The organism is Chthoniobacter flavus Ellin428 (assembly GCF_000173075.1).
In the GTDB taxonomy this organism is placed as follows: domain Bacteria; phylum Verrucomicrobiota; class Verrucomicrobiia; order Chthoniobacterales; family Chthoniobacteraceae; genus Chthoniobacter; species Chthoniobacter flavus.
Genome location: NZ_ABVL01000012.1, coordinates 115,343 through 169,991 on the forward strand (window position 1 = coordinate 115,343; position 54,649 = coordinate 169,991).

66 protein-coding genes and 1 pseudogene (2 of these 67 cut by a window edge) are annotated in these 54,649 nt (G+C 59.2%); 16 read left to right on the plus strand and 51 right to left on the minus strand.

Features of this window, described 5'->3' with window-relative positions; all coding sequences use genetic code 11:
• On the minus strand, positions 1-697 hold the 5' portion of the coding sequence (locus CFE428DRAFT_RS33995; RefSeq protein WP_049975687.1) for a tetratricopeptide repeat protein. Its footprint begins 614 nt before the window's first position; only the first 697 of its 1,311 coding nucleotides appear in the window; the start codon lies at positions 695-697; the stop codon falls past the left edge of the window.
• Positions 698-2,085: 1,388 nt separating this feature from the next.
• On the opposite strand from CFE428DRAFT_RS33995, the gene CFE428DRAFT_RS34000 reads away from it, so the two are divergent.
• From CFE428DRAFT_RS34000 to CFE428DRAFT_RS19065, 11 genes and pseudogenes are all read left to right on the plus strand, one after another.
• Complete coding sequence (locus tag CFE428DRAFT_RS34000) at positions 2,086-3,795, plus strand: LamG-like jellyroll fold domain-containing protein (RefSeq protein ID WP_006981247.1); 1,710 nt, start codon at positions 2,086-2,088, stop codon at positions 3,793-3,795.
• The gene (locus CFE428DRAFT_RS19020; RefSeq protein ID WP_006981248.1) at positions 3,792-5,507 is read left to right on the plus strand and encodes a DUF7133 domain-containing protein; all 1,716 of its coding nucleotides are present in this window, start codon (positions 3,792-3,794) and stop codon (positions 5,505-5,507) included. The genes CFE428DRAFT_RS34000 and CFE428DRAFT_RS19020 overlap by 4 nt, the downstream gene beginning before the upstream one ends.
• A 178-nt stretch (positions 5,508-5,685) precedes the next feature.
• The gene (gene efp / locus CFE428DRAFT_RS19025; protein WP_006981249.1) at positions 5,686-6,243 is read left to right on the plus strand and encodes an elongation factor P; all 558 of its coding nucleotides are present in this window, start codon (positions 5,686-5,688) and stop codon (positions 6,241-6,243) included.
• A gap of 228 nt (positions 6,244-6,471) precedes the next feature.
• Positions 6,472-7,308 (plus strand): hypothetical protein, encoded by an 837-nt coding sequence (locus tag CFE428DRAFT_RS19030; protein WP_131989529.1) that lies wholly within the window; start codon positions 6,472-6,474, stop codon positions 7,306-7,308.
• 864 nt (positions 7,309-8,172) lie between these two features.
• Positions 8,173-9,220: pseudogene (locus CFE428DRAFT_RS40780) on the plus strand (rod shape-determining protein).
• Between the two features lie 91 nt (positions 9,221-9,311).
• Entirely contained in the window at positions 9,312-10,127 is an 816-nt protein-coding gene (mreC, locus tag CFE428DRAFT_RS19040; RefSeq protein WP_006981254.1) for a rod shape-determining protein MreC, read from the plus strand.
• Positions 10,124-10,675 (plus strand): hypothetical protein, encoded by a 552-nt coding sequence (locus CFE428DRAFT_RS19045; protein ID WP_042725331.1) that lies wholly within the window; start codon positions 10,124-10,126, stop codon positions 10,673-10,675. The genes mreC and CFE428DRAFT_RS19045 overlap by 4 nt, the downstream gene beginning before the upstream one ends.
• A gap of 1 nt (position 10,676) precedes the next feature.
• Entirely contained in the window at positions 10,677-12,956 is a 2,280-nt protein-coding gene (mrdA, locus tag CFE428DRAFT_RS19050; RefSeq protein ID WP_006981256.1) for a penicillin-binding protein 2, read from the plus strand.
• A gap of 36 nt (positions 12,957-12,992) precedes the next feature.
• Positions 12,993-14,567, plus strand: coding sequence for an Rne/Rng family ribonuclease (locus CFE428DRAFT_RS19055; RefSeq protein WP_006981257.1), 1,575 nt, complete (start codon positions 12,993-12,995; stop codon positions 14,565-14,567).
• Between the two features lie 85 nt (positions 14,568-14,652).
• The gene (locus tag CFE428DRAFT_RS19060; protein WP_006981258.1) at positions 14,653-15,357 is read left to right on the plus strand and encodes a response regulator; all 705 of its coding nucleotides are present in this window, start codon (positions 14,653-14,655) and stop codon (positions 15,355-15,357) included.
• Positions 15,358-15,363: 6 nt separating this feature from the next.
• A complete protein-coding gene (locus CFE428DRAFT_RS19065) occupies positions 15,364-16,629 on the plus strand; it encodes a sensor histidine kinase (protein ID WP_006981259.1) in 1,266 nt (421 codons plus the stop codon).
• 438 nt (positions 16,630-17,067) lie between these two features.
• On the opposite strand, the gene CFE428DRAFT_RS19070 is transcribed toward CFE428DRAFT_RS19065, so the two are convergent.
• Entirely contained in the window at positions 17,068-17,730 is a 663-nt protein-coding gene (locus CFE428DRAFT_RS19070; RefSeq protein WP_006981260.1) for a GNAT family N-acetyltransferase, read from the minus strand.
• Positions 17,731-17,838: 108 nt separating this feature from the next.
• Positions 17,839-18,291 (minus strand): hypothetical protein, encoded by a 453-nt coding sequence (locus CFE428DRAFT_RS37550; RefSeq protein ID WP_131989527.1) that lies wholly within the window; start codon positions 18,289-18,291, stop codon positions 17,839-17,841.
• A 33-nt stretch (positions 18,292-18,324) separates the two neighbouring features.
• On the opposite strand from CFE428DRAFT_RS37550, the gene CFE428DRAFT_RS19075 reads away from it, so the two are divergent.
• The gene (locus CFE428DRAFT_RS19075) at positions 18,325-18,537 is read left to right on the plus strand and encodes a hypothetical protein (RefSeq protein WP_042725332.1); all 213 of its coding nucleotides are present in this window, start codon (positions 18,325-18,327) and stop codon (positions 18,535-18,537) included.
• Between the two features lie 278 nt (positions 18,538-18,815).
• Here the strand turns inward: CFE428DRAFT_RS19075 and CFE428DRAFT_RS19080 are convergent, their stop codons facing one another.
• From CFE428DRAFT_RS19080 to CFE428DRAFT_RS19120, 6 genes are all read right to left on the minus strand, one after another.
• Positions 18,816-19,085 carry a PLDc N-terminal domain-containing protein gene (locus CFE428DRAFT_RS19080; RefSeq protein WP_006981262.1) on the minus strand — a complete coding sequence of 90 codons (270 nt, stop codon included), beginning with the start codon at positions 19,083-19,085 and terminating at the stop codon, positions 18,816-18,818.
• A 25-nt stretch (positions 19,086-19,110) separates the two neighbouring features.
• Entirely contained in the window at positions 19,111-19,587 is a 477-nt protein-coding gene (locus CFE428DRAFT_RS19085; RefSeq protein WP_006981263.1) for a VOC family protein, read from the minus strand.
• A gap of 302 nt (positions 19,588-19,889) precedes the next feature.
• Entirely contained in the window at positions 19,890-20,528 is a 639-nt protein-coding gene (locus CFE428DRAFT_RS35900; protein ID WP_006981264.1) for an HNH endonuclease, read from the minus strand.
• 585 nt (positions 20,529-21,113) lie between these two features.
• Positions 21,114-21,461, minus strand: coding sequence for a hypothetical protein (locus CFE428DRAFT_RS19105; RefSeq protein ID WP_006981266.1), 348 nt, complete (start codon positions 21,459-21,461; stop codon positions 21,114-21,116).
• A gap of 131 nt (positions 21,462-21,592) precedes the next feature.
• A complete protein-coding gene (locus tag CFE428DRAFT_RS19110) occupies positions 21,593-21,988 on the minus strand; it encodes a hypothetical protein (protein WP_006981267.1) in 396 nt (131 codons plus the stop codon).
• Positions 21,989-22,312: 324 nt separating this feature from the next.
• Positions 22,313-22,528: a hypothetical protein gene (locus CFE428DRAFT_RS19120; RefSeq protein WP_006981269.1), complete on the minus strand. Its 216-nt coding sequence runs from the start codon at positions 22,526-22,528 to the stop codon at positions 22,313-22,315.
• Between the two features lie 404 nt (positions 22,529-22,932).
• Between CFE428DRAFT_RS19120 and CFE428DRAFT_RS38985 the strand changes: the two genes are divergently transcribed.
• On the plus strand, positions 22,933-23,547 hold the full coding sequence (locus tag CFE428DRAFT_RS38985; protein ID WP_202797465.1) for a YciI family protein: 615 nt from the start codon (positions 22,933-22,935) through the stop codon (positions 23,545-23,547).
• Between the two features lie 8 nt (positions 23,548-23,555).
• Here CFE428DRAFT_RS38985 and CFE428DRAFT_RS19135 read toward each other — a convergent pair whose 3' ends face one another.
• The 18 genes from CFE428DRAFT_RS19135 to CFE428DRAFT_RS19225 all read right to left on the minus strand — a co-directional run bounded on the left by CFE428DRAFT_RS19135 (position 23,556) and on the right by CFE428DRAFT_RS19225 (position 35,280).
• Positions 23,556-24,065 (minus strand): hypothetical protein, encoded by a 510-nt coding sequence (locus tag CFE428DRAFT_RS19135; protein ID WP_006981271.1) that lies wholly within the window; start codon positions 24,063-24,065, stop codon positions 23,556-23,558.
• Positions 24,066-24,089: 24 nt separating this feature from the next.
• Entirely contained in the window at positions 24,090-24,434 is a 345-nt protein-coding gene (locus tag CFE428DRAFT_RS19140; RefSeq protein ID WP_006981272.1) for a hypothetical protein, read from the minus strand.
• A 127-nt stretch (positions 24,435-24,561) separates the two neighbouring features.
• Entirely contained in the window at positions 24,562-25,050 is a 489-nt protein-coding gene (locus tag CFE428DRAFT_RS19145) for a hypothetical protein (RefSeq protein ID WP_006981273.1), read from the minus strand.
• A gap of 99 nt (positions 25,051-25,149) precedes the next feature.
• Entirely contained in the window at positions 25,150-25,374 is a 225-nt protein-coding gene (locus tag CFE428DRAFT_RS19150) for a hypothetical protein (RefSeq protein ID WP_006981274.1), read from the minus strand.
• 262 nt (positions 25,375-25,636) lie between these two features.
• Positions 25,637-26,035, minus strand: a complete 399-nt coding sequence (locus CFE428DRAFT_RS19155) for a hypothetical protein (protein ID WP_042725337.1) — start codon at positions 26,033-26,035, stop codon at positions 25,637-25,639.
• Positions 26,036-26,137: 102 nt separating this feature from the next.
• Complete coding sequence (locus tag CFE428DRAFT_RS19160; RefSeq protein ID WP_006981276.1) at positions 26,138-26,449, minus strand: hypothetical protein; 312 nt, start codon at positions 26,447-26,449, stop codon at positions 26,138-26,140.
• Positions 26,450-26,585: 136 nt separating this feature from the next.
• On the minus strand, positions 26,586-26,927 hold the full coding sequence (locus tag CFE428DRAFT_RS37555; protein WP_131989526.1) for a hypothetical protein: 342 nt from the start codon (positions 26,925-26,927) through the stop codon (positions 26,586-26,588).
• Positions 26,928-26,943: 16 nt separating this feature from the next.
• Complete coding sequence (locus CFE428DRAFT_RS37560) at positions 26,944-27,144, minus strand: hypothetical protein (protein WP_131989525.1); 201 nt, start codon at positions 27,142-27,144, stop codon at positions 26,944-26,946.
• A gap of 40 nt (positions 27,145-27,184) precedes the next feature.
• On the minus strand, positions 27,185-27,514 hold the full coding sequence (locus CFE428DRAFT_RS19175) for a hypothetical protein (RefSeq protein ID WP_042725340.1): 330 nt from the start codon (positions 27,512-27,514) through the stop codon (positions 27,185-27,187).
• A 92-nt stretch (positions 27,515-27,606) separates the two neighbouring features.
• Positions 27,607-27,936, minus strand: a complete 330-nt coding sequence (locus CFE428DRAFT_RS19180) for a hypothetical protein (protein ID WP_006981280.1) — start codon at positions 27,934-27,936, stop codon at positions 27,607-27,609.
• Positions 27,937-28,083: 147 nt separating this feature from the next.
• Positions 28,084-28,452 (minus strand): hypothetical protein, encoded by a 369-nt coding sequence (locus CFE428DRAFT_RS19185; RefSeq protein ID WP_006981281.1) that lies wholly within the window; start codon positions 28,450-28,452, stop codon positions 28,084-28,086.
• A 39-nt stretch (positions 28,453-28,491) separates the two neighbouring features.
• On the minus strand, positions 28,492-28,824 hold the full coding sequence (locus CFE428DRAFT_RS19190) for a hypothetical protein (RefSeq protein WP_042725341.1): 333 nt from the start codon (positions 28,822-28,824) through the stop codon (positions 28,492-28,494).
• Positions 28,825-28,944: 120 nt separating this feature from the next.
• The gene (locus CFE428DRAFT_RS19195; protein WP_006981282.1) at positions 28,945-29,295 is read right to left on the minus strand and encodes a ribonuclease E inhibitor RraB; all 351 of its coding nucleotides are present in this window, start codon (positions 29,293-29,295) and stop codon (positions 28,945-28,947) included.
• Positions 29,296-30,048: 753 nt separating this feature from the next.
• Entirely contained in the window at positions 30,049-30,618 is a 570-nt protein-coding gene (locus tag CFE428DRAFT_RS19205) for a hypothetical protein (protein WP_006981285.1), read from the minus strand.
• A gap of 60 nt (positions 30,619-30,678) precedes the next feature.
• Entirely contained in the window at positions 30,679-30,855 is a 177-nt protein-coding gene (locus CFE428DRAFT_RS19210) for a hypothetical protein (RefSeq protein ID WP_157447574.1), read from the minus strand.
• 654 nt (positions 30,856-31,509) lie between these two features.
• Entirely contained in the window at positions 31,510-32,043 is a 534-nt protein-coding gene (locus tag CFE428DRAFT_RS19220; protein WP_006981288.1) for a hypothetical protein, read from the minus strand.
• Between the two features lie 119 nt (positions 32,044-32,162).
• A complete protein-coding gene (locus CFE428DRAFT_RS37565) occupies positions 32,163-32,624 on the minus strand; it encodes a hypothetical protein (protein WP_131989523.1) in 462 nt (153 codons plus the stop codon).
• A 724-nt stretch (positions 32,625-33,348) separates the two neighbouring features.
• Positions 33,349-35,280: a PAS domain-containing hybrid sensor histidine kinase/response regulator gene (locus CFE428DRAFT_RS19225; protein WP_042725345.1), complete on the minus strand. Its 1,932-nt coding sequence runs from the start codon at positions 35,278-35,280 to the stop codon at positions 33,349-33,351.
• Between the two features lie 414 nt (positions 35,281-35,694).
• On the opposite strand from CFE428DRAFT_RS19225, the gene CFE428DRAFT_RS19235 reads away from it, so the two are divergent.
• Positions 35,695-36,441, plus strand: a complete 747-nt coding sequence (locus CFE428DRAFT_RS19235) for a DUF1553 domain-containing protein (RefSeq protein WP_006981291.1) — start codon at positions 35,695-35,697, stop codon at positions 36,439-36,441.
• Between the two features lie 213 nt (positions 36,442-36,654).
• Here CFE428DRAFT_RS19235 and CFE428DRAFT_RS41185 read toward each other — a convergent pair whose 3' ends face one another.
• The 17 genes from CFE428DRAFT_RS41185 to CFE428DRAFT_RS19320 form a co-directional block, all read right to left on the minus strand.
• A complete protein-coding gene (locus CFE428DRAFT_RS41185; RefSeq protein WP_083805242.1) occupies positions 36,655-36,948 on the minus strand; it encodes a PLDc N-terminal domain-containing protein in 294 nt (97 codons plus the stop codon).
• Positions 36,949-37,086: 138 nt separating this feature from the next.
• On the minus strand, positions 37,087-37,386 hold the full coding sequence (locus CFE428DRAFT_RS19240) for a hypothetical protein (RefSeq protein WP_006981292.1): 300 nt from the start codon (positions 37,384-37,386) through the stop codon (positions 37,087-37,089).
• Positions 37,387-37,538: 152 nt separating this feature from the next.
• Positions 37,539-38,150 (minus strand): hypothetical protein, encoded by a 612-nt coding sequence (locus CFE428DRAFT_RS19245; protein WP_006981293.1) that lies wholly within the window; start codon positions 38,148-38,150, stop codon positions 37,539-37,541.
• A gap of 328 nt (positions 38,151-38,478) precedes the next feature.
• Positions 38,479-38,952 (minus strand): hypothetical protein, encoded by a 474-nt coding sequence (locus CFE428DRAFT_RS19250; protein WP_006981294.1) that lies wholly within the window; start codon positions 38,950-38,952, stop codon positions 38,479-38,481.
• A 365-nt stretch (positions 38,953-39,317) separates the two neighbouring features.
• On the minus strand, positions 39,318-39,740 hold the full coding sequence (locus CFE428DRAFT_RS19255) for a hypothetical protein (protein WP_006981295.1): 423 nt from the start codon (positions 39,738-39,740) through the stop codon (positions 39,318-39,320).
• A 67-nt stretch (positions 39,741-39,807) separates the two neighbouring features.
• Complete coding sequence (locus CFE428DRAFT_RS19260; protein WP_006981296.1) at positions 39,808-40,455, minus strand: dihydrofolate reductase family protein; 648 nt, start codon at positions 40,453-40,455, stop codon at positions 39,808-39,810.
• A gap of 554 nt (positions 40,456-41,009) precedes the next feature.
• Positions 41,010-41,402 carry a DUF2750 domain-containing protein gene (locus tag CFE428DRAFT_RS19270; protein ID WP_006981297.1) on the minus strand — a complete coding sequence of 131 codons (393 nt, stop codon included), beginning with the start codon at positions 41,400-41,402 and terminating at the stop codon, positions 41,010-41,012.
• A gap of 123 nt (positions 41,403-41,525) precedes the next feature.
• Positions 41,526-42,035, minus strand: coding sequence for a hypothetical protein (locus CFE428DRAFT_RS19275; RefSeq protein ID WP_042725347.1), 510 nt, complete (start codon positions 42,033-42,035; stop codon positions 41,526-41,528).
• Between the two features lie 33 nt (positions 42,036-42,068).
• On the minus strand, positions 42,069-42,506 hold the full coding sequence (locus tag CFE428DRAFT_RS19280; protein ID WP_042725348.1) for a hypothetical protein: 438 nt from the start codon (positions 42,504-42,506) through the stop codon (positions 42,069-42,071).
• Positions 42,481-42,909: an ankyrin repeat domain-containing protein gene (locus tag CFE428DRAFT_RS19285; protein ID WP_083805243.1), complete on the minus strand. Its 429-nt coding sequence runs from the start codon at positions 42,907-42,909 to the stop codon at positions 42,481-42,483. The genes CFE428DRAFT_RS19280 and CFE428DRAFT_RS19285 overlap by 26 nt, the downstream gene beginning before the upstream one ends.
• 10 nt (positions 42,910-42,919) lie before the next feature.
• Complete coding sequence (locus CFE428DRAFT_RS34010; RefSeq protein WP_049975690.1) at positions 42,920-43,426, minus strand: ankyrin repeat domain-containing protein; 507 nt, start codon at positions 43,424-43,426, stop codon at positions 42,920-42,922.
• A gap of 607 nt (positions 43,427-44,033) precedes the next feature.
• On the minus strand, positions 44,034-44,348 hold the full coding sequence (locus CFE428DRAFT_RS19300; RefSeq protein ID WP_042725350.1) for a hypothetical protein: 315 nt from the start codon (positions 44,346-44,348) through the stop codon (positions 44,034-44,036).
• Between the two features lie 54 nt (positions 44,349-44,402).
• The gene (locus CFE428DRAFT_RS19305; RefSeq protein ID WP_042725351.1) at positions 44,403-44,897 is read right to left on the minus strand and encodes a hypothetical protein; all 495 of its coding nucleotides are present in this window, start codon (positions 44,895-44,897) and stop codon (positions 44,403-44,405) included.
• 183 nt (positions 44,898-45,080) lie between these two features.
• Positions 45,081-45,518: a hypothetical protein gene (locus CFE428DRAFT_RS19310; RefSeq protein ID WP_006981302.1), complete on the minus strand. Its 438-nt coding sequence runs from the start codon at positions 45,516-45,518 to the stop codon at positions 45,081-45,083.
• Between the two features lie 60 nt (positions 45,519-45,578).
• Positions 45,579-45,806 (minus strand): DUF4304 domain-containing protein, encoded by a 228-nt coding sequence (locus CFE428DRAFT_RS35915; RefSeq protein WP_083805244.1) that lies wholly within the window; start codon positions 45,804-45,806, stop codon positions 45,579-45,581.
• 64 nt (positions 45,807-45,870) lie between these two features.
• Entirely contained in the window at positions 45,871-46,380 is a 510-nt protein-coding gene (locus CFE428DRAFT_RS19315; protein ID WP_006981303.1) for a hypothetical protein, read from the minus strand.
• 229 nt (positions 46,381-46,609) lie between these two features.
• Positions 46,610-47,434 (minus strand): UDP-2,3-diacylglucosamine diphosphatase, encoded by an 825-nt coding sequence (locus CFE428DRAFT_RS19320; RefSeq protein WP_006981305.1) that lies wholly within the window; start codon positions 47,432-47,434, stop codon positions 46,610-46,612.
• A 376-nt stretch (positions 47,435-47,810) separates the two neighbouring features.
• On the opposite strand from CFE428DRAFT_RS19320, the gene CFE428DRAFT_RS19325 reads away from it, so the two are divergent.
• Both CFE428DRAFT_RS19325 and leuB read left to right on the plus strand, forming a co-directional pair.
• Complete coding sequence (locus tag CFE428DRAFT_RS19325; RefSeq protein WP_006981306.1) at positions 47,811-48,140, plus strand: calponin homology domain-containing protein; 330 nt, start codon at positions 47,811-47,813, stop codon at positions 48,138-48,140.
• Positions 48,141-48,275: 135 nt separating this feature from the next.
• Positions 48,276-49,370 carry a 3-isopropylmalate dehydrogenase gene (leuB, locus tag CFE428DRAFT_RS19330; protein ID WP_006981307.1) on the plus strand — a complete coding sequence of 365 codons (1,095 nt, stop codon included), beginning with the start codon at positions 48,276-48,278 and terminating at the stop codon, positions 49,368-49,370.
• 49 nt (positions 49,371-49,419) lie between these two features.
• Here leuB and CFE428DRAFT_RS19335 read toward each other — a convergent pair whose 3' ends face one another.
• The 7 genes from CFE428DRAFT_RS19335 to CFE428DRAFT_RS19360 form a co-directional block, all read right to left on the minus strand.
• Positions 49,420-49,974 (minus strand): hypothetical protein, encoded by a 555-nt coding sequence (locus CFE428DRAFT_RS19335; protein WP_006981308.1) that lies wholly within the window; start codon positions 49,972-49,974, stop codon positions 49,420-49,422.
• A gap of 129 nt (positions 49,975-50,103) precedes the next feature.
• Positions 50,104-52,050, minus strand: coding sequence for a hypothetical protein (locus CFE428DRAFT_RS19340; RefSeq protein WP_006981309.1), 1,947 nt, complete (start codon positions 52,048-52,050; stop codon positions 50,104-50,106).
• A 1-nt stretch (position 52,051) separates the two neighbouring features.
• Positions 52,052-52,948, minus strand: a complete 897-nt coding sequence (locus CFE428DRAFT_RS19345; protein WP_006981310.1) for a type II secretion system protein — start codon at positions 52,946-52,948, stop codon at positions 52,052-52,054.
• 9 nt (positions 52,949-52,957) lie between these two features.
• On the minus strand, positions 52,958-53,449 hold the full coding sequence (locus CFE428DRAFT_RS19350; protein WP_006981311.1) for a type IV pilus modification PilV family protein: 492 nt from the start codon (positions 53,447-53,449) through the stop codon (positions 52,958-52,960).
• A gap of 98 nt (positions 53,450-53,547) precedes the next feature.
• Positions 53,548-54,297: a succinate dehydrogenase/fumarate reductase iron-sulfur subunit gene (locus CFE428DRAFT_RS19355; RefSeq protein WP_006981312.1), complete on the minus strand. Its 750-nt coding sequence runs from the start codon at positions 54,295-54,297 to the stop codon at positions 53,548-53,550.
• 16 nt (positions 54,298-54,313) lie between these two features.
• On the minus strand, positions 54,314-54,622 hold the full coding sequence (locus CFE428DRAFT_RS41190) for a type II toxin-antitoxin system RelE/ParE family toxin (protein WP_083805245.1): 309 nt from the start codon (positions 54,620-54,622) through the stop codon (positions 54,314-54,316).
• Positions 54,601-54,649 carry the 3' end of an addiction module protein gene (locus CFE428DRAFT_RS19360; protein ID WP_006981314.1) on the minus strand. It continues 191 nt past the right edge of the window, so 49 of the gene's 240 nt are visible here — the last part of the coding sequence; the start codon falls outside the window, past its right edge — the gene reads right to left on this strand; it ends in the stop codon at positions 54,601-54,603. The genes CFE428DRAFT_RS41190 and CFE428DRAFT_RS19360 overlap by 22 nt, the downstream gene beginning before the upstream one ends.

Sequence of the window (54,649 nt, forward strand, 5' to 3'; positions counted from 1 at the left end):
CATAGGCTTCGGCCAGATGAGGATCGAGGGTGATGGCATGGGTAAAGTCCGCGATCGCCTCCTCCATCCTGCGCTGTCTATTCCGCACCCGGCCGCGATCGATATAGTGCCATTTGTCATTCGGCTGGAGCGTGATGGCCTGGTTGTAATCCGCGACGGCGCCCTCGTAGTCGCGCTGCTCATATTTCGTTTCGCCGCGGCTCGAGTAGACCGCCGCCGTCTTCGGCGAGAGCTCGATGGCGCGGTTGAGATCGGCCAGCGAGCCGGCGAGATCGCCTTCGTGCCGGCGCGCATAGCCGCGGTTGCTATAGGCGGGTGGCAGTTTGGCATCGATGGTGATGGCCTTCGTGCAATCGGCGATGGCGTCTTCGTAACGGAATTGCAAATTCCGCACATAGGCGCGCCACGTGTAGAGGTGGGCGTCTTTCGGATCGAGTTCGAGTGCCTTGTTGTAATCCGCGATGGCGCCGTCATAATCCCCCGTATCCGTCCGGGCCTGCGCGCGATCCTTATAAGCGCGCACATCGTTGGGATTCCGGGCAATGCGCCGGGTGCGATCGGTAATGATATGGTCGGGCTTCCGCTGTTGTTCCACCCGGCGCTGCAGGAATTTCCGCAGAAACATGACTCCGCCGACACCGGCGCCGAGATCGGCGATCACCGCCAGCGCGATCCCCGCGATGATGAGGATTTTCACCTTGCGGCTCAGGCCGGCCGGGCGAGCCGAAATGGGAGGAGGAGCTGGGGGCGGTGGTGGCGGCGACGGAAAATCAGCCATGCATCCATGCAAACGCCACCAGCTACGTATCGGCAAGCGCGAAGCGGATGACGCCCCTGGGAGCGGCGACTTTCCAGTCGCCGACTGAAAAACTTGGCGCGAAGCGCCCTCTTCTTTGGGCAACGCTCCGCGGTGCAGGGCGACTGGAAAGTCGCCCCTCGTGTGCCCGGCATGGGCCTGAACTAATCAGATGAAACGAACTGATCGAAACTGATGGAAGTAATCGTAGCCGAACGACAAGGCAGCGACCGTGAGGTCGTGGCTGAAAGAAGTCGCAGGCAAAACTCCGACCGCAGGAAGACAAACTGGCAGAGAGGCCGGGCGTGGGCGACGAGCGTGCGAGGAACCGCGAAGTCCGAAGTCCATCCAGACACGTCAGGTAGAGCCAGGCGGCGCGGAGGGAGAGTTCAGGTTCTTACCCGGGGAGATCTCCTGTGTGAGAGCACGGGAGAAGTCAGCAGAGGCCGTAGTAGTGAAGAGGCCCGGCGAAAGTCGGGAAGAGCGAAGGGCCGAAGGAACGCAAACGAAGCAAGAGAAGCTAGCTAAAGCCCGATCGATTGGTCGAGAGCCAGCAGGTGGACAACTGCGGTCAGCCTGCGAGGCACGAAGAAGGCCCCTGGGTAGAAACCCTTCAAGCCGACTGAGGGACCAACGCCGAAGCTGCGCGACTCTGAAGAAGAAAACTCGTTTGCGGTTTCAACCGCCGGATGCGGAAAACCGCACGTCCGGTGGTGTGGGAGCCCTGACGGGCGCAATCCCGTCAGGGCGACCCGATCCAGGATCCCGCTTCCCATTTATCCTCTATTCTCCGGAGGAAAAATAGGGGCGATGCTTAGGCAGGGCCGGCGCCGCTACAGCTGAGAGGACTCTCACTGCAGTGCTAACCTTAAAAATGCACGCAGCTTGCGTCGGTTTTTTGACCACGGATTTCACAGATTGCACGGATTGGAGGTCGCCGCGGATTCTTTGATCCGTGGAATCCGAGAAATCCGTGGTTCATCTCCTCCTCAATCGAAAACCGTTTGGCTGCGGCTCGGCCGCGCTGCGCCGCTGCTTTTCGAACGCGGAGCGGGCCAGCGTTGTCTGGGCAATTTCGTCCTGTGGAACATGCCATCCATCCTCCGCCATTGCATATCCCTATCACCCCGCTTTGTGCGGTTCCGGACCGTCGAATTTGTAGGGCAGGGGCCCGATATTCTGCCGCTGCGAGTAGGGCGGGGTGGCCCGCGGCATTGCGCAATCCGTGGAAATTGGCATTGTCCTCGGCTCTTTCTGCGCCTGTTATTCCCGGCGCTTCTTTTCCGCCCATGCTGATTCGCCGCTTTTCTTCCTCTGTTGTCCTCCTGCTCGTGGTGGGTGTGTTAGTGATGTTTGGTGGTTCTGTCTCGGCCAAGGAGGCTGAACCGATCGAGATCAAGGCCGTCTCCGGATTGCGTTACGATCCGCCGCGCTTCGTGGTGAAGCCAGGGGCGAAGGTGAAGCTCGAGGTCGAGAATACCGACGACATGGCGCACAATTTCGTGATCGTCGCGCCGGGCGGGCGCATGGAGGTGGTGAATGCGGCGATGACCATGCCGGTGACGCCCGAGCAGACCTTCATCCCGCAGAGCGACAAGATCCTTTTCCACACGCCGGTGCTCATTCCCGGCAAATCGGCCTCGCTGGAATTCACCGCGCCGACCGAGGAAGGCGTGTATCCTTATATCTGCACCTATCCAGGGCACGGCATGGTGATGTTTGGCGCGATGTATGTGACCAAACAGAAGGAGAAGGACCTGCCCAAGGTGGCTGACGACGAAAACCTGCCGGAGCTCATTCGCGAGCAGGCGAAGAACCCAATCCTGCACGCCTTTCCCATCGACACCCCGCACTGGTATCGCATCTTCATGCGCGACAGCGGCCCGGCTTCCATCGCGGTGCAATTGCCCGATGGCCAGAACTACTGCTGGGATGCGGGCGCGTGCCGGTTGCGCTACGCGTGGCGCGGCGGCTTCGTCGATCCGATGGACCACTGGCGCGGCAACGGCGACGGCTTCGCCGAAGTGAAGGGGACGATCTATTACCGCTCGACGCCGTATTTCCCGCTGCGGATCGGCGATGAGAAAAAGATCCCGCATGATATTCGCTTCCGCGGTTACAACATCGTCGATGGGTTGCCGGAGTTTCACTATCAAGTCGACGACGTGGACGTCCGCGAGTTGATCAAGGCGGCGCATCACGGCGGATTCGAGGAGACCTTCAGGATCACCGGCACGAAGCAGCCGGTCTTTTTCGTGACCGATCCGAATGGCGGCGCGGCCGTGGCCTCGGAGGCGGGCACATTTAACAATGGCGTCCTGAAATTACCGGCGGCCAAGGCGAAGGAGTTCACCGTGACGTTCATGGAAATCCTCAACAAGGAACCGATCGGCTACTGGTCGATGGATGATGTGCTCACGGTGAAGAAGCCGTTGCCGGTGCCGGGCGTGAAGAATCGCGCGCTCATCTTCGATGGCAAAAAGGCGCAGCACGACACCGGCTTGAAGAGCGAGTCGTTCGGCGCGGATGCCACGTTTTCCATTTGGGTGCAACTGAGCAGTCCACCCGATCCCGACCAGGTGTGTATCGGTGCCGCGGAAGGCGAGGGCGAGTTTGCGCTCGGCGCGAATATCGGCGGCGTGTCCGGCTACGGCGTACGTCTGAAAAGTGGAAAGCTGGATACGAAGATCGTCGCCGCTGTGCCGACGGAGGCGGACGGCAAATGGCACCATCTCGCGGCCACGCTCAATGCCAAGGGGCTGCGTTTTTATTTCGACGGCAAGCCGGCCGGTTCCGGAGCGGGCGGGCCGCTACCGCCGGGCGCGGAGTTTTATCTCGGCTCGAATGGCAGCACGCATTTCGCCGCGGCCACGCTCGATGAAGCGCGCATCTATGCCCGTGCGCTGGATGCGAAAGAGATCGAAGCGATCTACGAAAACGAGCGGCCGAAAGCCCCGGTGAGCGCGCCGGTGAAACCCACTTCCAAACACGCCAAATGAAACGCTTTCTCCTGCCTCTCCTTCTCGCCGCGCGTGTGGCCTTGGGTGCGGAAACCGCCGCGCCGAGCGACTATTACAAGGTCGAAAATATCGCCACGCCGCCGGGCCTTTCCGCGGAAGTCGGCGGCCTCACTTTTACTCCGGATGGCCACCTCATGGCCTGCTTCCATCGCGGCGAAGTGTATTCCTACAATCCCGAGACGAAGGAGTGGAAACTCTTCGCCCAAGGGCTGCAGGATCCGCTGGGGATCATTGCGCCGAAGAATGATGAAGTGATCGTCATGCAGCGCTCGGAACTCACCCGCCTGCGCGATACGAATGGCGATGGCGTGGCCGATAGCTACGAGACGATTTGCGATTCCTTCGGCATGACCGGGAACTATCACGAGTTTGCCTTCGGCCCGCTGCCGGCGCCGGATGGCGGCTGGTTTGTGGCGCTGAATACGGCGTCGAATGGCGCGGGCATTCGCCAGGAATTGCGCGGTGAGTTTCGCGATCTGGGCCGCGAGGGGCGCATGTATTCGGTCGTGCCCTGGCGCGGCTGGGTGGTGAAGATTTCGCCGGATGGCAAGCTCACGCCGTGGGCTTCGGGCTTCCGTTCGCCGAATGGACTTGGCTACGACAGCAAGGGCCGCCTCTTCGTTACTGACAACCAGGGCGACTGGATCGGCGCCTGCCCGCTTTATCACGTGGAGAAGGACAAGTTTTACGGACATCCGGCGTCGCTGGTGTGGAAGAAAGGCGAGACCCGCGATCCGCTGACCATCCCGATGAAGGAGCTCGATGCTATGCGCACGCGGGGCAGCATCGTCTTCCCGTATTTGGCCTCGATGGCGATGTCGGCCACTCAACCGCTCACGGATACGACGGCGGGAAAGTTCGGGCCGTTTGCCGGGCAGATGCTCGTGGGTGAGATGAATCACGCGCGCATCCTGCGTATGATGATGGAGGAAGTGGACGGGCAGTTGCAGGGCATGGTCGTGCCGCTGCTGGAAAGTCATGGCCTGCACAAGGGCGACAACCGCGTGGCCTTCGCGCCGGATGGCAGCCTGTGGGTCGGGCAGACCGATCACGGCTGGGCAGGGGACAAGGGCATCCAGCGCATTTCGTGGACGGGCAAGGTGCCGCTCGATGTGAAGGAAATGCACCTCACGAAGACCGGCTTTGAGATGACCTTTACGCAACCGCTCGAGACCGCGGCGGCGAGCAATCCGGAATCGTACAAAGTGCGGCGTTACTATTACGAATACCACGAGCCCTACGGTTCACCGGAGTTCGATCTGCAGGAGATCACACCGAAGTCGGTGGCCCTTTCGGAAGACCGCACCAAGGTGACGCTGGGGTTCGACCCGGTGGTAGCGTGGCGCATCTATGAGTTTCACCTCGACGCATTGAAGGGCGATGACGGTGCCGCCGTCGCGAATCCGCTCGTCGCGTATACCTTGAATCATCTCGTCGGCGCGAAGACCCCGCCGCCGCCTCCGCCGGGCCCAGGCAAGAGCGAAACCGCCAAGAAAGATGAGGAGAAAAAGCCCGAGGCGGACAAGCCTGCGCCCGCCACACCCACGCCGACGCCCAAGCCCAAGGGCGGCGCCAAAAAACCTGCCGCCACGCCGACTCCGGCGCCCGCGCCCGCAACTCCGACGTCCAAGCCGAAGGGCAAGGGCAAGCCGGCGACGCCAACCCCGACGCCCACGCCGAAGAAGAAGTAATCAGTGTTCAGTAATCAGTAGGAGCGCACGGGGCGCGAACTGACCACTGATTACTGAGTACTCTATACTGATTACGGGACATCGCCCCACTTCCCCCTTGCCAGACCCTAAAGTGTCGTCCACATTCGCCCTCCCTTTTTACCCACCAACGAAGCTCTCTTCCCACTGATTTTCTAATATGGCCGCCGCCAACGATCTCCGCAAAGGCATGTGCATCCGCTACAATGGCAACCCTGCCATCGTGCTTGAAGTGCAGCACCGCACGCCGGGCAACCTCCGCGCCTTCGTGCAGGCCATCATCCGCTACATCGGCACCGGCAAGAGCGCGGACGTGCGCTTTGGCTCGACGGACAAGGTTGAGACCGTGGACGTGGAGCGCAAGGAGGTCGAGTATTCCTACAAGGATCAGACCGGTTTCCACTTCATGGATCCGGAGAACTACGAGACGATCGATTTCGACGAGGCGTTCGTTGGCGACACCAAGGAATATCTCACCGAGAACCTGAAGGTGGAAGTGCTCTACGTGGAAGGCAAAGCGGCCAGTATCACCCTGCCGTCGTCGGTCGTGCTGACCGTCACCGAGAGTGCCGAAGGTGTCCGCGGCGACAGCGCGAACAACGTGCAGAAGCCCGCCACGCTCGAGACTGGCAAGATCATCCAGGTTCCGCTCTTCGTGAAGGAAGGCGAGAAGGTGAAGGTCTCGACCGAGAACGGCTCCTACATGGGACGCGCGTAAGGGCTGCAGAAAGTTGAGAGTTGAGGGTTGAGAGTTGAGAGCCGCGGGTTTGGTTTTCAGCGTCAACTCTGCTTTTCCGCGCACAATCGACTGATTGTGGGTGGTGGTAATCGGAACGCCCGTTTCGCAAACGAGCGCGTGGCTCTCAACTCTCAACCCTCCACTATCAACTAATTTCCCCCTTTGGCTCGACGACCGGCTGCTCGCTCTGCTAAGCCTGCTGCGCGCGTGAGCCGAAAGAAACTACCTGCCCGATCTGCCAATCGAAAGGCGACGAGTCGTCTACAGCTTCAGGGGGCGGCGGCGATGTCGCGCGGGTGGTCCGTTCCGCAGCGCTGGGTGAAGAACTTCGTCGGCGTCTTTCTCCTGCCGGTGGCGTGGGTGCTGACCCAGACTTTTTTCAGCGCCTTTTCCAAGGCCGGGCACGACGCGGATTTTTGGATGAGCGAGGAGTTTTGGTTCTTCGGGCTCGGGGCGGCGCTGTGGACCCTGTGGTTCTTTGGCAGCATCTGGTCGCTCGGGCAGCCGCGCCCATTGCGCGCGTATGTCTTCGGCCACGAACTCACGCATGCCATCTGGGTGTGGATGTGGGGCGGGCGGGTGAGCCACATGGAGGTGTCGCGCGAGGGCGGCTACATCCTCACCGACACGCACAATTTCTGGATCGCACTCGCGCCGTATTTTTATCCCCTCTACAGCCTCGTCGTCGTCATCGGTTTCGGCGTGGCGAGCCTTTTCTGGGACATCACCCATGTGCGGGAGACGTTCATGCTCATGACGCCCATGCAGTGGATGTTCCTGCTCCTCGGCGCGACGTGGGCGTTTCATCTCAGTTTTACCATCTGGATGATCCCGAAAGGGCAGACCGACCTCACTTATCACGGCACCTTTTTCTCGCTGGTCATCATTTACCTGATGAACCTGCTGCTCGTCGCGGTGATCCTGATCGTCGGTTCGCGGCACCTGAGCTTTGCCGGCTTCGGCCGGGCGCTGCTCGAGAATGCGGAAACGTTCTCCGCGCAGGCGGTGGCGGTGTATCGGCAGGTGCGGGCGGCCATGCCCTAAGCACTATCCACATCCCAAGGAGGCAGCAGAGAAGGCCCGCGAATCACGCAAATAACGCGAATGGGGATGGTTCCATTCGTGTGATCCGCGTCATTCGCAGGGTTTCATCTCTTCGTCTTGTGCAGTGCGAACCTGAAAAGTGTCCGCAGCTTGCGGAAATTCTTTAACCGCGAATGGCCACGAATAAACGCGAATAGAAAGACCGCGTTTTGCCGCCTTTATTCGCGTTCATTGGCGTCCATTCGCGGTTCTCTTTTGTTTCTTCTCTGCTCCTCTGCAGTGCTAACCCTGAAAATGTCCGCACGGCGCGTAGAATTTTGGCCCGCGAATGACGCAAATAACACGAATGAGGGCAGATCATTCGAGTCATTCGCGTGATTCGCGGGCCACTTCCCTTTACCTGGCTTTCCGCGGTTCGCGGCTCCTTTTGGTTGCGGCTTTGCCGCGCTGCGGCCGCTGCGTTTAAAATTTCTTTGGTAGCGGCTCTGCCGTGCTGCGACATTTTGACCTTCATCGTCGACAATCGATGAATGACGTTGGACTGGAGTCCAAGGGCAAGCTTCGGGCGAAACTCACCGCCGTGGATTCGCGGTTAGTGGCAGTCGGGAAGTGTAAAGACTACGTAAAATAGCGAATCCTACAGAAAAACCCTGAAAGTTATCCTGAGTGCCAGTGTTTAAAACACCTGGGAATATGGCGCGATTTATTTTGACGCTACGGGGCAGTCCCTCCTAATTGTAGTCGCTTTTTGCCCCTACGAGCACCCGTGAAAACGGCGGGTGACTACTAAAACCGCCGTGCTTGTATCGCGCAGAACGTCACTCCAGACACAACTTTTACGATTTACGAAGAGGTTCATACTGAATGTTTAATGGAATTTTTGGGCTGCTCTCCAACGACATCGGCATCGATCTAGGCACGGCGAACACCCTTGTGTACGTCAAGGATCACGGCATCGTCCTGCGCGAGCCGTCCGTGGTTGCCGTGCAGGTCGGTACCAGCCATGTGCTGGCCGTGGGCGATGAGGCCAAGCGTATGCTGGGCCGCACCCCGGGTAATATTGTCGCCATCCGACCCTTGAAAGATGGCGTCATCGCCGATTTCGAGATTACCGAGGCGATGCTGCGTCATTTCATCCACAAGGTGCATAACCGCCGCACCCTGTTTAAGCCGCGTCCGCGCGTGGTCATCGCCGTGCCGAGCGGCATCACCGAAGTGGAAAAGCGCGCGGTCAAGGAATCCGCCCTCCGTGCCCGGTGCGCGCGAAGTGCACCTCATCGAGGAGCCCATGGCGGCCGCGATCGGTTGCGGCCTGCCGGTGCAGGACGCCGCGGGTAACATGATCATCGATATCGGCGGCGGCACCACGGAAGTGGCGCTCATTTCCCTTTCCGGCATCGTCTTCTGCCGCAGCGTGCGCGTGGCGGGCGATGAACTCGACGAGGCCATCATCCAGTACATGAAGCGCGCCTACAACTTGATGATCGGTGAACGCACCGCCGAAGACATCAAGATCAAGATCGGCAGCGCTTATCCCATCGAGAAAGAGACCACGATGGAGGTGAAAGGCCGCGACCTCGTCGCCGGTCTGCCGAAGACTTTAACCATTACCTCGCAGGAAGTGCGCGAAGCGTTGCTCGAACCGATCTCGACCATTGTCGATTCGGTGCGCGTGACCCTCGAACGCTGCCCGCCCGAACTTTCCGCCGACCTTGTTGACCGTGGGCTTGTGCTCGCGGGCGGCGGCGCGCTGCTGCGCGGCCTTGATCGTCTGCTTACCGAAGAAACAGGATTGCCGGTCCACGTGGCCGAAGATCCGCTCAGCGCCGTGGCCGAAGGCACGGGTCGCGCCTTGAGCGAGATCAAGTTCCTGCGCCAGGTAGCGACGAGCGACAGCCGCTGGTCGCACTAAAAACATCCGCGGGCATGACCGCTCTCGCTAAACGCCAATATTTTGGGAACACGGCCCGGCCAGTCGCCGGGACCGCACCGCACCGCTTCGCATGAGCCGACGTCTTGTTATTCCATCCGTCCTCATCTTCATTATTGCCACCGGTTTCGTTCTCTTCCTCAGCCCGCACAATATGCGGCGGGTGCAGGCGGGCTTTCTCGGGATCATCTCGCCCTTCCTGAAAACGGGATCGACGGTCGATAAAAAATACCGCGATTTCCGCGAAGGCCTGAAGACCCTCGAACAGCTCGAGGATGAGAACAAACGCCTCGTCGTCGCGAACAAGGAAATGAGCGCCACGAACCAGACGCTGCGCGGATTGGAGACCGAGAACAATCGCCTCCGCAACGCGCTCGGCTACCGCGAACGCGCGGTGTTCAAGCTGCTGCCGGCGCGCATTATTTCCCGCGACGCGTCCACTTGGTACAACGAAGTGATCATCGATCGCGGCGTGGCCGATGGGCTCAAGGAAGAGGGCGATCAAGCCGTCCTCACCGAAGAAGGCCTGGTCGGCAAGACGACCGTGGTCTCGGATCATTCCGCGACCGTGGTGCTGATCTCCGACGAGGCCTGCCGGGTGGCGGCCAGCGTCGAGGGCACCCGCGAGCAGGGCATCGTGAAGGGCGAGCGCGCCTCCAGCGGTTCGATCCCGAGCATCGGGCTCAATTTTCTTTCCAAACAAGCCAACCTTAAGAATGGCGCAAACATCTATACGTCAGGCGCCGGCGGGGTCTTCCCCTCGGGTGTGTTGATCGGCCAGGTCAAAGACTTCAAGATGCGCGAGCTGGATGGCCACGCCACTGTCGTGCCGGCCGTCGATCTCACGACCCTGGAGGATGTTTTCGTCGTCGTCGGAGATAACAAGTGATCTTCTTCGTTCTGCTTTTGGTTGCGATGTTCCTGGCGCTGGTCCTCCAGCACTTCATTCCGCCGTTGCCGGTGGTCGGATCCCGCGTGTTGCTCATGCCCATCGTCATGTTCTATGGCGCCCTGGCATTGCCCACGCCCGGGATGCTCGTCCTGGCGTTTTGCGGCGGGATCATGTGGGACGCTCTCCACGTGCAGATTATCAAAGGCAACGTTGAAATTGCCCTCGGCTGGTCGATTGTGCTCTACGCTACGCTGGGCGCGCTGATGGGGGGCTTCCGCCCGCTCTTTCAGCGGGGACGGTGGGAGATCCACTGTCTGCTCAGTGGCGTTTGCACGTCCATGATCGTTCTCTCCGAATACCTCATGATCACCTTCCGCCGTGAACCGGTGGTCTTCCTCTTCAACAAAGAAATCTGGTGGCGAATCGGTGGCGCGGGCCTCGTGGCGGTGCTCCTTTCGCCCTTCTTTTTCTTCACGTTGAATTACCTCGCTTTCCTCGTCGGCTACGACACGCAGCCGGCGCGCAACATCAAACGGTCTCGTTGATATGGCCAGCCGCCCTTCCACCGAACTGCGTCTCATTTTTCTCGGCTTCATCATCCTCTGCGGCCTCGGAGTGCTCGTCTCCAAGCTGTGGTGGGAGCAGGTCGCCCGTGGCGATACCTGGCGGAGGAAAATTGCCGGCCGTTCCGAAGTCACCGTGCGCATTCCCAGCGTGCGCGGGGAAATCCGCGATCGCAATGGGGTGACGCTGGTCGCCAACCGCGCCAGCTACGAGGTCGACTTTTATCTGCCCGACATGGTGCAGGGCTATCGCCGTGAAATGGGTTTCACGCCCAAGGTCGAATATCTGAACACGGTCAAGCAGATGAAGACCAAGCAGAAGGAGGCCGACATCGTGAAGATCGTCAACGAGTCGGTCATCCCGCGCCTCAACGAGCTGGACCTCGCGAAGGATTACAATTCCGAACACCTGCAGAAGCACTATCGCAACGACACGCTGGTGCCGTTCACCTACGAGCAGGAAGTCGATTTCAAGACCATCGCCAAATTCTCCGAGCACAACGTCGGCCTGCCCGGCGTGGACATCTCGGTGAAGCCCGTGCGCCAATACGTTTACGGCGCGCTCGCCGCGCACCTCCTCGGCTACGTCGGTGCGCCGCTCGATGTCAACCTGCTGCCGGACATCAGCAGCTACACCTTCTATCAGCCGGACGTGGATGGGAAATCGCAGATCGAGGCCAGCATGGACAAGTATCTGCGCGGCGCCCCGGGCAAACGTGTGCTGCGCAAGAGCGTGAAGGGCATCATCGAGAGCGAGGATCGTGTCGAGCCGCCGAAACCCGGCGCCAACGTCTACCTCACGCTCGATGCCCGTATTCAATACATCACCGAGCAGGCACTGCGGCACCCCCAGCTGGGCCGCGCGGCTGCCGTGGTGGTCGACCCGAACAATGGCGACATCCTCGCCATGGCTTCGGTGCCGTCGTTCGACCCGAATGTCTTCATTCCCAGCGTCTCGCCGACCGAATGGAAAAAGCTGAACACCGATCCGGCGCTGCCGCTGATCAGCCGCGCGGTCAGTGCCTTCCCGCCCGGATCGACTTTCAAGATCGTGACCGCGCTCGGTGGCCTTTCCAAGAAGGGCGCCCACATGGAGACGTCGAAATTCAACTGCCCGGGCGGCATCCAGTATGGCGACCACTATTTCAAGTGCTGGATCGCGGACAAGCACGGCTCGCATGGCACGATCGGCCTCTCGGACGCGTTGCGCGTTTCCTGCGACTGCTTTTTCTACCAGTACGGCAACGCGGCCGGCATGGAGTACGTCGACCAGATCGGCAAAGTCCTCGGCATCGGCGAGCACTACGACATCGGTTTGCAGGATGAAAAGGATGGCGTGATGCCTGGGCCGCAGTGGATGAAAACGAAGTATCCGGAATTGAAGTGGTCGAATGCCTACACCGCCAATGCTGCCATCGGCCAGGGGTACGTGCTGGCCAGTCCGCTGCAGATGGCCATGGCCTATGCCACCGTGGCCAACGGCGGCGTCGTCTACGAACCGCGCCTCATCAAGAAAGTGCTCACGCCGGACGGCAAACCGGTCCTCGATGAAAACGGCCAGGAGGTCGCGCCCGAAGCACCTAAAATCCGCGGAGACCTGCGCACGGAAGTGACCAAGGAGCAGATCGACGTGGTTCGCCACGGCCTGTGGCAGGTGGTCAATGATGCCGGCGGCACGGGCGCCAAGGCGCGCGTGAAAGGCATCGTCGTGGCGGGCAAGACCGGCAGCGCGCAAGCCACGGATCGTGGCAAGGACGACATGATCGCCTGGTTCTGCTGCTTCGCGCCGTTTGACAAGCCGCGTTACGCGATTTGTGTCATGGTCCAGGGCGGCCACCACGGCGGCGGCGTCGCCGGGCCCATTGCCCAGTACATTTTGGAACACACCGTCGCCATGGAGCAGGGAAACTATAACGTCGAATTGACCAAGCTCGAACCGGCGCGTGGCAAGGATCCCTTTGCCAAGATTGAAGCTCTTACGGATTACAAGGATGCGAATAACGTTCAGGTAACTCCGGAGGCGGAAGAAGGAGCCGACACCCATGCGGCTTCCTCTTCCAAAGTCCAAATGGGCGGTGGCAACGCCCATCCCGACATCGGTGCGGAAGCGGATGCTGGCGGCCGTGTGCAGGGGCGGGGAAACCGTCCCGCTACGCCTGCCAACTCCTCCGCACCGCCCAAGCAAAACTTCTTCCAAAAATTCTTTGGAATCAAACCCTCTGCCCCCAACCCCCCACGCCCTCAACCCCGAGGGACGCACTGACACGTGCTCTCAAAGCTTTACCCCACACTCCTTTCCATGACCGAACGCGTCAAAAGAATGATCGGCCTGGCCCCGCGCCAGACCGGCAACAAACTCGTAATCAACTCTGAAAAACTCGAACGCCGCGTAGCTCTTCTCGAAGGAGGAGTCCTCGAGGAATATTCCATCGAGCGCGAGACCGACCGCAACATCGTCGGCAGCATCTTCAAGGGCCGCGTGAAGAACATCGAGCACGGCCTCAAGGCCATGTTCGTGGACATCGGCTTCGAGAAAAATGCCTTCCTCCATTTCTGGGACGCGCTCCCGGCGGCGCTCGACAGCGGCGTGGAGCAGGTGGAGCGCTCCAGTGGCCGCAAGGAAAACAAGCGCATCACCGCCCAGGACATCCCGAAGATTTACCCGGTGGGCAGCGAAGTGCTCGTGCAGGTGACCAAGGGGCCGATCAGCACCAAGGGCCCGCGCATCACCACCAATCTCAGCCTCGCCGGCCGCTACCTCGTGCTCATGCCCTACAGCGACCAGTGCGGTATCTCGCGCAAGATCGAGAGCCCCAAGGAACGTGATCGCCTGCGCAAAATCCTCAAGGAACTCGACATCCCGGAAAACATGGGCGTGATCGTGCGCACCGTCGGCGAAGGCCAGCGCGCGCGTTATTTCGTGCGCGACCTTGGCTTGCTCGTCGAGCAGTGGCGCGCCATCGAGCAGGCGATGAAGGAGAAGCCCGCGCCGGCTTGCGTCTTCCAGGAGCCGGACCTCATCGAACGCACGGTGCGCGACTTTTTGACCGACGAAATCGACGAGGTCATTTGCGACGACGAACATGCGGTCAAGCGCATGGTCGATGTGGTCGGACAGATCTCCCGCCGGTCCGCCGGTCGCATCCGCCACTACCAGGATACCCAGGCCATCTTCGAGCGTTACGGTGTGCAGAAGCAGATCGATGACGCTTTCCATCGTCAGGTCTGGCTGCCCTGCGGCGGCTACATCGTCATCGACGAAACCGAAGCGCTCATCGCCATCGACGTGAATACCGGCCGCAACAAGGGCAGCGGCAGCGCGGACAAGACCATCCTCCAGACGAATCTCGAGGCGGCCGATGAAATGGCCCGCCAGATGCGCCTGCGCAACATCGGCGGCCTCATCATCGGCGACTTCATCGACATGAAGAACCGCAAGGATCAGCAGGCCGTCTACTCGCGGATGAAGGAGCGCCTGAAGCGCGACAAGAGCAAGACCCACGTCCTGCCCATCAGCCCGCTCGGCCTCATGGAAATGACCCGCCAGCGAGCCGCGGAATCCATCAGCGGCGCCGTCTTCGAGCCCTGCCCCTACTGTGGCGGCCGCGGCAAGGTGAAGAGCGCCATGACCATGAGCGTGGAGTTGCAGCGTTCCCTGCACCAGATCATGCGCAAGCACCAGGACACGATCCACGAGATCAAAGTCATCGTCCATCCGCACGTCATGCAGCGGTTGCGCACCGAGGATGAGGAGCTGCTCGTGGAGATCGAGCGCCGCTACGCCGGGCGCCTCACGTTCCGTGCCGACCCTACCTATCATCACGAGAAATTTACAATTGTGGACGCTAATACCGGTCAGGAATTAAAACCCTAGAGAGGGACAAGCGCGCCTATGTTACAGGAATGTCACATTGCGCAGCTTGCGGCGCGGGGTTGTAACCTTAAACTCCGCGCACTCGATGAATAACAAACTAGCGAACAAACGAATCCTGGTCGCGGACGATGAACCGGACGTCCTGCAGCTCGTCTCGACCAATCTCAAGAACGCTGGTTACAATGTCCTGAAGGCGGAGGACGGCCTCTCCGCGCTGGAACAGGCCCGGCAGACTTCGCCGGCGCTCATCGTCCTCGACCTCATGCTGCCCGAAATGAGCGGCCTGGAGGTTTGCAAAGTTTTAAAGCGGGAGACCGCGACCAACCGCATCCCGGTGATCATGCTCACCGCCAAGGCGGAGGAAGTGGACCGCATCGTCGGCCTCGAGCTCGGCGCCGATGACTACATGACCAAGCCCTTCTCGCCGCGCGAACTCGTGTTGCGCGTGAAGTCGGTCCTGCGCCGCGCCTCGAATGGCGCCGAAGTCAGCGACCGGCTCGTGTTGGGCGACATCCAGATCGACCGGACTCGTCACGAAGTCACCATCGGCGGCAAAGTCGTCGATTTCACCGCCACGGAATTCAAGCTGCTCGCCCTGCTCATCGAGCGCCGCGGCCGGGTGCAGGATCGGGAGACGTTGCTCAACGACGTGTGGGGCTACGAGACGGTCATCGATACCCGCACGGTCGATACGCACATCCGTCGTCTGCGCGAGAAGCTGGGCAAGTCCGGCTCCTACATCGAGACGATCCGCGGTTTCGGCTATCGGGTAGTCGAGACAGAGGCATAGCCGGCCATGGGCGCAATTCTTGGCTGGTGCGTAGCAGGGGTGCTCGCACTGTGTACCTGGTGGATCTGGCGGCGTTTCGCCGTGGACTGGCGGCATCTCGAGCAACTGCTCGATGAGCTGGCCAATGGCCGGAAGCCTGGGGGCTTCGTCTTCCGCCATGGTGGCCGGTTTGGGCGCCTCACCTATCCGCTGGAGAAGATCGCCCAGGAGCAGGACAAGCTGCATCGCGAGATTCACGATGAGGCTTTCAACCTCCGGACCATTCTCGCCAGCATGGAGGAGGGGGTCATGGTGGTGGACACGCATCACAACCTGCGCCTCGTCAATCCGTCGTTCCTCTCGCTCTTCGACCTGAAGTGCGACCCCGTGGGGCAATCCGTCCTGCGCACCCTGCGCGAGACCGCGTTCGAGGAAATCATCACCGCGGCCCTGCGCACCGGTCAGCCGCAGCGTGGTGATGTGGAGCGTACCTCGGACAAACGCCACTTCGCCGTGCACGCCGTGCCGGTGAAGGAATTCTCCGGCGGCCCCGGCATCGTGGCCATCATTCGCGACATCACCCGCCTGCGGCAACTGGAGGAAGTGCGCCGGGAATTCGTGGCCAACGTCTCCCACGAACTCCGCACTCCGCTTTCCATCTTCCACGGCTATCTCGAAAACCTCCTCGATGCGCCCTCCATGCCGCGCAAGGACCAGACGGAAATCTTCGAGATCCTGCGCAAGCACTCCCGGCGCCTGAACGCCCTGCTCGAGGATCTGCTCACCCTCGCCCGGCTCGAGTCCCGCCAGGAAAAGATCGCGTGCGTTTCCATGAAGCTGCCCGCGCTCCTGCGCTCCATTGGCGGCGATTGGTCGCAGAAGCTGGCCAACAAGAAACTCGCCCTGCAGATCGAGGCCCATGATGACCTGCCGCGCATTTCCGCCGATCCGCAGCGCCTGGAGCAAGTGCTGCACAACCTCCTCGAAAACGCCGTTAAATACACCGAGCCTGGCGGCAACATTTTCCTGCGCGCCGCCGCCCAAAACGGTCACGTCGAAGTCCGCGTGGAAGACTCCGGCCAGGGCATCCCGCCCGCCGACCTGCCGCACATCTTCGAGCGTTTCTATCGGGCCGACAAAGCCCGCAGCCGCGAGCAAGGCGGCACCGGCCTGGGCCTCTCCATCGTCAAACACATCATCCAGCTCCACGGCGGCACCGTCGCCGCCGAAAGCAAATACGGCAAAGGCACCACCATCATCCTGCATTTGCCGCTGGATAAAGGGGAGGAGTAGTAGCGGTTTTCCAAAGGCGTTTCTCGCTGACCGAGGCGGCGCATTTTGGCTGGCGGAGGCCGGCTGCTGTCGGTGAACGCCAGGCAATGGATGCGCGAAGCGCTCCAAAAAACTGTCATCCTGAGCGGAGTGCCCCGGGGGGCGAAGGGGGGCGGGGCACGCAGTCGAAGGACCTCCGAGGCGGCGGCGTCCGGGACAAGTGGCGGCAGGTAAATGGGCGAGCAATCTCTGTGGGTTTTCGCGCGGAGCCTCCACACCCTGCCCGTGACCACGCGCCCATTTTTCCACTGCCGTTGCCCACAGAGATCAGAGGTCCTTCGCTCCGCCCATGATTCCCCGCTCCGCTCAAGGATGACGGGCTTTTTTTGGAGCGCTTCGCGCATCCGCGCCTCGCGGTTGGTGCCAGCGCTGCCCGTTTTCCGTGGCCATAAGTGGTGGTTAGAGGAGACGCGCGGAGTGGCCAACGCCCCCAATCCCGCCGGGGCGGGAGACGGCGGGAGCCGTTTGCTGCGGCGCAGGATCAGGCGTTGCGGGTTTTTGCGAGTAACGCTCTTCCCACTCACGCTTCAGCAATGCGAACAGGTATTCGCTCCCCCACTGGCCCTTGAACCACAGATGCTCGACCAAGTGCGCCTCCTGCCGAAAACCCAACCGCCGAAAAAGTGCCGTTGCCGGGCGATTGAGGACATCGGTGGACGCGAACACCCGATGCTTGTCCAAACTGCCGAAGAGATAGTCGAGCAGACACTCCACCGCCTCGGTGGCGTATCCACAGCTTTGGTGCCGTGGGGACAGCGTGATGCCAATCTCCATCTGGCGCGAGTTGTCCTTGGGGCAGTGCAGGCCGCAATCGCCAATGAAGTCACCCGTGGCTGTTTCGACGATTGCCAACTGGAACCAAGTCCCCGGAATGTCCGGCTCCGCGGTGAGCTGTGACTCAATCAAACGGGCTGCGTCGTCCGGGCCAAACGCATCCCAGGACTGATAGCGAGCCACTTCGGGCAGGGAACGATAAGCGCACAACGCCGCAGCATCGTCTCGATGTAATCGGCGCAGTAAAAGTCGCGCCGAGGTCAAGTGGTCTGGAAAGCGGTGCTTCATGGGACACGGGTAGCGGCGCCTAACGACCCCAGTCCCGCCACGGCGGGAGACGGGCCTGTAAACGCGTCGAATGCAGGAGAGAGTTTTCGGTTCGCTCGCAGCGCGTGATTAGCCGTCATTGGTTGTGAGTGTGATGGTAAAGCCAGGGAACTCCTGAGCGAGCGCCGAACGCAGAGCACGAGCCACAGAAGCCTGTGATGAGCGAGCGCGAATCGCGATGAATGCAGCACGACTGTCGAAGTAGCGCACAAAGCAATCGAGTGGTGGTGAATCATCGATGACGAGCTTGTAGTGCTCGGCGCTGTCAGGGAAACCGACGGCGAAGTCAATGTGGGAATCGCGAGTCGAAGCGCGTCGCTGTGGACGAAGCGTCCAAGGAAACGGAATCTGGTCGCCGGAACAAGATGCTACCTCTACTGCATGAAAGTCTGCGCGGCGGAAAGCTGTTGCAAAACGGGACTGAAAGGAGGCGTAGTCGATGCTCGTGTCTGGCTGGAAAAAGTAAGCCGCTGCGAGACCAAGGATCGACACGGCAAGGAGGATGATAACTGTTCGTTTCACAGGACGTGTGTTCCCTGCAGCGGGTTAGGCGACTTGTTCATTGTCGAATGTGATGTGCTCCGGAAGGGCACCAGCCTGAAGGGCCGCGCTAAAGAAAACCCCGCGATGGTAATGGCGGAAGAAGCCCCGCAGCGAATCGCTGACGATCAAACGGACACGTGGGCGGCGGCGCGGAATGAAGCGGCGGCTTCGGAAGAGGCTGCTGCGACCCACCAGGAAAAATCCCTGGCGGAGAAAGACACTTAGCAGAATGGAATAGTCAAGAGGGTGAAGCGGTTCCTGAAAGAGGTCTACCCGGACCGACGGTCCCGATATCGGTGGGTCACCAACACCGAGGACGATTGCGGCGGGAGAATCGGAATCGAGATAGAGGCGTGGGGGCAAGCGACACGACCGGGAACCCTTCGTGAAAATGACGAGGTCGGAAGATATACGGACAGAGATTGTCGGCCAAAAACTCATGCTTCACGGGAGACGTGCTCGGTCGCCCAACCATTGCGGCAGCGCATGGCTGGGCGTTTTGGTTATTGAGGCAGATCGTGCTGTCCTGGCGGTGGTAAAGAGGGGCGCGGCAATTTGCGGGCAAAGAAGTAGATGACCGAGCCGAGTGGCGCGAAGAGAATGATCAGAATCCAAATTAGCTTGGTGTTGCCCTCGTTTGATTCGTGACGGGTGCAATCGACAATCATCCAAATCGGAAAGCCCATCAGGAGGAAAATGAGCAGGACGATGATCAGGTCGGGACCGGCGAGATTGAAAAGACTCGCTAGGAATATTACAGATGAAAGCGTCATGAAGGGGGAGCTTGGTTCCGATCGTCTATGCGCCATCGGCGGCGCGTTCCACCTCGGCGATGTCGATCTTGATCATCTTCACCATCGCTTCCATGGCGCGGCGAGCGCGGGCCGGGTCGGGGTCTTTGAGAAGCTCCAGCATACGGGTCGGCGTGATTTGCCAGAAGACGCCCCAGCGATCCTTGAGCCAGCCGCAGGCGACCTCCGAGCCGCCATTCGCGGTCAGCGCCGCCCAGAGCCGGTCCGTCTCGGCTTGATCCGCGCAGGCGATGAGGAAGGAGACCGCCTCGGTGAAGGTGAAGCCCGGCGTGTTCAGCGCGATGTACGGGCGGCCGGCAAGCGTGAACTCGACGAGGAGCACCGTGCCGGCGGCGCCACCGGGCGTGTCCATCGGCGAGCGGGTCACACGGTCGATGTGCGAGTCCGGGAGCAGGGAGACATAGAAGCGGGCGGCCTCCTCGGCTTGTCCGTCGAATGATAAGAAGGGGGTGACTTTTTCCATGGGTGGGTCCGTTTTTTTTTACCTCGTGACGAAAGTACCGCTTTCGTAACCCAGGCTGGCTTCCTGGGCAACTCTGTTGCGAGGCCGGTGGGCGATTGCTTCTCTGGGGCGAGCACCTCCTTGGAGATGGTGGTCGGGTCGCCTCACCCGAGTCGCCGGCGACAGTATTTCTCGGGGTGCACTGGCGAGTGTCTGTTCGAGGCAGACCATGTCTTCGCCCGGTTTGAGGGCGTCGAACACCACGGCTTCATGCTTGATGTTCTCTTTGCCGTAGGCCCTGAGCAGCTCGCTGCAGTAGTTGGTTAAGAGCCGGTGATTTCGGAATGGGCGTCACGATGAAGTGCATTGTGGTAAGCGACATTCGATGGGGAGATACGGTGTTTGAGGTGTTTGAGTGCCTCAGGTTGGATTGGAATCGCCGCGTAATCGAGGAGCACGTGGCAGTTGGGACAGACGCAAAGCAAGTTGTCGCGCGTGTCGCTGCCGTCATGCGGACGCCCAAGAGGCCTGATGTGATGGGCCTCGCTGTAGAGGCGGTCGCAAACGACGAGCTGCGTGCCGCATAGCTGGCAGATGTGGTCGTAAAGCAGTTTGAGCTCACTACTAATGGCCGTGTCGCGTATGATGCGCGAGATGCGCTGAAGAACACGATCAGGCTGGGAAGGTTGACTGATGTCATTGGCGGCCCGGGCGTCGCAGCGAACGTAACCGGGAATTTGGCGGATGCCGCCACGGCAGCCGACATCTTGACTGATACGGAGCTGCGGGCAGTCGCGGAATGCGCGCTCGGTTGCGAACAAGACGTACCCCTCTGAGTCGGAAAGTGCGCCTGGAAATGAAGTGAGCTGGTGATACCAAGTGCCATTATGGCTATATAGAACATGCTTGGCGGGAACGCCCCACAGCTCTTTCAGGAACTTACCAGTGATTTGCTTTGGCATAAGAACGCCCGAAGCGGTCCGTGACGCTGATGCCTGACGGGAGCGACCAGAAGACCGCGAATAACGTCAGAGCGTGCGCATGGTACTTGATCGTCATGCGCCCGACTCCAACCTTCTCAAGTGTCTTGTTTGGCTTCTTCATTTCGGGGCGCGGGCAGAATCGCAACGCTCTGAAATTCCAGTTCCTGAGGACGCGCTATTGCGTGCCGCAGCGAGCGCGTCCTTAACGATTTGTGCCACGGTGTTTTCATTCACGCCTCGTTCTACGCAATAAGTTGACTGGAGCCAAACGGCAAGGGGCTTTTGTCCCTTGCTGGAATTACAAGCGGAGCAACAGAGCGCGATGTTTTCGCGCGTAATAATGCGGGCGTCGTTAATGATGTGCTCCCAGGTTGCCGCCGCGCCACGAGGGCTTCCCCGAGGCACTCTTGACAGCATTTCGACGCCACAATACACGCAGGTTTTGTCTCTGGCCCGCACTTCGTTCTCAAGCCATTCGGGGATATTCCAGATATTCACTGTGTTGGAAGTCGCCGAACGCCCCAAACCCGCCACGGCGGGTCGCAGCGTTGGGCGTTGAGGTGACTATGATAGATACGACGCAATGAGACCGCCGGCCGCCAGGATGAGAAACAGTGCGATGATAACAATGAAGGTGCCGAAGATGCCCCTCTGCCATCCCTTGAGTTCGTCCCAGCGTCGAGCAAACTCCAGGAAGGAAACGCCCGTGAGAAACTCGATGAGGCCGGAAAGAGCATATGCGCCGGGCAAGGCAAATGGAATCATGCCGGTCGGAGTCAGTTGATGGTGGAAGTATGGGAGGAGAAAAACAGGAATGGTAAGGCCGACGGCAAATACAGCGAGACCAATGACAAAGTGGAACAAGCCTTTGCGGCGAACAGATGTTCGGCCGTGTGTTTCAGGAGTATTCATTTAAGGAGGTGGATAGCTACGCCGGACGAAAAGAAAATCAGCGACACGCGAAGCTGGTTCCCTCTCCTTCGATAAACTCAGAACCTTGATCACGCTTGGAGGGACGAAGCGGCAGCGCTTGGTTTCCGGGTTCATTGTTTGAAGTTCTCGACAAAGGAGGGCTCGTCGTGAAGCTGAATGCGGATGCGCTGCCCTCGAATGGTCAATGCCTCGCTGGTGCCTAGAACGATGGAAAGTTCGATGACGTCCGCGAACGTGCCGCTGGCTGGAATGACGTTGCTGTGGTGTTCGGTGCCGATACGGAGAAAACCGTCGGAGATGGTTGCTGGCAGCAATTTCGGCATGGAAGTAAGCGACGCGGAGCTGATGGTGAGCGTAGCCGGCTGCAACCAACCAGAACCAGAGTCAACGCCAGGCCTGCCAACGGTGCGATGAATGTAGGCCGGAGACAACAAGACGATCGCCTCGCCGTTGCTGCAAGTGATGGCGACTAACTCGGAATCGTGAAGCTCGATGCCTTCGTTCACCGGGTGCGTGGGGAATCACCAACGCCCCAAATTCCGTCATGGCGTGTTCGCTGCGGCACATGGTCAGGCCGTCCCGGAGCAGTTCGCCGCAGCGCTTGGATAGACGCTGGTTGATTCAGATTCATCGTGTCGTGCTCATGATACCCGCCCTGCTATTAGTCTCAACGAGTAAAACGCCACTCGTCGAACGCACTTCACAGTCGCCGCGGTTGTTCTTGAAGAACACGAATGACGCCTTGGTGTTGGGAATGGAAATGGTGTATTCCTGCGGGCAGGCTGCGTCTTTCCTCTCGAGTTTGGGAACGAGAGAAACCGGAATGTGGCTCATTGGGCGTCCTTCAGCGTGGCGGAGAGGATGACGGAATAATGAAGCTGGCCGTCATCGTGTTTTATGCCGCGCACGGTGAGGTTGATGATCAGATTGGAGTATTCCCACACGTCGGTGACGGTGCTCTGCGTCTTGACGTCCACTGGCTTGACGGGAAATCCGAGGCTGGTTTTTTGCGGGCCAAACTTGCTGCAGGCGATATCCTGGAGCACCTCCCAATCCTGTTCACCGTCGTGTCGTATTCCCCGGCGGCCGTGTTGTTGGTAACCACTTTTACGGTCCGGACCGGAAACTCGCTCAGTTGCAGCCCGACCATCGTCCGGGAGTATTTGGAGGTAAGACGCGCGGGATACTTCGTTCCCTTGATGGCGAAATCACGCACCACTTCCCGGGCATCGGCCGGGGCATGACGCCGGTTTTGATCATCGATATCCTTGCGCATCGAGGCGGTCGCGACTTCCAGACTGTCACCGAAATTCACATGGCCATAGGCCATTTGCCTGGGTGGTTCAGCGAAAGCGCAAAGGGCCGATAAGCAGAGAAGGGGGAGAACGTGGAATTTCATGTCGGGTGGCGATGGTAGCAAATTCGTCAACCGCGATGTTCCCGCGGGTGGATGGCCGGGGCCATCCAGCGCGGACTGGCGGTGAGGAAACGGAGGATCCGATCGCAGGTGTGTGTTTCCAAAGCGAGAGAATCTGGCAAACGTGGTGGGCTGACTCCTATCCTCACGCCCCGCTTACCTGACCATGTCGCGCGATTTTTTTTTAAAAAAAAGTGGTCGCGCTGTCGAATTGAGAGGATGCCGAACGACCAGAGGTGTAGAAACAATTCAACCCAAAGGAGAAATACCATGCAATTCATGATGCTGATGATTCCCGCTGTCTATCAGGACGGCAAAAAAGTAGAGCCGGGGTTTGCCCCCGATCCGAAAAAGATCGAAGAGATGGGCCGATTCAATGAGGAGCTGGGCAAGGTCTTGAAAATCCTTTCCATCAATGGGCTGCATCCGCAGAACACCGGCGCGCGCGTCGCTTTCGGCCCGGGCAAACCGAGCGTGACCGACGGCCCTTTCATTGAAACCAAGGAAGTGATCGGCGGCTATTGGCTGGTCGAGGCCGAATCGAAAGAAGAGGTCGTGAAATGGGCCGAACGCTGCCCGGCGGATCCGGGCGATGTGATTGAAATCCGCCGGGTTTTCGAGGCGGCCGACTTCGCGGTGAAAAGATGAGCGGGGGGTTAGGCGTTATGGAATTTGGATCTCCACGGGATATCACTCCATGTCTCTCTCGGTGATGTCGCGTGTGCGAACTCATAAATGAAACTGACCGACTCCTCGAATGGTGCATCACTCTCCGGGTCTGACAACTGGATAATGCGGCAGTCGTAGAGGCCGGGCGACAGCGACAAGAGTTGCTCTCGCTCGTGCGCCTGCGGCAAGGTGACATCAGAGAACTGTGCCGCCATGGTGAGACTCTCGTAATTGGTGAGAAGCAAACGTCCCCGCGAAGCAGCGATGCTGCCGATGACCTCACGAAAGCCCGTCACCTTGGTCGGTTGCAGCGAAACGTCGACGCTCCAGAAGTGCTCCAGACCCGTGCCCCAAATGAGCAGGTGTTGCTCGCACATTTCTTGTTTGAAGTGCTCTTGAATCGTCTCCCGCGTCCAGTCGGTGTGAACGAAGCCTCGATAGGCGTCTGGGTCAATGATGGCGAGAAATCCTGAATCATCTGTAATCTCGAATGGCATAGGGATAGCGAAAGCCGCTGAAGCTCACTTCGCTGTCTGACGCCCGGCGAATACGGCGGCGAGCAAGAGCGCATAGATGAGTGCCTGCAGCACCGATCCAACGATGGCGAACGCGCTAAACGCCCACATCCGGGCTTCCCGTTCTCCGCTCTGAAACACCCAATGCTGAAGCAGCGTCTGCCCGATCGGCATGACAAAGCAAAGGATGAACGCGAGACCGAAAGCCAGAAGGGCCCACAGCGAACCCGGGGAGGCCAGCTTCCAGTTGATGATGATGACAACGCCGGCCACAAGACAGACAAGGAGTGTCGGCACGTGAACCGCGAAGAGGGAGAGAAATATCTTAAGCTGCTCTGGTGTGCTGTTCATAAAAGGGATGCGGCTTCGCATGGATCAGGCGTTGCGGACGGGCTTCGGCAGGGGTAGTTCGTCTCTGTTCACAGGAAACCTGTGGCGCCGCCGAACGCGCCAGCGGCGCATGGATGGCTTTGGATATTCATTGGAGTGTCCTCCTGGTCAGGCCTGTCGGATCTATCACAATGGCTCGCAGAACGCGAGATTTCCCTGGGTCATGCTGGTGGCCTTCCGTTCCATCGGAAAGCTGAACCAATAAAGTGTAGGGACTGCCGGAATTGGGTTGGAGAGAATATGGGAGATAGATGTCCCAACAGTAGTAATAGAACGAAGATCGGTAACCGAGGGCACTTGCCTTGGGTGATAATGAATCGTCGAAAGCTAACTGAAACGGCCCCCCGCAAAGCTCTTTTAACTCGGTCTCACGTTGGGCCAGATAAGCGTCTGCGACCGCTTTTGTTTTTGCGCGGAGCGCTTCGACGTCCGGGTAGCTGCCGGCCGCCAAATCAGAGTTTGTCAGGCCGAGATCGTGGGCAGCGCCGCGCGTCTGGAGGGCGTACGCAGCGATACCCAATGCGACGGCGGCGAGGCTGCCGAATCCGATCCAGAACCGTCTTCGTTTTGTCTTCATCGACCTGGGCCTGACGCCGCCAATCCGGCCGTGCTCGGAGCAGTTCGCTGTCCTTCGATGAACTCAGGACCTTGAGCCCGTCGAAACGGCTGCACTGGGTTAGGTCTTGTTGCGTTCATAAGCTTCCCACCATCGTGGCTTCGAGCGATCCAATGAGGGATCGATCAGTGCCCGGAAATAGGTGGTGTCGATGCTGTTCCGCTCCAGTGCGGCGTAAAGAAAACTGCGCCCGTCGTCGGCGTGTTTGGGGAGCGCCCATTTAGCCGCGTCCCACGGGAGTCGAATCAGCTCATCCGGTGCTTCTGACTTCAGACGGAGTAGCATCAGTGTGATGTCCTCGGGGAATTTCGACGGTTTTCCCCAATCTAGAAGATCGGTTATCGGACAGTCACCTGGCGATCCCATTGACATATGCAGGTGTAGTAAAAAGGCCTAACGAAAGGAGCTCAGCCGATAAAGCGGTGGTGGCTCGGGCGGCGCAAAAGCGATTCGGTTTGTCCATGGAATGAGTAATAGGTGTTCCGGGGGGGGGCATTTTGTTCATCATCCACGCTGAGGAATTCCAGTTCTTGAGGGGGGCGCTATGTCAGAGAGTCGCTGAGGTAAACCATCCTACAATCGGGTTCAGGCGAAACGAAACTGGGGGTTGCCAGGTGCCGGCGGCCATCGCATCGCCGTCGGCGGCTGCTTTTTCCATGGTCGTGTGGCAGGTCCCGCCCGCGTAAGAACCGTCGGGAAGCAGATCGATGTGATCGCCATGAAGCGCTTTGAATTCCTCGTATTCGCGAATGGCCCTGGTGGCCTCCTCGTCGCTCAAGCTATGGACCGTGAATTTCCGATCATGGACGGTGTCGTCGCAAATTTCGAAATAGCAGAGGCGTCCTCGCCAGATCGCGAACCCTGAAAGGATGCCGTCGTAGTATCCGTCAATCCAGCGAAAGATCAGTTCGCTGGATTTGATTTCGGTCCCTTCAATCGTTTTCACGGAAGGCTCCGGAATGCCATCTCCTGAGGAGGCTTTTGGGTTCATGCGCTGTTGTGGCCTGAAGTGTTCCTTGGCACGGGCGTGGGGATCAACGCTGCCAGCTCAGCGCGGCTGGGACTGGAGAACGCGACCGATGCATTGGTTCATTTGCCGCTGCTCCCGGAAGGCGAGATAAACGACGACCGCGGTGGCTGCGAGCGAGAGGAGTGTGAAACTGACGAGTCCGAGCGTGCTTACGCCAAGGAAAGCGGCGGCAATGAGGATGGAGTAGGAAATGACGTAATGGTTGTGGCGTTTGCGGTACGATTCGTCCTCGCGCAGGAGACGCTGGTGAGTGCCGCGATACGTGGCGAAACGTTTTCCGGGCGGGATGCGGTCGAGCCCCGGTGTGGATTGGAAGGTCTCCCATTTCATGGCCGTGCGACTGGAGTTGCGAGCCTGGATGCGGTTTGCCGAAACTACTCGGAAGCGCCTGACGACGCAAGTTCAGCGGCAGCAATGCGAGGTAGCAACGCTCGGAAATTCCCGTTCCGGAGGAGGCCATTGTTGCTCAGGCAATCCTGCGCTCAGCCAAAAATGAAATTCCTGCCGCGTGCGCCAGGAGTCGAAGGGCTCGTTCCGAATCGACGCCATGAAGATAAAGTAAAAGCCGAGCTTCTGGAAAATGTGGTTCAGTAAAACGCTCATCCGGTGGATCGCTCTGCTCATCGAAAAGTGGGTTGGCATTTTGCCGCAGCTGAAGCGACTGTCCGCTGCCGAGAGAACCACGATAGTACGGTCCGATGTACAAACTGTCGTGGGCTTCCAAACGGACGCCTAACATTTGCTCGACTGCAAGGCGCGCGTTCCCCAAGTCGCCATCGGCAAATCCAAAAACAGTCGTGACGTTCATGGGCGCCTGCTATGGTCTAGACTTTATGGCCGCCCTCTCCCGGAGCGCCGGAAGCTTGGAAGGTGCGGGGAAGGAAGGCCTCGCCGCGGCAATCGTAGACGTGAAGCAACGTCTTCGAGCCTTCGTGAGTCAGCTCGAAACGAAAAAGGCCGTCGTGGTCGCGATAGTCGAGAACCTCGCCTCGGGCTGTAAGGGTCACTGAAAAATCGTCTTTCATGGAGGAGCGTAGCGACGCCTAACGCTCCCGCGGCGTTTGGCTAAGGGACGGTCGAATCATCGGGCCAATCGAGGTTGAGGGATTTGCATAGGGGGCAGGTCGTCTCGATCGATCCATCCAGCGGACCGCCACAACGGTGACAGGTGTTTGGGGTGGTGGTGACGTGCATCAGGGTTCCCTTGGCATCGCGGAGATCGATGCCCGTGAGTTCGCGGAGAACGCGGATCGCCTCGATCCTGCCGCGAGAACGCCGAAAGGCAGTCGCGATCTTCGCCTGCTCGGATGCGCCGATGACGGGAACGGAAAAAGACGCCCCACATCGAGGGCAGTCAACCGGATGCATCGAAATCTTGGATCGGCCGGCGCTCATGGCTCAGATCGCGCGTGGAGAGTTACCTCTCGCCTCCATGCTGCGGCGCATTGACGGTCCAGGGTTGGGTGTAGGCGATTCGTTCATGGGGGCTAGTCGTCGTGGTGAAACTCGGTAGGGCTGGTGTAAATCTCACCGTCGTCTCCACGGACTTGTGCGTCGAGCTGCTGCGCAATCGAGAGCATTTTGTTGATGATCGCCGAATCTGGGTTCTTTGAGAAGATGGTGCCCTGAAACCAGTCGAGCCATGGTTCGGGATGCTCGGAGCAGCCACTCCAACGAGCAAAGTGGGAACCGTTCTGAGGGTCGAGCGTCAGTTCGGGGTCGGATGAAACGTAGTTCAACCACTCGTCGGAGGAAATCTGGTGGGCCAGATTGTTGTAGTGGTCCGCTCCGCGCACAATATGAAGGTCGTAGCCCATGAGGGTCGTCTCGAATCGAGTGGGTTCTCCTTCGATTAGAGGTGACGCAGAGCGACGCTTAACGAGCCCAACCTCGCCACAGCGGGAGACGGGCCTGTGAACGCGTCGAATGCGGGAGAGAGTTCCCGGAACGTTCGTTGCAGCGGGTTAGGCGACTTGGTCATCGATTCGGTGCACGATTATGGAGTCGCCGAAGCCGTGTGCTGTGAAAGCCTCCGGCCCTGAATAGTCCGACTCGCGAAGCGAAATGGAAATGCGCGAATCGTCCTCAAATATGATGGTCAGTGCCTCGCTGTCCTGCGTGTTGACGCTCCGCACGCGTTTGGCAATCTGCTCGCAAATGGCGTTCCGAAAACGGTTGTCGCCGGTTCGAGTGGTCAATCCTCCGGCCTGCACAGTCATTGGCATGCAGATGCTAAATCCGTGGCCGTCGAACTCGAGTTGGAGGTAATCCTGAATGAACGTTACGGCTCCCAGTTGTTCGCCTTCGAGTTGTTGGAATGAGCCGCTCGTCATCAGGTGGCGCGTGTTGAGTCGCTCAACGCCTGCAGCGCGTTAATGGGCGTTGCAGAATTCATCGGACCAAATCTCGACGCTCATGGCAAAGCCAACAATGGGAATATAGCGGACGAGACAAAACAGATCAGACTCGCGTCCATCTTGGGCGACGACAGTGACGATGTATGGTGTGCTCGTGGCCGCTTTCCAAACTGAACCAAGGTCGGAAAAGCCATCAAAGCGTCGAATGCGGGTGATTGAAGCGCCGTTCTTCCTGAAAGCTTGGTGGATTTTGAGGCGAGAGCTCCAGCACAACGTAACTCTGCTCAGCAAGTAAACAGAAGGAGCTCCTATGCCCAGTACCATCATGAATTGTTGAACTCCGTTCATGGGACACGCGTAGCGATGCCTAACGCCCCCAATCCCGCCGTGGCGGGAGACTGCGGAGGGACTGCGCGGTGGGTTCCTCGGGGAGCAGCAGGCATAACGGCCCGGAGGAGCTCGCAGCGCTTAGGCCTTGGATTCATTGGTAATCCTCATGCAGCCCCATCCGTCGGCCTCGCCGCCGACTGACTCCGCCTGCTGAGTAAGGGTGAATTCCGTAGCGGTGATATCGGCGTGCGTAGGAACCATGTAACGTTTCACGATCGTCTCCCACATCTCTCGCTCTTCATAGTAGGAAATACAAACCTTCAGTTCTCGGTCATCGACGATCTCAGCGAAAGCAAGCGCCTGACGCCGCTCGGGAAAGGCAAAACAGAAATCTACAATTCGTGGCTGTGTGAGCGAGTCGCCACCATCGCGCATCTTTCGGAGCACGGCTCCGTTCTCATCGTCTGGGATTTCGGATGGCGCGCTCATAGGCCTAACGTGTAGTAGGCTTCATTTTTGAAGCCATCAGATTTTAGGGCATTCGTTTTGGAGCCTAATTCGGGGAGTGGAGCGGCCAAGGTCTGCGTTCGAGCCCTCCATTTTCACGATTGCCGCAAATCGTTCATCATCCATGCTCCGAAATTCCAGTTCTTGGGGAGGCCGCGTTGGGTGCCGAAAAACCATGTGGATGAGCTTTCTTCATTTCTCCTTCGGGATACCAAGCAATATCCGTCACTCTCGGTTCGCTCGCGAGCACGGAATGGAAGTCGATGGTCAATCGCTCCAACTCGCGCTGGCCTGCGGTCGTCCAACGCTGAAGCCAGGCGAAAGAGTGGTGATGGAAATGCGCGAGCCAGGCTGAGTCATCCTCCCGCGGCCCCCACCCACTCAATCCAATCCAAAAGCGCTTGCCGGCACGTTCGGCAAAGGCGACGACGCCCCAATCCTCCTGGCACAACTCACTCTCGATGGACGCTCCGCTGACGCGCTCTAACAACGAGACAAACCACCCGGCTCCGGCGACAGAAAGAATACCGTCCTCGTCCGAAACGCGAACGAACTCCGCCGGATAGCAAAAGGTAACATTAGTGCGCATAGGTGAAGCGGCCAACGCTCGCAAGCTCAGTCACGGCGTAGGCTGACTGCCGGCGCACTGCTTCCGCGACAGCGCCTCCGCCGAACGCCGGAGGCGCACAATGCAGGTCGAGGGGAAACATGGCGACAATTCGGGGCAGCGCATGGTCAGACGTGTCCGGCCGCATCGGAGTTGATGATGGACTCATCGAAGAACCTGACAAGGTGGCTGCCGACGTAGTCGGTGAAGCAAGGAAAAGTGGATCGATAGTAACAGTTCCAATAGCTGACGATGCGACTACGCGTCTGTCTGTAAAACGCTTCGTTTTCGTGGAGCCACCGTCCGAGGGCAAGGCGGTCGAAAAGCTCGCGGCGATCCCAAATGTATCGAAGAAGCTCGATGACATACTCGCCGCAGAGTGCCACGACGTAAGCGATGATCCAAGCGGAGTCGAAGGCAGTGAGTGAACGAAGAAACCGCTCCCGCACGTATCCGTCGTGATGGCGGGTGAACCAACACGCAACGATGGAAAGCTCTGTGTCGTGCAGGGCTCGGAACGCGTTGTCGGATGGGCGCGGGAAGTAGATGCGGCAAGGAATGAGCAAAGTCTCGCCACCGCACGAAACGGTAAACGGCTCGCTACAAGCATGCTCGGAGCTTGAAAGTAGGATCGGTGAAAGTCCGCTGACCGTCGCAGCCAGACAGGCCGGAAAAGCAGCGGTTACGGTGTCGTTCATAGCAGGGGCGAGGAAACGCCCAAGGCGCCCAATCGCGCAGTTACCACGGCGTGAAGCATTTTAGAAATGGAGGTTTGGATTGCCGGACCACGACAGGCGCTCCTGTCTTTCGCTCGGCGTCAGTTCATCCGACAACGCCCAGACATGGTGCCAGACGATTTCCGCGGCGGGAATTTGTGTCGGTTCGCCTTCGCTCGGGAGAGGGCAGGCCGTGGTGGAAGAAAGCTTATCCCACATGGTCGGGAAATTCTCTCGTAAAAAGCGCTGGCCCGAAGGCAGATCCGCAAAGGCCATTTTCCCGATGGGACATAACCCTCCCGAGACATACTCCTCCCACGAATAGATCCTCGATTCGGCACCGCTGCCCCCTCGATTTCCAGGCGTTCCAGCGCATGCGAGGTCAGCGAGAGCGCTTCATCCGATGACGCCGCATGGCATTTCAGTGCCGGGAATCCATCCACGGTGACTTCGAACCCGCCGCCGGGCGCTTTGCTCATGTGGACCGTGAACCAGCGCTTTCGTAAATCGGCAGATGTATCTGCTTTCATTGAAAAGGTGGGCGTTTGATGCCGAGGATCTTGAGTGAGTTGGTTTCGTTCTCAGGGTTGGCATATGACGGGCGGGTCAGTGACGACGCGGTATGATGCGCCACCGGCCTGAGATCGCGACGAGCAGAAAGTAGATGACGCCCAGTATCATGAGGATGTCGCCGATGTGCAGACGCCTGGGGCTAAAATCGCCGAAGTGGTAGTGCCGGATGGTACGGTCGACCTCGAAGCCTACATAGCAAGCCGCCCCGCTCGCAATGCTGAGGATGGCGAGGAGGATGCGCCAGGGAGTGCGTAGTCGGCTCGATGGCATTGGCTTAGGATTGTTCCGGTTCCTGGTCATTCAGATGACACGATTGGGATTTTGGCTGCGGCGAGCAAATCGCGGAAAGGCCCGGCGGGTTGCACGTGAGGAACCGTCCGAATGGGAGCTTGCAGCGCGTCGCGCTCCCAGCTGCGATGCAAGAGAGCAAGCAGCCCCTGCGGCGAACGCCAGGAGCGCCCAAACCCAGTGGTATGCCGCACCCCAACCGGGGCCGACGGCGGGAAACTCGTGGCTAACGCCGTCGCGGACAAAGCGACCCTGATAGAAAACAAAGTCGAAGAAAAATCCCTTGCCGCGACCCATGCGAAACTCCGGCAAGCTAGCAGGCTGCTGCAAAGCCTGGAATGAATGGAATGGATAGACCGAGCCGTTGTTGGGACGCCACGCCGACCAAGTGAACAGTTCCGGGCGTGACGGTTGCCCGGTCTGAGAGATGGTGTGCCACTCGCCGTCGTTGATGCCCTGGGCTGCAAGTCCGCAAGCGGAGAGCAAGCAGCCTACGATCAATAAGGCAATGCCAAAGCTAAGGAGCATCGTTTTGAACATACGCATGGAAGTCGCCTACGCCCTCAATTCCGCAGTCGTGGGAGACACGCAGGTTGAAAGGTAGTGGCGGTGGGAAGCTCAAGCCGTGACGCGGAGGCGTGTTGGTAGCGTCTGGATAGGCGCATTCAATTCGGTGGGGGTGACCATGTGCGATTTCGGATCCGCTCGGCTTCGGCGGATACTTGCGAAAGGTATGCGTCAGGTGGGTTGTGAAATGCACTGTAATCCCTCACTGCATTTTCAGCGAATGGCAAGGCCTCCTCGAAGCGATATTGCGCAGCCAAAATCTGCGCCAGGATGCGATTATAGCACCCACGTGCCTCCAAGTCTTTCACAGTCTCGCCGGACGACAGGCTGAGCGCCGCACGAGCATGGTGTTCAGCAGCGTGGAGCAGTGCACAAAATAGATACAGGCTGGAAGCGTAGTTATGTGCACTGGCCAGTTCTGGTTGGAGCCCGGCATGCTCCTCAAGCAGTTCGATGATTTCGAGCTGCAGTGGGATGGCACCTTTGTAGTCCTTCTCCGCTTTAAGGTTCGAGCGCTGCGCAGACAGCTCACCGATCCGTAGTCGAACAGATGGGTTCATGCGCCTAGACTTGATGGCTGCCCTCTTCTGGTGCGCAGCGAGTTGGGAAACGCAAAGTGGTTTGCTTGCGGGAGAGGCTGGGGCGCGGGTGGCGCGGCAATGCCGTGCGGAGCGGCCGGTGCGGGGTCACTGCCGAGGCGGCGGTGTACGGGACAAGCGGCGGCTGGTCCCGGGGCGAGCCCGAAGCAAGGGCACCCATGAATGAGCCAACAAAGGACAAGCACGCCATGAAAAACTCCCTACGCTTGGTCTGACTTGATGTCCACGCTCAAAACAGCACCGTGGGCCTGGGCCTAGGTAAAGGCGTAACAAATCGGCCGTCTCTCTCTCCCCAAAGATGGACGCCTCCGGCGTGCCGGTTTTGCCATGACGCTCGGAGATCGCCATCCACCAACTCCCTTCGCGCGGTGCGCCCTATGCCACTTCCTTTTGGTCTTTCCGTCAAGACCGAGCGCGGATTGCAGGGATCGGCCGATCTGAAGGTGGTATGGGAGAGCTTTGCGCGGGGAGACAAGGAAAAATAGGGGCAGCCGTAGACACAAACAATCGGGTATCGTTGGAGGCGACCGGACCAGCCACCCCACCACCGAAACGGAGTTTCGCCGGAAAGATGCGTGGCCAAAGCCCCACTTTGGTCACGAGGTGAACGAGGTGAAACGAGGTGAAACGAGGTGAAACGAGGTGAAGGGAAAGGACCGTGCAGGCACACCGCGCCGTCCAGTCGTCAGATCTGATGGAGCATCGCCTGGAGGGCGTCGATGTCGACTGGCTTGGCAAGATGGAATTCAAATCCAGCTTCCGTGCAACGGCGGATGTCCGCTTCCAACGCATAACCAGTGAGGGCAATCCCGCGAATTTGCGAGCGCCTGGCCCTGGCTTCGCGCATCAATTCCCATCCATTGCGATCCGGCAGTCCGATGTCACTCACCAGGACATCGAATTGTTCCCGGGCCAGCCATTCCAGAGCGGCACCGGCGGTGAGTGCCGTTTTCACTTCGTGACCCCGTTTTGAAAGGAGCGCCGACAGGATCCGCAAGGTATCCGCGTTGTCATCCACCAGGAGAATCCGGTGCGTCTTTCCCGATGGGGTGGGGGATGAACTCGGAACGGGGTGAGCTTCGGCCCGTTTTTCCAGGAGCGCCAAGGTGACGGTGAAGCAGGCCCCTTTGCCCTTCCCTTCGCTGGTGACGGAGATGGAGCCATTCTGCTGTTCCACCAGATGGCGAGTAATGGCCAGACCCAGGCCGAGTCCTCCGAATTTGCGAGTGGTGTCCACTTCGCCTTGCTCGAAAGCGCCGAAGATTCGCTGCTGCTGCTCGGGGGCAATTCCTAATCCACTGTCGGAAACGTCGACCCGGAGACAGGTGGGCGAAGGATTGGCGCTGCGCACCTTTATCCTGCCACCTTCGGGGGTAAATTTAATGGCGTTGTTGATCAGATTCCAGAAGACCTGGCGAATGCGGGTCGGATCGACCCAACTCCAATACCCCGTCGCCTGGAGGTCATAGGAAAGGGCCAACTGTTTTCTTTGGATTTCCTCCTGGAGAATGGCGCCGACATCGCGGAGTGCCGCGTGGATATCCACCGCCTCAGGATGGAGGATCATCTTGCCTCGACTGATGCGGGTGAGGTCGAGAAGATCGTCGATGAGTTGGGCTTCCAGCTGAGCGTTTCGGCGAATGGTATGCAGATGCTCGAGCATCTCTTCGTCGCTGATTGCGGATCGATTCTCGATCAAGTAACTGGCGCCGGCGATCACCGGAGTTAGCGGGGTGCGCAGTTCATGGCTGAGCACGGCGAGGAAGTTATCTTTCGCTTCATTCGCCTTTTCCGCGGTCAGCTTCGCCGTCTCCATCTCCCGGATGCGCAATTGCTCGGTGATATCTCGGGTTACTTTGGAAAACCCCTGCAATTGTCCCGTGGAATCCCGGATCGCAGTGATCAAAACATCGGCCTGGAAGGTCGTTCCATCTTTCCGCACGCGAGTTCCTTGCGCGCGGACATGGCCGTGGCTTCGCGCTTCTTCCAGCAATCTGTTTGGCAAATCCGTGTCGCGATCCTCTTTGGTGTAGAAGCAACCAAAGTGCTTTCCGATAATTTCCTTGGCCAAATATCCCTTCGCCTTCTCCGCTCCAGAGTTCCACGTCACCACATGGCCGGTCGGATCCAGCATGAAAATCGCGTATTCCGCAACGCAGTCCACCAGGAGCCGAAATTGCTCTTCGCTTTGGCGCAGGGCGATCTCGGCTTGTCTCCGTTCCGTCAAGTCGCGGGTCACCTTGCCAAACCCTTTCAATTCGCCGGTGGCGGAGTCCCACAGCGAGGTAATGACGACGTCCGCCCAAAAACGCGTTCCGTCCTTCCGCAAACGCCATCCTTCATCCTCCACCCGCCCTTCTGCGATGGCGATGACGAGCTCGCGTTCCGGCTTCCCGGCTAAAACGTCTTCTGGCGGATAAAATCGACTAAAATGGGAGCCGAGGATCTCAGCTGCTTCGTATCCCTTGATTCTGCGGGCGCCTTCATTCCAACTCGTCACGCAGCCATCCGCATCCAGAGTGAAAATTCCGTAGTCCTTCACGCTCTCGACGAGGAGCCGAAATCGCTCTTCAGTCTCGTGCCAATTTGCACGGTCGGGTTTGGCGCGCGGGGGCATGTGAAGATGGGGGACCATCACTTTAGTGGGGTCCAGGAGCTTTGCAATGTGCAACCGATCGGCGGTGGGGCGCGGGACGCGACAATAATCTCTTTCCGCCGCCCCTGCCGGGGCGAATCGTGGAGGGGACGGGTTCCGGTGGCTTTCGCCACCGAGATGGCGGAGGGGAATAGAGGCTGAGTGGTCGTGGTGGGCGAGCAGGCGAAATTCCATGGTCCCTCCGGGACCGCCGGCGGCAGTGTCGAAAAAGTCGTTGTGGCCCACAAACGGCGGGGTCGCGGCACTCATTCAGGAATGCCAGCCGCGCCGCCGGTGCGGAAGTGTGCCAACTCAACACCCCCATGAACGACCTCCCCCTCTTCACCCGCCGCGCATTCCTCGCCCGCACCGGCATGGGCATGGGCGCCCTGACCTTTGCCACCCTGCTGCGCGAAGCGGACGCCGTGGAGAACCCGCTGGCGCCGCGCCAGCCGCATTTTCTTTCAGCAGAGCAGCGACGAGAATCCGCAATCCGCCGCGATCGACTCCCACAACCGCCTGCTCTGGCGCGCGAATATCCGACGGCTCGATTTCGAGGCGATCCGCGACTCCCTGCTCGTCTTCAGCGGCCAGCTCGACCCCACCCTGGGCGGCAAGCCGATCAATCTGACCGAGGAGCCGTATTCCTTCCGTCGCTCGGTGTATGGCTACGTCGATCGCGGCAACCTGCCCGAGCTGATGCAGCAGTTCGACTTCAGTGATCCGGACATGCCGAACAGCAAACGCGCCACGAGCATCGTGCCGCAACAGGCGCTCTTTTTCATGAACAGCCCCATGGTCGTGGACATCGCGCGGAAGATGGTCGCGCGCAAAGAATTCGCCGAGGCGACCGACGATGGCGGCCGCATCGCGGCGCTTTACCGCATCATCTTCCAGCGCACCCTGCGGCCCGAGGAAACCAAGCTCGGCCTTGCCTATGTGGATAACTTGAAACAAACGCTCGGCGCCGCCCCTGCCGTCGCGCCGCCGATCGAAAACCGTCGTCGTGGCCGAAACGATCCCGGAGATGGACGCGCGCCGGTGCGCAATGCCGGCGAAAAAGTGGATCGGCGGCCATTGACCGCCTGGGAGCAGTACGCGCAGGCGCTGCTTTTCACGAACGAGCTCGTTTACCTCAACTAGAGCATTTTAAGTAAAGGTGTAGCCGCGGCAGGGTCGTTGTAGATGCGGCGCTCTGCCGCTGCCCCTCGACGGAGCAGGCGACTACATCCCCCGTTCATCCCACAAACGGCTACAGTTCTATTTTAAATGCTCTAAAGCCCCCAATCCCGCCACGGCGGGAGAACGGGCCTGTCAACGCGTCGAACGCAGGAGAGAGTTCCCGGGCCGCTCGCATCAGGCGGCGGTGTTTGGCGTTGTGTCATTGGTCCGTTCTGTTGGATGAGGTCGTCTGAGCGCGACAAATGTGCAGAGCGGACCGACGATAGGAACGAGCCACGTCAGAAGCAGCCAAAGAGGCAATCTTCTGTCGGAACGATGATGACGCAGGCAGTAGATCGTGGCGAAGATGGATAGCACGAGAGCCGCGGGAACAATGACCAACGAGAAGAGTTGAGAAAAAAGAACCCACCCGTTGACACCAAATTGTTCGGTCACGTTCTGTGTACTGTGGGAAAGATCATCGTTCATATCAAGGAGAGCGTGTGGAGTCGCCAACGCCCCAATCCCGCCACGGCGGGAGACGGGTCTATAAGCGTGTCGAATGCGGGAGCGAGTTCCCGGCCCGTTCGCTGGGCTTGGATGGCGTTGCGGTCGAAGTTAAGAAGGTCATTGGACAGATTTGGTGGCAGGCGGCTCCATGAGAGTCTTGAGGCGGCGATAGCGTGCGAGCAGCCCGCCGCGGGCTCCCCAATCCTCTATCTCGTCGTCAACGCGAGGCTCCAAGAATGTGCCATCGGGAGCGATGAGGTCGATCGTCTCCAGTCCCATCTTGCGTGCGGCCTCGGTTTGTTCAGGTGTCTCGCCACGGATGCCCAGCATAGACTTGGTATATTGCCAATCGTCCCGAAAGACTTCCTCGAAGGCTTCGAGGAACTCGCGAACGGCAGTGAGGGTTTCGTCCGTCATCGGGAAACGTGAGCGACGCCTAACGAAAGGAGCTCAGCCGATAAAGCGGTGGTGGTTCGGGCGGTGCAAAAACGATTGAGTTTGTCCATGGAGATTGAGCAAAGGTGGAGAAGAGGCGCTTTGTCGGTTGCAGCGCCTGGATGGCGTTGCGATTATTCGGCTGAGACCGTGACGATGTGCTTCTCAGATTTGGCTCCGCGGTAGAGTGTGACTTCGTAAGACTCGCCGGCCACAGCGAAAATGTTGAAGCGTGTCGTCGTGGTCTGAAGCTTCGGTTGGTCGAGCTTGTTCGGGGTGATCACCTCACCCTTTTCGGTGTAAATGGGGCCGGCCACCACGCCGTAGCCGCCAGCAACAAGCTCCGCCTCGACGTAATCGGCGATACCATAAACGGCGATGACCTTGCCGTGTGGTTTGGCGGTCAGGCGAACGCTCCAGCCGGTGTTGACCGTCTCAAACGCGGTGGGTGTGGTGGGCGTGATGCCGGGAGCGCCGTTGGCTGCTGCTTGGGGCGGCTTGAACTCGCTCGGAAAGTGAAGCTCACGGACGGACAGTATCTCGCCTTCGGGTTTGGCTGCTGCGAGTAGGGAGCTCCCGAGACCGGAAATCTCGATCTTGTAGCCTTTCGGGTGCGGACCTTCCGCCGGGGCGGTCAGGTCGGCGATCCGTTGCGCCGTGAGGCGCGTGCGAGTATTCGGAGTCGCCGCGACCGCGATAGAAATGATGGCGAGGCAAACGAGCGCCGCGCGAAGGGGGGTGTTCATGGTGAATATCTTTAGTTTGGATATCGGAAAAAGCGAGCCATGGCCGGAGCACTGCCCCCGCGACAGCACCTCTCCTGAACGCCGGAGGCGCACTATGCAGGTCGATGGGGACTGCCCGCGCGGATGCGCCGCCGCAAATGGCCGGAGGCCCTTCTTGCAGGTCGAGGTGGACTGCTTGCGCCAATGCGCCGATACAAACGGCCGGAGGCCCTTCCTGCAGGTCGAGGTGGAAACATGGCGACAAACATGGCGACAAACATGGCGACAATTCGCAGCGCATGGCTAGCACCTCAACCATGCCTACAGCGCTTGGATAGGCGATATTGGTTCAGTGCTTGAAAACGACATCCCCGAGATAAATGCCGGCATAGGCGTTGTCGTTCTTATCGTGGTTGTCGCTGTCGTAGATGGTCACGTGAAGAATCCCGGGTCGCAGGACAGTGAAGGTGAAGTCAAACTCGGTGCGAGTGTCCGCAAGCGGCTTGAACAAGGACGAACCGGCTGCGGCGGTGATTGCCTCCGGGCCAGCTTCGGCGGTATTGCCGATATACAGCACGGCGTGCTTGAGGTTTTGCTGCTTGCAGACGCCGGTGACGCGGTAGGTGCCGCCAACCTGAAACGTCGCGGCTGTGCCGGTAATCTGCCGAATCTCGATTGAGTCGGAGCCGGTGAAGGCCTTTTTGATTTCCGGGGTGACATTGAGTTTGTGTTCGAGGGACGGTGTCTCGGCGGTGGCGTGATTGGTGGCAACCAGCGCAAAGATTGCGGTGGCAAATGCGGTAGTGATGACGCGTGTTTTCATTTGGTTTGCTGGGTTCTGGCAAGCGCGTGGAGGTCGCCTAACATGTGATTAAACCGACATGAAGAAGTGGGGATCATCGGCATATTCTCGAGATCACCTTTAATAGGGAGGATCAAGGTTCGTCTTTTCGCAAGGGAAAAAGGCCGAGTTGGGGCTCGCCCATTCGAAGCCATGATCGGAGCAGGACAGGGTATCGGTGATTGGGTTTCATATGCCGACTGGTTCGGTGGCCGCCAGGGAAGCCGATGTCTTTACCTCGTCACGAAAGTGAGGCTTTCGTGGCGCTGGCCAGTTTCCGGGGCAACTCTGTTGTGCGGGGGACATGGCGACAATTTGCAGCGCCTGGTCAGACGTTGCGGCTACGTTCATTTGATCCTCCCCTGGTCGATGAGTTGCACGACGAAGAATGTGGGTCGCCGGGTTAAGTTGCACGCGTCCGTAACTGAAACCTCGACTCGAGAAAACCGATACCGCGCCGCGGCCGCCGGATACGTGGCGTCCTTGAGAAGCTTCAGGCCTAGCAAACCGTAGAGTTGCCCGGCCGGAGTTCCTGCGACGGTGAGCTTGCGGCAGTCCTCCGCGGCAGTTGGAGTTAGTAGAATCTTTCTGAGCGAAGTCTCGGTTGGCGTAATCTTGGCAGCAAAGCCCGTCGCTCCGATGCTAAATGTTTCTGCGGTGCGGACAGTCTCGTAATCGGTGAGTGCGGGCTTCGCATCGTGAGGTGGAGGCTCTGCGCTCACTTGCGAGACGATTGCCAAAAGTCCGAGAAGTAAGATTGTCGATTTCATAAGACGCGTAGTGGCGCCTAATGCCTCAATCCCGCCGTGGCGGGAGACCGTGGAGGCGACGTTGGGTTCATGTGCGGGTTAACACGATGTGGGTGGCTCGCTGCGATGGGACATGCTGGGTGCAGGTGTATCCCAAGTCTGGCAGGTGGATGCCGTCGAATAACCGCTCGCCCTCGCCAAGCAGGACAGGTGCGATGGCAATATGTAGTTCATCGATCAGTCGCTCCCGAAGGTATTGCCTGATGGTCGACGCTCCGCCTCCGATGCGGACATCCTTTCCGTTGGCGGCTTCGCGAGCGAGTTCGAGTGCGGCGCGAATCCCCTTGGTGACGAAATGAAAGGTCGTGCCGCCCTCCATGACGAGGGGAGCACGAGGATGATCCGTGAGCACGAAAACCGGCTTATGATACACCGGGTTATCCCCCCACCAACCTCTCCAACTCTCATCAAGCCAGGGACCGCGGACTGGTCCGAACATATTCCGGCCCATAATCCAGGCACCGACATTGTGGAAACCCCGCGCGGCAAAGTCGTCATCGATCCCGGTCTCTCCGCCCTGGGCGCCGAACAGTTGCGCCTGAAACGTGCGAGTAGCGAACGCCCATCCATGAAGGGCCTTTCCGCCGATGCCCAGCGGGTTCTCCAGGCTCTGGTCCGGGCCGGCGCCGAAGCCATCAATCGAAATGGTGAAACTTTCTACACGGAGTTTAGTCATGGGTTGGTGTTTGCTGTTGGATAGGTCGCGTTGTTGTTATGTCTGAAGCTTCCATAAATCTCGTCCTGCAAGCCAATCGTTTAGCCAGCCCTCAAGACTGGGAGCCTCCGCGGTGAGCGAACCGTCTGCGTCATTTCGGAATACTGGCAATGAGGGCGACGAGCAGTCAACGCAAGAGAGAATAGCGCATCCCCAATGAAGAAACGGCAGCAGGCGTTCCGGCCAGGGTGCATGCCATCCATGACTCGGCCATCCGAAGAGAGGATAATCGGAAAACTCAAATCGGCGGCCTCAATCAAGCGGGCGTGCTCCACTACGGCTCGGCAAGTCGGAGTATTACCGAGGCCGAACCAAAACGGCTCATCGAGTTCTCGTATCGTGGCCAATGAGACCTGGACGCGAGGAAACTCTTTGCTCATCGCAACGAGTCGGTCAACGTCCCACGCCAGAAGGCCGCGCTCAGAAGGACGAAAGTGATATTGCTTTCTCATTGGCACGAGTCGCCTGACGACCGCAAGCTCGGCGACTGCGGAGGCGTGTTTGCAGCGCATGGATCAGGCGGTTTTTTCATCGATCTGTTTTTCGAGGCGTTCTTTTAGGGTGATTGCCGGGAGGCTGTCCTGACAGACCCTGTCTGAGCTCGGACTTTCTTCGAACCGCCTGGCGAAGGTCTCGGAAGACCAATTCCATCCAATCCGGATATGTTCCGATTCAAGCTGAACGAGCCAGCGGAGGAAATTGGCCAGGAAGACCTCGCGGAGTGCGTAGTGCTCAAAGCGCGGGGAGGATCTTCGAATCTGTTCGGCCCGCAGAGGGCTGGACCAAAACGGAAATGCAGTTCCACCCGCGTCCTGAAACACGAGTTGGCAGGCGCGATCCGTAACCGTGAGCGTGAACACGCTCTGTGCGGAAATTGCCTCTGCGATGAAATCTGCATCGTCGTTCATGGGAGACGGGTAGCGACGCCTAACGCCCCAATCCCGTCGTGGCGGGAGACGGACCTATCAACGCGTCGAACGCAGGAGAGAGTTTCCGGCCCGTTCGAACCAACGCATGGATAGGCGTTGCGGTCATTGCTCGTAGAACCAATCCATAAATCGTTCGGCCGTCTTCGGGGTAAGTTCTTGGAGGGCGTTGGCGACGGAAGGAAACCCCTTGGCAGCGGCGATAGCAGAAAGGCCACAGCACATCAGATTCTCGTCCCATGGTCGAGTGGCGGAAGCGGCCACCAAAGAAGGAAACTGCTGCAAAGAATCAAAATACGGCTGTCGGAGGTCGTCCGGTATTGGGAATCCGTCGCGGGCACGGGCGATCTCAATGCAGGTGGGAAGCTGAAAGAAGCTGAAACTGGCGCGTGTAGGGGCGGTCGCGAGAATGCGGATGATGTGCGGAACAGCCGCAAACGAAGCGGGATAAACATCGTCCTGGTGACAAAGCGAACTCCAAAGCGTAAACCACGGCTCGCTGTCGCCACAGGACACCGGAAAGCTTTCAAGTTGCCGAAGCAGCGGAGGGATGTCGTCAGCTGCGCCGTATGCGTGCTCCAACTCAGACCACCGTGGACTGTCGAGGGGTATCATTGGCTTACCTTTTTTAGTGTTCGCAGCGCTTGGTCAGTCGTTGTCGGCTGCATCAAGTGCTCCTATCTCAAATATATCGCTGACCGGGAAGCCACAAAGCTTCGCTGCGGCTGCGGTATGGTTTGGGGCGTGAATAGCGAACCGCTGAACACCATCGCGAATCTGTGCGCGAGTGAATCGCTCGGGAAAGAGAAGTATCGCGACGATGAAGGCCGCATCTGATTGCCAATCCGTCAGGTGGAAAGCGACGTCGTGAGCAATCTCCTTCGGGTGCTTGGTCAAAAGAGCCTGTCTGATGCTTGCCTGCGCGTCTGGAATTGCGATCGAAAGCTGACTCGCGCGCTCACCGACCAACTCGCGGAAGATAGCTAAAACCTGCTCACCTACCGGCATCTTGTTTTTGGCCATGCGATTTTGAATGTGCGTGTTCGCCTGCCGCGCCTTGTCAGGCCTTTGTGCGTCGGTCTTCATGATAGAGCAAAAACTCCGAGATATCGTGGAATCCACGCCAGCGTGCGTAACATTCTGCGCGAGCTGCGGCGACTCCGGCGTAGATGTCGGGGTTCGCTCCGAAAGCGATGAGCAGCCGGACGAGGTCGAAGTCTCCGCGCTGTGCGGCGAGACTCAGTGGGGTGTCAACCATGGAGTAGGACTCATGTACATCTGGATCGGCGCCAGAGTCGAGAAGCTGTTGAGCAATCTCATACTGTCCGTGCCAGGAGGCATAGCTCAGTGCGGTCCAACGCTGGGAATCCTGGGCATCGACGAGCGCGCCCGAAAGTAAAAGATCGAAAAGCTCGCACAAATCCCCTGCGCACGCCGCTCGCATCAGCGGCGTACGATCGTCTACTGGGTCTGGTTGAAATGCTGGCATTGCTAGAGGCCTAACGGGTAGTAGGCTTCCATTTGGAAGCCATCACTGGAGAATTTCCTTCCGGAGCCGACGCCCAGTCCCATGGAGCAATTGAAGCTGCAAGGACGAAAGCGGCATGGGGTCGCTTTGATTCTGAATGGGAAGTCATGTAACTTTCGAGTACCTGCGTTGATTTCTTTGGGGCTCCCCTTTTGGCGATCACCAGCGCCGTGTCTCCCGCCCTATTTTTCAAGAAAGGATCTGCTCCATGGGCCAACAAATATTCGACCACGTCGACATGATCCATGACCACAGCCATCATTAGCGGCGTATTTCCCGCTTCGTCCGTCGCATTCGGATTTTCATTGGCTTCTATGTACTGTTTCACGGCGTCCATATTGCCATTGAGCGCATGCGCCAAAATGGGTGGCTTGATCGCCAAACGGGAATGATCCTCGAAGCCCTGCAAAAAAAGACAGCCGGTAGTCGATACGAGCACGACAACTGCACCAATCATAGGCAGGATGGTCGTCTTCATCGATGTGGTCCAGGGTGGAATGGGCTACCGTCAAACAGCAACATGTTTTCGTAGGAGAAGCCTTTGTAATCAATTGTGTAATGGCGGGAGATTCATCTATCGGGATTCCGTGGGGCAATGTGGCTGTCGATAGGCCAAACCATGAAACGCCGCCAACGAGGCAACTGTGCGATCCGCCGCCTGCGCTCCTCGGAAAGTGTGAACAACAAAACGAAGCCGAGGACGATAGCAAAGCCCCCGAACATGTAGAAATACTTCGACAGGGTGGCTGCAAACTCAGCGGTGGAAACCCATTTGCCTCCGTTGAGAATCGTGTCTTCATGTAGGAACCAGAGCGCGCGATACCTGACGAGCGTGGCAAAAACAAGTGCTGCAATGCCCCCAAGGAGAGAGCTGAAAGGTGTACTACCCATAAAGCGTTTTGAGTGAAAGGACTGGTTATCTCTCGTTCCGCGGGAGACGCGTGAAAGCACATGACGCCCCCAAGCTCAGCGACCGCGGAGGTTGGCGCGAAGGGTGCGGGATAGTGGATGATAAGGTGGAGGTTGGAAGCAGCAGGGGTGACAGCCGGAGCGGTTCGCAGCAGCGTTCGGATGGCGTCGCGGGCCTACTCATAAATCTTTCCGAGGTGGAGAAACACGGCGAAATCGTGCCAAGATAACGGAGCGCGACGCGAAGGGGTGTCACGATGCGGGTAATCCGGGTGCTGGAAATAGCAAGAGGCTGCGCCGAGGAAAGCCGAGATGGAGGTGTTCTGCCAGTTGCCGGCACCGCCCCGTTGATGGCGTCTCGGATCGGCTCGTTCGGTCTCCTCTGCGCGTTCGCGGTCGATGATGAGTGCGGCAAGAAATGCGAGGAAGCTATCTCGGTCTGCGACGGCATCGAGCAGTTCTTCAGGTGTTTTCGTGGAATCTTCGTTCACGGGGGATGGATAGCGATGCCTAACGCCCCAGAGCAGTTCGCCGCACCTCTTGGGTTAGACGTTGCGGGATTTGTAGAGTGCCCGTTCGGCATTCGTTAAGAGTTTGTCGAGAATGGGATGCTTCTGTGACCAATACTTTGCGGCGTAAATAGGGGCCATCGAAGGCTTGCCGGTTTCATACTCAAGTTGAAGCGTCGAGGCTCCGCATTTTAGTGTGGCCGTCGCTGTGGGGATGGCGCCGAGTTCAGTGTTGCTGCCGGGGCCGTAGCCTTTGAAATTTCCGAACTGCGACTCGACGCCTCGCTTCGGATCGAGAGTGGCAATAGTCCCTGCGTGTTTGCTAACGATACGTCGTGTAGTAAACGCATACCAACTGGTATCAGAAAAGAAAGCACACACCAAAACCAGCTCACCGGGCAAAAGCGCCAGGTGACAGAGAACCTCCGGGCGGAGTGCTCCGATACTCGTCGAACGCCAGTCTTCTGGGTCCATGGAGTGGCGGCGAATCATCGCAACCGCGATGTCTTGAATTTTCTCGTCTTCGGTCACAGGAAACGTGGATCAATGCCTAACGCCTCCAATCCTGCCGTAGCGGGAGACGGCGGACGGACGGTCGAGGAGGCGGAGGGGTATAATGAAGGGCTGGTAATGGGCGAGTCATGACTGCTGCGCAGTAGGTTCCCAGGGGAGCAGCAGGCACGACCGCCCGGAGCAGTTCGCTGAAACGCTTGGTCAGGCGTCATTGGTTGGGACTTGGAGTAAGAGTGAAGCAGCTTCGCCTTCAGTGTCGACATCGCCAAAAGCGATTGCCTGCTGCCGCGCTGCAATCAAAAGGGGTTCAGCGTGTAACCAGTCGCCTGCTTCTGCGTGGTGCTGCCCGATGGCGAGTAGGACGGTGTGCGTAGGTTCGGAGTTGTGCTGCGCCAGTGCTAGGGAACGCTCGTAGCAGGCTAACCGTTCGATAGAATCGTCAGTCACATCGGCGAGCGCCTCCCACATGAAGCCTGAACCGCGACCGGCGGCAGTCTGCTGCTCGCAGAACTCTCGAAGCTGCCCATAGTGCGAGGCTGAAAGAACGTCATCGCCTGCCTGACTGGCATTGACGATGGCAAGCACGCCTTCGTGAACTCGCTCGTAGATGTCGGCGGGAATCTTGTAGAAGCTTTTCATGGACTCGATTTTAAAGTCGCGTGCGGTGCCACGCGCGGGCAGGCGCGATTACTTGGGACTTCATTGGGTCGAGGACTCTTTGCGCTCGATCGAAATGAACCAGCTGCCGATACCTGCTGCGGCCGCGAACCTACCGCCCCAACTACTGAACTGAAATGTGAGAAGGTCGAACTGCTCACCTCGCTCGCGACGGAAGTGTGGGAATGAACCACGAAAGCGCATGTTACGAAACGTCGGTACGACAATCTCTTTGATTGCTGAAATCATATTGTCGCGCGATTCGCTCATTCGATTACAGGAGCCGTTCCCTGCAGCGCTTGGACAGATGATCGGTCGAATGGGGAAGGCGCGCTCATATGTAACCGACCGAATCGGGAAACTCGTCGGTTGAACTGTCGAGGCTGAACAGGAAACGACCTAAGCCGGGATGCTCGCACAGAGCGGCGCAAGCCGAAAGAAGATAACGGAAATCGATGGGGGCCAGGGAGCGTGCAAGACACGCGCAGGACCACGGGCGAATGGAAACGATGGCTGCCTCGTAAGTGGCGACAAGCTCCGGCGAGATTGACACAATAGGGCTGCGCCGCCACGCCATGTGAACCTGACCAAGATCGATGGCGTAATAATGCTGGAGAGCGGGTGCCGTAGTGGAAAGTAGTCCACAGATGTGTGGGACGATGGCGATAGCTGAATCCTGGATGGTGTGTTGGCAAAGAAACTGGTCCCGGAGCCAACCCCACTCACCCTCCTCGTCCGACGTTCCTATGGCAGCCTGCCACGAGCGGAGATCGGCAGGCAACTCTTCGGCATTGCCGGTGAAGCTGCCGAACTCTTTCCACTGAAGGCTGCTTAATGCGAGCATAGGGCGAAGGCGTCTAACGGATAGTAGGCTTCCATTTTGGAGCCATCAAATTTAGGGCTTCAGATTGGAAGCGTTGGTGGGCGAATTGCGTTGGCGACGTCTCCCCATGGCGGGCACTCCTGCGGGAATTACGCACCTCCTTCGTCATGCGTAAATTGGTCCCTCTCAATCTGCCTCCGAGCAAGCCCAAACTGCTCGACGAGCAGTGCGGGGGGCTTGCGACGCTGCGTTACAGCGAGGCTGGAGCGGGGAGGGGCGCGGTCGGTGTGGCCGGCTCGTCGTCGTCGTGATGGTCCAAATGGGTCGGTGGGCGGCCGGTGGCGTCGACGGCGAAATTGGTGACGAGCTCGATGTGGCCGTTGAAGTCCTCGACGAGCGCGGAGAGGCTTTCCACCCAGTCGCCGCTGTTGTAGTAAGTCGTCGACTCGATGGTGCGGATGACCGGTGAGTGGATGTGGCCACAGACCACGCCTTCCACTTTATCGGCCTGCGCGTATTGGACGATGGCGTTCTCAAAGGCGCCGATGAAGCTGACGGCGTTTTTCACGCTCTTCTTCACGTAGGCGCTGAGCGACCAGTAGCCGAGGCCGAAGAGGCGGCGGAAGGTGTTGACCGGCGCGTTGAGCTTCAGGAGGAGCTGGTAGCCGACGTCCCCGACGAAGGCGAGCCACTTGATGTTTTGCACCACGGTGTCGAGCTCGTGCCCGTGAATCACGAGGAGGCGGCGGCCGTCTGCGGTGGTGTGAATATCCCGGGGCATGATCTCCACGGCGCCGAAATGGCCGAAGAAATGGGCGACGAATTCATCGTGATTCCCAGGAATGTAGATGACGTGGGTGCCTTTGCGGCCGGCGCGCAAAATTTTTTGGATGACGTCGTTGTGGGCCTGCGGCCAGTAAATGCCTCGGCGAAGCTGCCATACGTCGATGAAATCACCGACGATATAGAGTTTCTCGAATTCGTACTCACGGAGGAACTGCAGCAGGGCATCAGCCTTGCTGCCTTTACTGCCGAGATGAATATCGGAGATCCAGCCGGTGCGAAAACGCTTCATGGCGACAGTTTTGCCGTGCGGCGGGGGGAAAGGCAAATCCGGCCCCTTCTGGAAAGGGTGAATTCACCCATTTGTCACAAAACTGCCACCGGAAGTGGCTACGGTTCCTGCTCTTACTACTGACGTTATGACCAGCCACGTATGGGACTACGCATTGGGCACCGCGCTTCGCCGGCAGGCAGAAGGGCGGCAGCCGCGACGTAAAACGGTGACGCAGATCCTGCGGGCAGCGTATCGGAAGCACGTACACGACCAGGATACGAAAAGGGCGATCAAACGTTGCTTGCGCTGAGGAAAGGCGCATCTTCTCAAGAAGTTCACAATCGTCGCCTTGACGCCGCGCGTGCGGCGCTTCATGCGTTGACGGTATTCGCCCGTGAAAGACGAACCCAAGTCCAAACCAGCGTCGGCCCTTCCGTTCAAGACCGTGGCGGAGGAACTGGCGTTTTTGCGGAAGACGTTCCGCGATCTCATCGGGACGTATTCCTCGCAGATCGAAGGGGAGATTGTGCAATTGCACGCGGCGGTGCAGGCGGATGGCGATTCGAAGAAGAAGCTGCCGCCCAGCCGGGTGTCGGATTTACGTGACATGCTGATGCTGCTGCGCTCGCTGGAGGTGAAGCCGACCAAGGGGCGCCGGCGCGATTTGAAGAAGGTCGAGACGCTGGTGGAGGAGTTGAGGGTGATCGCGGATCGGTGGGGGTGATGAATGACGAATGCGGAATGCGGAATGCGGAATGACGAATGATCGTGCCGGCCATTCCGAATTCCGCACTCCACATTCCGCATTCCTAAACTCCGGCTTGGCAAATCGCGCGCGGCCATTAGTCTCTGCCGCCCTATGAAAACTTTCAAAATCGCTGTTCTCCCGGGCGATGGCATCGGCCCCGAAGTGATGGCCGAGGCGCGGCGGGTGCTCGCTGTCGCGGAGAAGAAATTTGGCTTTCAACTGGCGCTGACCGAGGCCCGCGTCGGCGGCATCGCGATCGATGTCGACGGCAAGGCGCTCCCGGAGGAAACGGTGCGCATTTGCGGTGAATCGGACGCGATTCTCTTCGGCTCGGTCGGTGGACCGAAATGGGAGAGCCTGCCGCCGAATGAGCAGCCGGAACGCGCGGCGTTGTTGCCGTTGCGCAAGCATTTCGCGCTCTTCGCCAATCTGCGCCCGGCGGTGTGTTTCCCGAAGCTGACGCATGCCTCGCCGGTGAAGGAGTCGCTGATCGAAGGCGGCTTCGACGTGCTGTGTGTGCGCGAACTGACCGGCGGCCTCTATTTCGGCCAGCCGAAAGGCCGGCACGAGGAGAATGGCGAGCCGGTGGCGGTGGACACGATGATTTACAAGAAGAGCGAGATCGAGCGGATCGCCCATGTGGCTTTCAAGGCCGCGCAGGGCCGCAAGAAGAAGCTCACGTCGATCGACAAGGCCAATGTGCTCGAGAACGGGGTGCTATGGCGCGCGACGGTGAATGAAATCGCGAAGCAGTATCCCGATGTGACGCTGAATCATCTCTACGTCGACAATGCGGCGATGCAGCTGGTGAAGAATCCGCGCGGCTTCGACGTGGTGCTGGCGGAAAATCTTTTCGGCGACATCCTGAGCGATGAGATGGCCATGGTGGCCGGGTCACTGGGTATGCTGCCGAGCGCGAGCCTGGGCCTGAAGGAGACGCCGACGGGGCGGTTCGGTCTTTTCGAACCGAGCGGCGGCACGGCGCCGGACATCGCGGGCAAGGGCATTGCCAATCCGATCGCGCAGATTCTCTCCGCGGCGATGATGTTGCGCTATTCGCTGAGCGAGCATGTGGCGGCCGATGCGATCGACGCCGCGGTGCGTCGCGTCATCGATGACGGCCTGCGCACGGGCGACATCTGGAGCGAAGGCACGCGCCGCGTCGGGACGACCGAAATGGGCGAGGCCATCGCCGCCGCGCTGTAACCGCGCAGTCCTCGAATTCCATTCCGCCAAAGCCGCTGCCGCGACTGGCCTACTGAGTCACCGCCCGAATGGGGGTGGGACCGGGGACGGTCGGGTGGGCAGCGGCTGTGGTGGGAGCGGGTGCGGGTGAAGCCTTGGGCGGTTCCGTCTTGCGCAGGCTCCAGCTAAAGAGGCTGGAGATCCCGGTGTCGTGGATGGCCTTGAAGTCCTGGGCCAGCGCGGTGATGACGACGGTGAGATGCTCCTTGTCCGTCCAGTCCATCACGGCGACGGACGTCTGGTAGTGCTGGCCGCTGGATTTGTAATCGAAGATGAACTCGCGGCTCGGTTTGCCACTGAGCATGAAGGGACTCGGGTTTTCATCGAGCAGTTTCACCTCCTGGGCGTCCGTGGCGAGATAGTTATGGCACCACTTGGCGAGGTCATCGGAGGAAAACGTGGTGATCTCCGGAATACCGGCGGCATGCCCGAGGACGAACATCTTCATGAAGGCGCCGGTGACGCTCGGCGGATAGAGAGCCAGCGTCGAGCCACTGCCGCTGACGTTCCAATTTCCCGGTGGCTGATAGCGGATGCGTCCCAGCGGATCGCTGAACAGGAGCACCCGGAATGCGGACCCCTTCGAGCGCCCGCCAGGTTTCCTGCGGCGTGAAATCCAGCGCCCTGACCGGTGGGTGAAAGAGGACGCCGGCCGCGAGAGCCAGCATGACGGAAGATAACGACTTCACTGGTATTAGTATTGGATGCGGTCGCCGCGGCTGTAGGTTTTCGTCGCGCTGAAGCCGGGCGGATTGCTGTTCTGCAACTGGGAATCGTAATACCAGCGGCGGTTGGGGGGATTGTAGCTGGCGTTCGACCACGGGTGGGTCGCCTGCTCGGAATCGAAGAGCAAGGCGAGCGCGCCGTAGATGGTAAAATAGGAAGAGCTCCAGTCTTCGTGGAAGCGGGTGAAGTTCTCGATGCCCCCGCTGTAGGAGCCGATGGTCGTGGGGGAGCTTTTGGTCGTCGGGACATTCCCGGCGACGATGGCCGTATTGACCGTGGTGCTGGTTGCGACCCGAGAGCCGAGGTCGCTCGAGGAGTTCGCGTCGTTCCAGTTGTTGGAAAGGATGTTGACCGCATCTCCGACGACTGCGGAAGCGATACGATTATAGGGACTGACGGTCGGACTCGGCGTGTCCGTGGGCGGGGTGTAATTGGAGGTGGTGTTGGACTGCGGCTGTGCGCTCGCCGTGCTGCCGGTGTTGTAATCGCCCTGGATGTAGACCGGGTTCGGGGAGACGACCGTCAATCCGGCGGTCGGGAGGGAGGCTCCATTGGTCAGTTTCACCCCGCGCACTTTCGCACTGGTCACCGCCGTTTTCTTGCCCGTCGAGGAATCCACGATGTTAGTTTTGACGTTCGCGCCGGTGCTCGTGTCGGAAACATAGATGAGGAAGCCGTCGCCACCGGTGCCTTGGATCGTACTGTTGCTATCCTTGAGAGTGTTGTTGTTGGCCGCCGTGGTGATCTTGCTCACGTCGATCGAAACCATGCGCACGTTGTCGCCTTCACGGTCGTCCATCATGGCCGTATTCAGGGTAACGGCGCCGGAGATCGCCAGGTATTCCGCGCTGGTCGTGCTGAGCGCGGTGGTCGAACTGCCTGAATAGATAGTGAGCGCATTGCTGGAGTCGACGTAAACGCGATAATCCGCGGCGTTGGAAAGGCGCTCGCTGGTGGCGCTATCCAATTGCAAAGGATCGGTCTTGGTGGAGTCGGTGACTTCCTCGATGATTTCGTGATAACCGTTGTCGTTCGGGTTTTTGTTGGAGTCCTGGTCGTTGGAAATGGGATCATCCAGGTAGTTGGGATCGAGACTGCTCATGGGGACGTCGAGCAGCTTCTGCTGAGAGCCGACGTGGGGAGGATTGCTCGAGCTCCAGTTATCCGAAAGGCCGCCGCTGGTGATATTGGGCGTCTCACTGCCATAGCGCGAATCTTCCGGGCGGAAATTGAGATATTGGGTGCCGGTGAAAGTGACGTCCTGCATGAAGTGGAGCGAATTGTGCGCGGTATAGAGATTGCCGCCGATATAGACGGTGCCGTTCACGTACATGTCCGGGCCGGGATGAAATTCCACATTCGGCTGGGTGCCGAAGAAGAAGTTATCGAACATGTTTCGCCCGGCCCGGCAAAAGATACGCTGCACCATCGCGGTCTTGCTGCCGGTCGCGCTGCGAAACTGGACGGTCACGCTGGCCCGGTAGTAAATCCGAACACGGAAGCTGGCCGTGGTGCCGTTTTCCGGCACGGGCCGGCCCTGAGCATCGGTCGTGGTGGCCAGCAGCGGGGTCAGGGCGGTGATGCTCCAGCTACTCAAGCTCACATTGGCGGGTGGCGGCAGTGTGTTGCTATCGGGCGGGGTGAGGGCCGCAGTCAGCGCGGAAGTGGACATGCCGGAAGCGCGGTCGGTGGCGTTGGTGACCGAACTCATTTGGGTGCGCCATTGGTCGAACAGCGATTCCAGCACGCCGTCCGCATAAGCAAGGGCAATGGAGCGATCGATCGTTCGCCGACTGGCGATGACGTGTGAGTTCGTCACCGAGTAGATCATCGCGATGGTCAACATGGTCAGCACCATGAAAAAGAGAACGGCCAGCAAGCCGCTCGCGGATTCGGTATTCCTGATGGACTTCATGCTAGCTGGAATTGGTGGAAGTGACATCCGTCGGTTGCACCCGTGGAGGAATGATGGCCTGCAGCGTGGCGGTGCCGCTGGTGTATTTTTTGGAGCTGTAATTGGTATCGTAGAACTCCAGCGAGAAGCGGAGATTCAAGCACGTGCTGCTGGGCGAGGTCGCCGTGGCGAAGAGCACGGCGAAAGGTTTGGGCGAAGTGATCTTGTCACGGACCAGCACGTATTTGCTCTTGTTTTTGCCGGTATAGTCCGCGTGGTAGCGAAGCTGGTTGTTGTAAACCGTGTAGGCGACTTCACGATAGAGGTAGGCGGTCGTGAAGTTACCGGGAATGGTGGGCTGGATGGTGAAACCCAGGAGTGGGGTAACGGTCACGGTAGCCGTAGTGCCGGTGATGCTTGCCGCCGTAACGTCGTATTCATGGGAGATCAGCGGGATGACCAGCTTGTCGCCCACCTCGACCGCGGGCGTGAATTGCCCCGTATTGTTGACGCTCAAATCGAGGGTGAAAGTCGTCGCCTGGTTTTTTGTGTCATTGCTAACACTGGTGATCTTGTAGGGGCCGCTCGCCGAAAGCCGAAAGCGCACGCCGTTGGTCCGCGTGCTGATGTACTGCTGCGTGAAGGGATCCTGATCGGCGGTGACAGTGGGAGATGCGTCCGCGTAGTTCGTTCCGTCGAAAGTGATCAACTGAAAGGCCGACGCCGAGGCGTGGAGATTGTAGAGCAACTCCTGGTCGGAGATGCGCATGACCTCGTGGGTGTGATTGGTCGCCAGGTTGCGGCCCACCATCCGCAGGGACGCCGAGGCGAAGGCGAAAAGCCCGACCGACACCATGCTGAAGATGGCCATCGCGACGAGCAATTCGACGAGGGTGTAAGCGGAACGAACGCGAGACATCGGAGCGGACTAGAAATCGTCGGTGGTGCGCAGCGTGGTCATGCTGATCGTGTTGGGGCGGTTGCGGTAGGTGTAGCTCACGGTGACCACGGCGCGGATCAGGTGCGCCGAGAGACTGGTGACCGTGGTGGTCCGCGTATCGATGACCTGCACATCGAGATTGGTGAAGGCGCTGCTCAGGCCGGACTCGTTGTTAAACGAGTCGTTGTTCAGCGGCAGCTTCGTCTCCGTGGTCGTGCCCGCTTGCAACACCGTCGGAGTGGTGGAGAGCACGGACCAAGGGGTGGTAAGGATCTGGTCGATCTTCTGCTGGACCATCGCCGTGGCCAGGGTGCGCAGACGGGCGGAATTGGCCCAGCGGTTGATCTGCGTCATTGCCGAAAGCGACCCGACAATGAAGAGCGCCAGGATGCTCGCGGCGATGACTACCTCGGTCATCGTAAAGCCAAGGGGCTTGCGCTGGCGAAAAAAGGTCGGACGCGTGGGTGCGATGAAACCCATAGCGTTTCTGAAAGAGCAGTTCATACGCCATACTGCTCTCCCCGGCCTAAGGGGGCGAAAAATGCCTCAGTTCACACTAATAAAGATTTTTCCTGTCGTCAGGAGACGGTATCCTTCACCGACGCTTTCGCATATTCGCGATTCAACCGTGAAATAACCGATGCCGGAATCTCCGCGGGACATACGGCTTCGCACTCCAGGTAGTTTGAGCAGTTGCCGAAGCCTTCTTCGTCCATGGTGCGGACCATCTTGAGGGCGCGCGAGGTGCGCTCGGCCTGGCCTTGGGGCAACAGGGCAAGGTGCGAGACCTTGGCGCCGACGAAGAGCATGGCGCTGGCATTCGGGCAGGCCGCCACGCAGGCGCCGCAACCGATGCAAGCCGCCGCTTCCATCGCCGCATCGGCAATCGGTTTGCCGATCGGCAACGTATTGCCATCCACGGCCGAACCCGTGCGTGCGGTAATGAACCCGCCCGCTTGCTGGATGCGATCAAAGGCACTGCGATCCACCACGAGGTCACGAAGGATGGGGAAGGGCCGCGCGCGGAACGGCTCGACGTAGATCGTGTCGCCATCCTTGAACTTGCGCATGTAAAGCTGGCAGGTCGTGGTCTCGCTGGGACCGTGCGGCACACCATCGATAGTCAGCGAGCAAGTGCCGCAGATGCCCTCACGGCAATCGTGATCGAACGCGATCGGTTCCTCGCCCTTGCCGAGCAAGTCTTCATTCACGATGTCGAGCATCTCGAGGAACGAACAGTCCTCGGGAATATTCCGCGCCTCGATATCGACCAGGCGGCCGTCACTTTTCGCGTCCTTCTGACGCCAAACTTTTAAATTCAGATTCATGATCAAATAGGGGGCTTCAGCTATCGAGACTGCGCAGGATCGTACCTAGCGGAATGTGGTTTGAGGCGACGGCGTGAATCAGTACTCGCCGGCCTTCGACAGCGTAGATGAGGGAATAGGGGAAGTGACTCATCATCAAGCGACGGTAATCCTGCCGAAGTGAGCGACCGAGCCGAGGCCAGAGTGACAACAGTCCCAGCGCCCGCTCAACTTCGCGGGAAAACTCTTCACCGCGTCCGGCACTACGAGATTCGAAATAGGCGTAGAGTCGCAGGAGGTCATTTTCAGCACGGACTAGAAGAACTATTTCTGCCACTGGCGCCATTCTCCGGCTGCGATTTTCGCCTTCACT

Coding starts and splice junctions, on each gene's coding strand:
- CFE428DRAFT_RS34000 (WP_006981247.1), top strand. CDS start 2,086: ATGCTGATTCGCCGCTTTTCTTCCTCTGTTGTCCTCCTGCTCGTGGTG.
- CFE428DRAFT_RS19020 (WP_006981248.1), top strand. CDS start 3,792: ATGAAACGCTTTCTCCTGCCTCTCCTTCTCGCCGCGCGTGTGGCCTTG.
- efp (WP_006981249.1), top strand. CDS start 5,686: ATGGCCGCCGCCAACGATCTCCGCAAAGGCATGTGCATCCGCTACAAT.
- mreC (WP_006981254.1), top strand. CDS start 9,312: ATGAGCCGACGTCTTGTTATTCCATCCGTCCTCATCTTCATTATTGCC.
- mrdA (WP_006981256.1), top strand. CDS start 10,677: ATGGCCAGCCGCCCTTCCACCGAACTGCGTCTCATTTTTCTCGGCTTC.
- CFE428DRAFT_RS19055 (WP_006981257.1), top strand. CDS start 12,993: ATGACCGAACGCGTCAAAAGAATGATCGGCCTGGCCCCGCGCCAGACC.
- CFE428DRAFT_RS19060 (WP_006981258.1), top strand. CDS start 14,653: ATGAATAACAAACTAGCGAACAAACGAATCCTGGTCGCGGACGATGAA.
- CFE428DRAFT_RS19065 (WP_006981259.1), top strand. CDS start 15,364: ATGGGCGCAATTCTTGGCTGGTGCGTAGCAGGGGTGCTCGCACTGTGT.
- CFE428DRAFT_RS19070 (WP_006981260.1), bottom strand. CDS start 17,730: ATGAAGCACCGCTTTCCAGACCACTTGACCTCGGCGCGACTTTTACTG.
- CFE428DRAFT_RS19080 (WP_006981262.1), bottom strand. CDS start 19,085: ATGACGCTTTCATCTGTAATATTCCTAGCGAGTCTTTTCAATCTCGCC.
- CFE428DRAFT_RS19085 (WP_006981263.1), bottom strand. CDS start 19,587: ATGGAAAAAGTCACCCCCTTCTTATCATTCGACGGACAAGCCGAGGAG.
- CFE428DRAFT_RS35900 (WP_006981264.1), bottom strand. CDS start 20,528: ATGCCAAAGCAAATCACTGGTAAGTTCCTGAAAGAGCTGTGGGGCGTT.
- CFE428DRAFT_RS19105 (WP_006981266.1), bottom strand. CDS start 21,461: ATGAATACTCCTGAAACACACGGCCGAACATCTGTTCGCCGCAAAGGC.
- CFE428DRAFT_RS38985 (WP_202797465.1), top strand. CDS start 22,933: ATGGCCGGGGCCATCCAGCGCGGACTGGCGGTGAGGAAACGGAGGATC.
- CFE428DRAFT_RS19135 (WP_006981271.1), bottom strand. CDS start 24,065: ATGCCATTCGAGATTACAGATGATTCAGGATTTCTCGCCATCATTGAC.
- CFE428DRAFT_RS19140 (WP_006981272.1), bottom strand. CDS start 24,434: ATGAACAGCACACCAGAGCAGCTTAAGATATTTCTCTCCCTCTTCGCG.
- CFE428DRAFT_RS19145 (WP_006981273.1), bottom strand. CDS start 25,050: ATGAAGACAAAACGAAGACGGTTCTGGATCGGATTCGGCAGCCTCGCC.
- CFE428DRAFT_RS19150 (WP_006981274.1), bottom strand. CDS start 25,374: ATGCTACTCCGTCTGAAGTCAGAAGCACCGGATGAGCTGATTCGACTC.
- CFE428DRAFT_RS19160 (WP_006981276.1), bottom strand. CDS start 26,449: ATGAAATGGGAGACCTTCCAATCCACACCGGGGCTCGACCGCATCCCG.
- CFE428DRAFT_RS37555 (WP_131989526.1), bottom strand. CDS start 26,927: ATGAACGTCACGACTGTTTTTGGATTTGCCGATGGCGACTTGGGGAAC.
- CFE428DRAFT_RS37560 (WP_131989525.1), bottom strand. CDS start 27,144: ATGAAAGACGATTTTTCAGTGACCCTTACAGCCCGAGGCGAGGTTCTC.
- CFE428DRAFT_RS19175 (WP_042725340.1), bottom strand. CDS start 27,514: ATGAGCGCCGGCCGATCCAAGATTTCGATGCATCCGGTTGACTGCCCT.
- CFE428DRAFT_RS19180 (WP_006981280.1), bottom strand. CDS start 27,936: ATGGGCTACGACCTTCATATTGTGCGCGGAGCGGACCACTACAACAAT.
- CFE428DRAFT_RS19185 (WP_006981281.1), bottom strand. CDS start 28,452: ATGACGAGCGGCTCATTCCAACAACTCGAAGGCGAACAACTGGGAGCC.
- CFE428DRAFT_RS19190 (WP_042725341.1), bottom strand. CDS start 28,824: ATGAACGGAGTTCAACAATTCATGATGGTACTGGGCATAGGAGCTCCT.
- CFE428DRAFT_RS19195 (WP_006981282.1), bottom strand. CDS start 29,295: ATGAGCGCGCCATCCGAAATCCCAGACGATGAGAACGGAGCCGTGCTC.
- CFE428DRAFT_RS19205 (WP_006981285.1), bottom strand. CDS start 30,618: ATGAACGACACCGTAACCGCTGCTTTTCCGGCCTGTCTGGCTGCGACG.
- CFE428DRAFT_RS19210 (WP_157447574.1), bottom strand. CDS start 30,855: ATGTGGGATAAGCTTTCTTCCACCACGGCCTGCCCTCTCCCGAGCGAA.
- CFE428DRAFT_RS19220 (WP_006981288.1), bottom strand. CDS start 32,043: ATGCGTATGTTCAAAACGATGCTCCTTAGCTTTGGCATTGCCTTATTG.
- CFE428DRAFT_RS37565 (WP_131989523.1), bottom strand. CDS start 32,624: ATGAACCCATCTGTTCGACTACGGATCGGTGAGCTGTCTGCGCAGCGC.
- CFE428DRAFT_RS19225 (WP_042725345.1), bottom strand. CDS start 35,280: ATGCCCCCGCGCGCCAAACCCGACCGTGCAAATTGGCACGAGACTGAA.
- CFE428DRAFT_RS41185 (WP_083805242.1), bottom strand. CDS start 36,948: ATGAACGATGATCTTTCCCACAGTACACAGAACGTGACCGAACAATTT.
- CFE428DRAFT_RS19240 (WP_006981292.1), bottom strand. CDS start 37,386: ATGACGGACGAAACCCTCACTGCCGTTCGCGAGTTCCTCGAAGCCTTC.
- CFE428DRAFT_RS19245 (WP_006981293.1), bottom strand. CDS start 38,150: ATGAACACCCCCCTTCGCGCGGCGCTCGTTTGCCTCGCCATCATTTCT.
- CFE428DRAFT_RS19250 (WP_006981294.1), bottom strand. CDS start 38,952: ATGAAAACACGCGTCATCACTACCGCATTTGCCACCGCAATCTTTGCG.
- CFE428DRAFT_RS19255 (WP_006981295.1), bottom strand. CDS start 39,740: ATGAAATCGACAATCTTACTTCTCGGACTTTTGGCAATCGTCTCGCAA.
- CFE428DRAFT_RS19260 (WP_006981296.1), bottom strand. CDS start 40,455: ATGACTAAACTCCGTGTAGAAAGTTTCACCATTTCGATTGATGGCTTC.
- CFE428DRAFT_RS19270 (WP_006981297.1), bottom strand. CDS start 41,402: ATGAACGACGATGCAGATTTCATCGCAGAGGCAATTTCCGCACAGAGC.
- CFE428DRAFT_RS19275 (WP_042725347.1), bottom strand. CDS start 42,035: ATGATACCCCTCGACAGTCCACGGTGGTCTGAGTTGGAGCACGCATAC.
- CFE428DRAFT_RS19280 (WP_042725348.1), bottom strand. CDS start 42,506: ATGAAGACCGACGCACAAAGGCCTGACAAGGCGCGGCAGGCGAACACG.
- CFE428DRAFT_RS19285 (WP_083805243.1), bottom strand. CDS start 42,909: ATGCCAGCATTTCAACCAGACCCAGTAGACGATCGTACGCCGCTGATG.
- CFE428DRAFT_RS34010 (WP_049975690.1), bottom strand. CDS start 43,426: ATGAAGACGACCATCCTGCCTATGATTGGTGCAGTTGTCGTGCTCGTA.
- CFE428DRAFT_RS19310 (WP_006981302.1), bottom strand. CDS start 45,518: ATGAAAAGCTTCTACAAGATTCCCGCCGACATCTACGAGCGAGTTCAC.
- CFE428DRAFT_RS35915 (WP_083805244.1), bottom strand. CDS start 45,806: ATGAGCGAATCGCGCGACAATATGATTTCAGCAATCAAAGAGATTGTC.
- CFE428DRAFT_RS19315 (WP_006981303.1), bottom strand. CDS start 46,380: ATGCTCGCATTAAGCAGCCTTCAGTGGAAAGAGTTCGGCAGCTTCACC.
- CFE428DRAFT_RS19320 (WP_006981305.1), bottom strand. CDS start 47,434: ATGAAGCGTTTTCGCACCGGCTGGATCTCCGATATTCATCTCGGCAGT.
- leuB (WP_006981307.1), top strand. CDS start 48,276: ATGAAAACTTTCAAAATCGCTGTTCTCCCGGGCGATGGCATCGGCCCC.
- CFE428DRAFT_RS19340 (WP_006981309.1), bottom strand. CDS start 52,050: ATGAAGTCCATCAGGAATACCGAATCCGCGAGCGGCTTGCTGGCCGTT.
- CFE428DRAFT_RS19345 (WP_006981310.1), bottom strand. CDS start 52,948: ATGTCTCGCGTTCGTTCCGCTTACACCCTCGTCGAATTGCTCGTCGCG.
- CFE428DRAFT_RS19350 (WP_006981311.1), bottom strand. CDS start 53,449: ATGGGTTTCATCGCACCCACGCGTCCGACCTTTTTTCGCCAGCGCAAG.
- CFE428DRAFT_RS19355 (WP_006981312.1), bottom strand. CDS start 54,297: ATGAATCTGAATTTAAAAGTTTGGCGTCAGAAGGACGCGAAAAGTGAC.
- CFE428DRAFT_RS41190 (WP_083805245.1), bottom strand. CDS start 54,622: ATGGCGCCAGTGGCAGAAATAGTTCTTCTAGTCCGTGCTGAAAATGAC.